This window comes from Mesorhizobium sp. M0833 (genome assembly GCF_040319905.1).
In the GTDB taxonomy this organism is placed as follows: domain Bacteria; phylum Pseudomonadota; class Alphaproteobacteria; order Rhizobiales; family Rhizobiaceae; genus Mesorhizobium.
The window spans coordinates 56,944-112,262 of sequence record NZ_JAMYOQ010000011.1 but is presented as its reverse complement, the minus strand read 5'-3'; the positions used below and the strand labels follow the sequence as shown (position 1 = coordinate 112,262).

General features: G+C 61.9%; 61 protein-coding genes, 1 tRNA gene and 1 pseudogene (1 of these 63 running past the window's edge). 56 read left to right on the top strand and 7 right to left on the bottom strand.

Annotated features, from left to right (window positions below; genetic code table 11):
• The 12 genes and pseudogenes from NKH98_RS14990 to NKH98_RS14935 all read left to right on the top strand — a co-directional run.
• Window positions 1-96, top strand: partial view of a group II truncated hemoglobin gene (locus NKH98_RS14990; protein ID WP_352899442.1) — the final stretch only. The gene continues 387 nt to the left of window position 1, outside the view; only the last 96 of its 483 coding nucleotides appear in the window; the start codon falls outside the window, past its left edge; its stop codon occupies window positions 94-96.
• Window positions 97-225: 129 nt separating this feature from the next.
• On the top strand, window positions 226-741 hold the full coding sequence (locus NKH98_RS14985; RefSeq protein ID WP_352899438.1) for a hypothetical protein: 516 nt from the start codon (window positions 226-228) through the stop codon (window positions 739-741).
• 77 nt (window positions 742-818) lie between these two features.
• Window positions 819-894: transfer RNA gene (locus tag NKH98_RS14980), tRNA-Trp, on the top strand.
• 363 nt (window positions 895-1,257) lie between these two features.
• The gene (secE, locus tag NKH98_RS14975) at window positions 1,258-1,461 is read left to right on the top strand and encodes a preprotein translocase subunit SecE (protein ID WP_023680439.1); all 204 of its coding nucleotides are present in this window, start codon (window positions 1,258-1,260) and stop codon (window positions 1,459-1,461) included.
• 27 nt (window positions 1,462-1,488) lie between these two features.
• On the top strand, window positions 1,489-2,016 hold the full coding sequence (gene nusG, locus NKH98_RS14970; RefSeq protein ID WP_006333333.1) for a transcription termination/antitermination protein NusG: 528 nt from the start codon (window positions 1,489-1,491) through the stop codon (window positions 2,014-2,016).
• 159 nt (window positions 2,017-2,175) lie between these two features.
• The gene (rplK, locus tag NKH98_RS14965) at window positions 2,176-2,604 is read left to right on the top strand and encodes a 50S ribosomal protein L11 (RefSeq protein WP_254817141.1); all 429 of its coding nucleotides are present in this window, start codon (window positions 2,176-2,178) and stop codon (window positions 2,602-2,604) included.
• Between the two features lie 4 nt (window positions 2,605-2,608).
• A complete protein-coding gene (gene rplA, locus NKH98_RS14960; RefSeq protein WP_254817142.1) occupies window positions 2,609-3,307 on the top strand; it encodes a 50S ribosomal protein L1 in 699 nt (232 codons plus the stop codon).
• 392 nt (window positions 3,308-3,699) lie between these two features.
• Window positions 3,700-4,218: a 50S ribosomal protein L10 gene (rplJ, locus tag NKH98_RS14955; protein WP_008875657.1), complete on the top strand. Its 519-nt coding sequence runs from the start codon at window positions 3,700-3,702 to the stop codon at window positions 4,216-4,218.
• A 54-nt stretch (window positions 4,219-4,272) separates the two neighbouring features.
• Window positions 4,273-4,650 carry a 50S ribosomal protein L7/L12 gene (gene rplL / locus NKH98_RS14950; RefSeq protein WP_140752948.1) on the top strand — a complete coding sequence of 126 codons (378 nt, stop codon included), beginning with the start codon at window positions 4,273-4,275 and terminating at the stop codon, window positions 4,648-4,650.
• A 282-nt stretch (window positions 4,651-4,932) separates the two neighbouring features.
• The gene (gene rpoB / locus NKH98_RS14945) at window positions 4,933-9,069 is read left to right on the top strand and encodes a DNA-directed RNA polymerase subunit beta (RefSeq protein WP_254817143.1); all 4,137 of its coding nucleotides are present in this window, start codon (window positions 4,933-4,935) and stop codon (window positions 9,067-9,069) included.
• Between the two features lie 138 nt (window positions 9,070-9,207).
• A pseudogene (gene rpoC / locus NKH98_RS14940) lies at window positions 9,208-13,404 on the top strand (DNA-directed RNA polymerase subunit beta').
• Between the two features lie 85 nt (window positions 13,405-13,489).
• Window positions 13,490-14,155 (top strand): O-methyltransferase, encoded by a 666-nt coding sequence (locus NKH98_RS14935; RefSeq protein WP_352899436.1) that lies wholly within the window; start codon window positions 13,490-13,492, stop codon window positions 14,153-14,155.
• Window positions 14,156-14,203: 48 nt separating this feature from the next.
• Here NKH98_RS14935 and NKH98_RS14930 read toward each other — a convergent pair whose 3' ends face one another.
• Both NKH98_RS14930 and NKH98_RS14925 read right to left on the bottom strand, forming a co-directional pair.
• Entirely contained in the window at window positions 14,204-15,133 is a 930-nt protein-coding gene (locus NKH98_RS14930; RefSeq protein ID WP_352899433.1) for a Gfo/Idh/MocA family protein, read from the bottom strand.
• A gap of 123 nt (window positions 15,134-15,256) precedes the next feature.
• Complete coding sequence (locus tag NKH98_RS14925) at window positions 15,257-15,538, bottom strand: transcriptional regulator (RefSeq protein ID WP_352899569.1); 282 nt, start codon at window positions 15,536-15,538, stop codon at window positions 15,257-15,259.
• Window positions 15,539-16,000: 462 nt separating this feature from the next.
• Between NKH98_RS14925 and rpsL the strand changes: the two genes are divergently transcribed.
• From rpsL to NKH98_RS14720, 41 genes are all read left to right on the top strand, one after another.
• Window positions 16,001-16,372, top strand: a complete 372-nt coding sequence (gene rpsL / locus NKH98_RS14920; RefSeq protein WP_006333356.1) for a 30S ribosomal protein S12 — start codon at window positions 16,001-16,003, stop codon at window positions 16,370-16,372.
• Window positions 16,373-16,457: 85 nt separating this feature from the next.
• Window positions 16,458-16,928 (top strand): 30S ribosomal protein S7, encoded by a 471-nt coding sequence (gene rpsG / locus NKH98_RS14915; RefSeq protein ID WP_008875664.1) that lies wholly within the window; start codon window positions 16,458-16,460, stop codon window positions 16,926-16,928.
• Window positions 16,929-16,958: 30 nt separating this feature from the next.
• Complete coding sequence (gene fusA, locus NKH98_RS14910; protein WP_254817148.1) at window positions 16,959-19,049, top strand: elongation factor G; 2,091 nt, start codon at window positions 16,959-16,961, stop codon at window positions 19,047-19,049.
• 67 nt (window positions 19,050-19,116) lie between these two features.
• Window positions 19,117-20,292 carry an elongation factor Tu gene (tuf, locus tag NKH98_RS14905; protein ID WP_254817137.1) on the top strand — a complete coding sequence of 392 codons (1,176 nt, stop codon included), beginning with the start codon at window positions 19,117-19,119 and terminating at the stop codon, window positions 20,290-20,292.
• Between the two features lie 63 nt (window positions 20,293-20,355).
• Window positions 20,356-20,664, top strand: a complete 309-nt coding sequence (rpsJ, locus tag NKH98_RS14900; protein ID WP_006205468.1) for a 30S ribosomal protein S10 — start codon at window positions 20,356-20,358, stop codon at window positions 20,662-20,664.
• 96 nt (window positions 20,665-20,760) lie between these two features.
• Complete coding sequence (rplC, locus tag NKH98_RS14895; RefSeq protein ID WP_023717519.1) at window positions 20,761-21,489, top strand: 50S ribosomal protein L3; 729 nt, start codon at window positions 20,761-20,763, stop codon at window positions 21,487-21,489.
• On the top strand, window positions 21,489-22,109 hold the full coding sequence (gene rplD, locus NKH98_RS14890) for a 50S ribosomal protein L4 (protein ID WP_023675140.1): 621 nt from the start codon (window positions 21,489-21,491) through the stop codon (window positions 22,107-22,109). Before rplC ends, rplD begins: the two co-directional genes overlap by 1 nt.
• Window positions 22,106-22,399 carry a 50S ribosomal protein L23 gene (locus tag NKH98_RS14885; protein WP_006205465.1) on the top strand — a complete coding sequence of 98 codons (294 nt, stop codon included), beginning with the start codon at window positions 22,106-22,108 and terminating at the stop codon, window positions 22,397-22,399. The genes rplD and NKH98_RS14885 overlap by 4 nt, the downstream gene beginning before the upstream one ends.
• A gap of 22 nt (window positions 22,400-22,421) precedes the next feature.
• Window positions 22,422-23,255, top strand: coding sequence for a 50S ribosomal protein L2 (gene rplB, locus NKH98_RS14880; protein WP_023675138.1), 834 nt, complete (start codon window positions 22,422-22,424; stop codon window positions 23,253-23,255).
• Window positions 23,256-23,271: 16 nt separating this feature from the next.
• Window positions 23,272-23,550 carry a 30S ribosomal protein S19 gene (gene rpsS / locus NKH98_RS14875; protein ID WP_006205463.1) on the top strand — a complete coding sequence of 93 codons (279 nt, stop codon included), beginning with the start codon at window positions 23,272-23,274 and terminating at the stop codon, window positions 23,548-23,550.
• Between the two features lie 2 nt (window positions 23,551-23,552).
• Window positions 23,553-23,942 carry a 50S ribosomal protein L22 gene (gene rplV / locus NKH98_RS14870; RefSeq protein WP_006205462.1) on the top strand — a complete coding sequence of 130 codons (390 nt, stop codon included), beginning with the start codon at window positions 23,553-23,555 and terminating at the stop codon, window positions 23,940-23,942.
• On the top strand, window positions 23,942-24,667 hold the full coding sequence (rpsC, locus tag NKH98_RS14865; protein WP_023675137.1) for a 30S ribosomal protein S3: 726 nt from the start codon (window positions 23,942-23,944) through the stop codon (window positions 24,665-24,667). Before rplV ends, rpsC begins: the two co-directional genes overlap by 1 nt.
• A 27-nt stretch (window positions 24,668-24,694) precedes the next feature.
• On the top strand, window positions 24,695-25,108 hold the full coding sequence (gene rplP / locus NKH98_RS14860) for a 50S ribosomal protein L16 (RefSeq protein ID WP_006205460.1): 414 nt from the start codon (window positions 24,695-24,697) through the stop codon (window positions 25,106-25,108).
• A gap of 13 nt (window positions 25,109-25,121) precedes the next feature.
• Window positions 25,122-25,322, top strand: a complete 201-nt coding sequence (rpmC, locus tag NKH98_RS14855) for a 50S ribosomal protein L29 (protein WP_006205459.1) — start codon at window positions 25,122-25,124, stop codon at window positions 25,320-25,322.
• Between the two features lie 11 nt (window positions 25,323-25,333).
• On the top strand, window positions 25,334-25,573 hold the full coding sequence (rpsQ, locus tag NKH98_RS14850; RefSeq protein WP_023675136.1) for a 30S ribosomal protein S17: 240 nt from the start codon (window positions 25,334-25,336) through the stop codon (window positions 25,571-25,573).
• Between the two features lie 82 nt (window positions 25,574-25,655).
• Window positions 25,656-26,024 (top strand): 50S ribosomal protein L14, encoded by a 369-nt coding sequence (gene rplN, locus NKH98_RS14845; protein WP_006205457.1) that lies wholly within the window; start codon window positions 25,656-25,658, stop codon window positions 26,022-26,024.
• Between the two features lie 12 nt (window positions 26,025-26,036).
• Complete coding sequence (gene rplX, locus NKH98_RS14840) at window positions 26,037-26,351, top strand: 50S ribosomal protein L24 (RefSeq protein WP_254817150.1); 315 nt, start codon at window positions 26,037-26,039, stop codon at window positions 26,349-26,351.
• A complete protein-coding gene (rplE, locus tag NKH98_RS14835) occupies window positions 26,344-26,922 on the top strand; it encodes a 50S ribosomal protein L5 (protein ID WP_352899430.1) in 579 nt (192 codons plus the stop codon). Before rplX ends, rplE begins: the two co-directional genes overlap by 8 nt.
• A gap of 27 nt (window positions 26,923-26,949) precedes the next feature.
• Entirely contained in the window at window positions 26,950-27,255 is a 306-nt protein-coding gene (rpsN, locus tag NKH98_RS14830; protein WP_023675134.1) for a 30S ribosomal protein S14, read from the top strand.
• Window positions 27,256-27,267: 12 nt separating this feature from the next.
• Window positions 27,268-27,666 carry a 30S ribosomal protein S8 gene (rpsH, locus tag NKH98_RS14825; protein WP_006205453.1) on the top strand — a complete coding sequence of 133 codons (399 nt, stop codon included), beginning with the start codon at window positions 27,268-27,270 and terminating at the stop codon, window positions 27,664-27,666.
• 88 nt (window positions 27,667-27,754) lie between these two features.
• The gene (gene rplF / locus NKH98_RS14820; protein ID WP_023675133.1) at window positions 27,755-28,288 is read left to right on the top strand and encodes a 50S ribosomal protein L6; all 534 of its coding nucleotides are present in this window, start codon (window positions 27,755-27,757) and stop codon (window positions 28,286-28,288) included.
• A gap of 86 nt (window positions 28,289-28,374) precedes the next feature.
• Window positions 28,375-28,734 carry a 50S ribosomal protein L18 gene (rplR, locus tag NKH98_RS14815; protein WP_023675132.1) on the top strand — a complete coding sequence of 120 codons (360 nt, stop codon included), beginning with the start codon at window positions 28,375-28,377 and terminating at the stop codon, window positions 28,732-28,734.
• Between the two features lie 83 nt (window positions 28,735-28,817).
• Window positions 28,818-29,381, top strand: a complete 564-nt coding sequence (gene rpsE / locus NKH98_RS14810) for a 30S ribosomal protein S5 (RefSeq protein WP_006333394.1) — start codon at window positions 28,818-28,820, stop codon at window positions 29,379-29,381.
• A 24-nt stretch (window positions 29,382-29,405) separates the two neighbouring features.
• Entirely contained in the window at window positions 29,406-29,603 is a 198-nt protein-coding gene (gene rpmD / locus NKH98_RS14805) for a 50S ribosomal protein L30 (RefSeq protein ID WP_006205449.1), read from the top strand.
• Window positions 29,604-29,625: 22 nt separating this feature from the next.
• The gene (rplO, locus tag NKH98_RS14800) at window positions 29,626-30,099 is read left to right on the top strand and encodes a 50S ribosomal protein L15 (protein WP_023675131.1); all 474 of its coding nucleotides are present in this window, start codon (window positions 29,626-29,628) and stop codon (window positions 30,097-30,099) included.
• A gap of 191 nt (window positions 30,100-30,290) precedes the next feature.
• Window positions 30,291-31,631, top strand: coding sequence for a preprotein translocase subunit SecY (gene secY / locus NKH98_RS14795; protein WP_023675130.1), 1,341 nt, complete (start codon window positions 30,291-30,293; stop codon window positions 31,629-31,631).
• Window positions 31,628-32,239 (top strand): adenylate kinase, encoded by a 612-nt coding sequence (locus NKH98_RS14790; RefSeq protein ID WP_254817153.1) that lies wholly within the window; start codon window positions 31,628-31,630, stop codon window positions 32,237-32,239. The genes secY and NKH98_RS14790 overlap by 4 nt, the downstream gene beginning before the upstream one ends.
• A gap of 198 nt (window positions 32,240-32,437) precedes the next feature.
• The gene (gene rpsM / locus NKH98_RS14785; protein WP_006205445.1) at window positions 32,438-32,806 is read left to right on the top strand and encodes a 30S ribosomal protein S13; all 369 of its coding nucleotides are present in this window, start codon (window positions 32,438-32,440) and stop codon (window positions 32,804-32,806) included.
• A gap of 139 nt (window positions 32,807-32,945) precedes the next feature.
• Window positions 32,946-33,335: a 30S ribosomal protein S11 gene (rpsK, locus tag NKH98_RS14780; RefSeq protein ID WP_023799279.1), complete on the top strand. Its 390-nt coding sequence runs from the start codon at window positions 32,946-32,948 to the stop codon at window positions 33,333-33,335.
• Between the two features lie 104 nt (window positions 33,336-33,439).
• On the top strand, window positions 33,440-34,450 hold the full coding sequence (locus tag NKH98_RS14775; protein ID WP_023675128.1) for a DNA-directed RNA polymerase subunit alpha: 1,011 nt from the start codon (window positions 33,440-33,442) through the stop codon (window positions 34,448-34,450).
• A gap of 116 nt (window positions 34,451-34,566) precedes the next feature.
• Window positions 34,567-34,998 (top strand): 50S ribosomal protein L17, encoded by a 432-nt coding sequence (rplQ, locus tag NKH98_RS14770; RefSeq protein ID WP_023675127.1) that lies wholly within the window; start codon window positions 34,567-34,569, stop codon window positions 34,996-34,998.
• A gap of 194 nt (window positions 34,999-35,192) precedes the next feature.
• On the top strand, window positions 35,193-36,680 hold the full coding sequence (locus NKH98_RS14765) for a DegQ family serine endoprotease (RefSeq protein WP_352899426.1): 1,488 nt from the start codon (window positions 35,193-35,195) through the stop codon (window positions 36,678-36,680).
• Window positions 36,681-36,723: 43 nt separating this feature from the next.
• Window positions 36,724-38,034 (top strand): replication-associated recombination protein A, encoded by a 1,311-nt coding sequence (locus NKH98_RS14760; protein ID WP_352899423.1) that lies wholly within the window; start codon window positions 36,724-36,726, stop codon window positions 38,032-38,034.
• A gap of 136 nt (window positions 38,035-38,170) precedes the next feature.
• Window positions 38,171-39,001 (top strand): aspartyl/asparaginyl beta-hydroxylase domain-containing protein, encoded by an 831-nt coding sequence (locus NKH98_RS14755; RefSeq protein WP_352899421.1) that lies wholly within the window; start codon window positions 38,171-38,173, stop codon window positions 38,999-39,001.
• Between the two features lie 31 nt (window positions 39,002-39,032).
• The gene (gene crcB, locus NKH98_RS14750) at window positions 39,033-39,419 is read left to right on the top strand and encodes a fluoride efflux transporter CrcB (protein WP_352806837.1); all 387 of its coding nucleotides are present in this window, start codon (window positions 39,033-39,035) and stop codon (window positions 39,417-39,419) included.
• A gap of 125 nt (window positions 39,420-39,544) precedes the next feature.
• Window positions 39,545-39,916 carry a fluoride efflux transporter CrcB gene (gene crcB, locus NKH98_RS14745; protein WP_254817401.1) on the top strand — a complete coding sequence of 124 codons (372 nt, stop codon included), beginning with the start codon at window positions 39,545-39,547 and terminating at the stop codon, window positions 39,914-39,916.
• Window positions 39,913-40,251 carry a DUF190 domain-containing protein gene (locus tag NKH98_RS14740; RefSeq protein WP_254817158.1) on the top strand — a complete coding sequence of 113 codons (339 nt, stop codon included), beginning with the start codon at window positions 39,913-39,915 and terminating at the stop codon, window positions 40,249-40,251. The genes crcB (NKH98_RS14745) and NKH98_RS14740 overlap by 4 nt, the downstream gene beginning before the upstream one ends.
• A gap of 62 nt (window positions 40,252-40,313) precedes the next feature.
• Entirely contained in the window at window positions 40,314-41,294 is a 981-nt protein-coding gene (locus NKH98_RS14735) for an RluA family pseudouridine synthase (RefSeq protein WP_352507446.1), read from the top strand.
• Window positions 41,295-41,362: 68 nt separating this feature from the next.
• Window positions 41,363-42,220, top strand: a complete 858-nt coding sequence (locus NKH98_RS14730; protein ID WP_502894261.1) for a DMT family transporter — start codon at window positions 41,363-41,365, stop codon at window positions 42,218-42,220.
• A gap of 2 nt (window positions 42,221-42,222) precedes the next feature.
• A complete protein-coding gene (locus tag NKH98_RS14725; protein ID WP_352899418.1) occupies window positions 42,223-43,014 on the top strand; it encodes an ATP12 family chaperone protein in 792 nt (263 codons plus the stop codon).
• 185 nt (window positions 43,015-43,199) lie between these two features.
• Window positions 43,200-45,086: an MFS transporter gene (locus NKH98_RS14720; protein ID WP_254817163.1), complete on the top strand. Its 1,887-nt coding sequence runs from the start codon at window positions 43,200-43,202 to the stop codon at window positions 45,084-45,086.
• 76 nt (window positions 45,087-45,162) lie between these two features.
• Here the strand turns inward: NKH98_RS14720 and NKH98_RS14715 are convergent, their stop codons facing one another.
• The gene (locus NKH98_RS14715) at window positions 45,163-45,357 is read right to left on the bottom strand and encodes a DUF2735 domain-containing protein (protein WP_352899415.1); all 195 of its coding nucleotides are present in this window, start codon (window positions 45,355-45,357) and stop codon (window positions 45,163-45,165) included.
• A 319-nt stretch (window positions 45,358-45,676) separates the two neighbouring features.
• Between NKH98_RS14715 and NKH98_RS14710 the strand changes: the two genes are divergently transcribed.
• Window positions 45,677-46,717, top strand: coding sequence for a glutamine synthetase beta-grasp domain-containing protein (locus tag NKH98_RS14710; RefSeq protein ID WP_352899412.1), 1,041 nt, complete (start codon window positions 45,677-45,679; stop codon window positions 46,715-46,717).
• A 119-nt stretch (window positions 46,718-46,836) separates the two neighbouring features.
• On the opposite strand, the gene glnA is transcribed toward NKH98_RS14710, so the two are convergent.
• Complete coding sequence (gene glnA / locus NKH98_RS14705; protein WP_254817166.1) at window positions 46,837-48,246, bottom strand: type I glutamate--ammonia ligase; 1,410 nt, start codon at window positions 48,244-48,246, stop codon at window positions 46,837-46,839.
• Window positions 48,247-48,299: 53 nt separating this feature from the next.
• Window positions 48,300-48,638 carry a P-II family nitrogen regulator gene (locus NKH98_RS14700; protein WP_019857988.1) on the bottom strand — a complete coding sequence of 113 codons (339 nt, stop codon included), beginning with the start codon at window positions 48,636-48,638 and terminating at the stop codon, window positions 48,300-48,302.
• Window positions 48,639-49,002: 364 nt separating this feature from the next.
• On the opposite strand from NKH98_RS14700, the gene NKH98_RS14695 reads away from it, so the two are divergent.
• Both NKH98_RS14695 and NKH98_RS14690 read left to right on the top strand, forming a co-directional pair.
• Entirely contained in the window at window positions 49,003-50,532 is a 1,530-nt protein-coding gene (locus NKH98_RS14695; protein WP_352899409.1) for an NAD(P)H-hydrate dehydratase, read from the top strand.
• Entirely contained in the window at window positions 50,529-52,532 is a 2,004-nt protein-coding gene (locus tag NKH98_RS14690; RefSeq protein ID WP_352899407.1) for a hypothetical protein, read from the top strand. The genes NKH98_RS14695 and NKH98_RS14690 overlap by 4 nt, the downstream gene beginning before the upstream one ends.
• 43 nt (window positions 52,533-52,575) lie before the next feature.
• Here NKH98_RS14690 and NKH98_RS14685 read toward each other — a convergent pair whose 3' ends face one another.
• Both NKH98_RS14685 and NKH98_RS14680 read right to left on the bottom strand, forming a co-directional pair.
• Window positions 52,576-53,646, bottom strand: a complete 1,071-nt coding sequence (locus tag NKH98_RS14685; protein WP_352899404.1) for a M48 family metallopeptidase — start codon at window positions 53,644-53,646, stop codon at window positions 52,576-52,578.
• A gap of 7 nt (window positions 53,647-53,653) precedes the next feature.
• Complete coding sequence (locus NKH98_RS14680) at window positions 53,654-55,186, bottom strand: acyl-CoA carboxylase subunit beta (RefSeq protein WP_352478807.1); 1,533 nt, start codon at window positions 55,184-55,186, stop codon at window positions 53,654-53,656.
• Window positions 55,187-55,319 lie beyond the last annotated feature (133 nt).

Genomic DNA, 55,319 nt, shown 5'->3' with positions numbered 1-55,319 from the left:
AACAAGGGCCCGACCTGCGATCCCGAGAGCGAACCAATGCCGACCTGGGGTTGGGGGGTGCCGGGCGGCCCCTACAAGCCGCCTTCGGGAGACTGACCGGGCACGATTCGGTCGAAAACCCTGCCGGCCAGGAAAACGGGTGGCTATGGAGGTTTCGGTCCTCCAGGCTAACGGTTTGAAGTCGCCGTCGACTGGCGGGGCCACACTGAGAACCGGAGACTTGCGATGAGATCGGAAGGCAAGAAAAGTTCAGACAGCGCCTTTGACAGCGGTCGCGGAACTCGAAATCCATTTGGCGTCATGGACGTCCCCACTCCCGACGACGAGGAGGTCTCGGCGTTCGCCGCCAGCGTGAAACTGGAGGGAACTGCAAGTGATGAAAACGCCGAAACGTGGGGCACCGAAAGCGACCGCGACCGCAACGACACCATCGAAGGCAGCTGGTCCAGCCGATGGAACGGCGGTGGCGATCCCACAATTCCGGGTGATAGCAAGGATAAATGGAAGTCCGGCCGGGGCGAGGTGAAGACGGCGGGAGAGAGAGTTTACCTATTGTTCGATTGGCATGATGGCGTGCGCAAGGGGCTCATCGATGCCCGCCGCGTCGGTGCGAAAGGGCTGGTGGGAAAATATATCAATCTGACCGACCCGAAAATCGTGCGTCCCTGGGTCGGCCTGATCGTCAGCAACCAGAGAATCGACGGGAAATGGCCTGGAGGACGCCTGGACTTCCGCAGATGAAGGCTGGGCAGCGCACGTCGCTCTTTACAGAGCGCACGGAAGCTTTTAGGAAGCGCCTGCTGCGCCGACATGCGCATACGGGCATAGCTCAGTTGGTAGAGCGGCGGTCTCCAAAACCGCAGGTCGTAGGTTCGAGCCCTGCTGCCCGTGCCATTCTTTGAATGGATACCTAAAAACGATTCTTTGCAGTGCGGCCTTTGAAAATCGGCTTGTGACTTGCCATATAGCACAAGTTGCGGCATAAGGGCCGCATAGCCGGGACGGGACGACTGGATGGTTCCGAGGCGGCGTTTGGCCATAAAGCGGACACTTGCCACTTGCGTGGATCAAGAATCGGTTTTATGTAGACGAGACAGACACGCGACGCGTGGAGCTGGGAAGCCGGCTTTACGCGTCTGATTTGCATGGGCGAAATGATTGCGCTGATTCGGCGCGAACGCACGCTCAAGCGGCACGTCCCGGCCAGCGGGATCATCCAGGGGGCCCGGCCAACGGGTCCTGCAGACAGAGCGGCATATGGCTTCGAAAACCACAAATCCCTTCACTTTTCTCCAGCAGGTTCGCGCGGAGACCGCCAAGGTCACTTGGCCGTCGCGGCGCGAAACGATGATCTCGACGGTGATGGTCCTTGTGTTCGCGGTCATCGCGATGATCTTTTTCTTTACCGCAGACGTGGCCATGGGCTTTGCGGTCGAAAAAATCCTCGGCCTCGGACAGTAAGTCCGGCGATTACGGAGAAGTCTTGAAATGACCGCGCGGTGGTACATCGTCCACGCCTACTCGAACTTTGAAAAGAAGGTCGCCGAGGACATTGAGAACAAGGCCAAGCAGAAGGGCCTGTCCGCCGACATCGAGCAGATCGTGGTGCCGACCGAGAAGGTCGTCGAGATCCGCCGCGGCCGCAAGGTCGATGCCGAGCGCAAGTTCTTCCCGGGCTATGTGCTGCTGAAGGCCAATCTGACCGACGCCGTGTTCTCGCTCGTCAAGAACACGCCGAAGGTCACCGGTTTCCTGGGCGACTCCAAGCCGGTGCCGATCACCGAAGCCGAGGCCCAGCGTATCCTGAACCAAGTTCAGGAGGGCGTCGAGCGGCCGAAGCCGTCGGTGACGTTCGAGATCGGCGAAGCGATCCGCGTTTCGGATGGACCATTCGCGTCCTTCAACGGTTTCGTCCAGGAAGTGGACGAGGAGCGGGCGCGGCTCAAGGTGGAAGTTTCGATCTTCGGGCGCGCTGTGCCGGTCGATCTGGAATTCGGACAGGTCGAGAAGGGCTGATCCGAAATCCCTGCACCGGTTTCGGCGGCAGGGAAGGCGGTGCGGAGATCGCGCGGCCAAAACGGGTGGGAGGCGAATGCGGCTTTAGCCGGCCGCGCGGACCGCACCACCAGACTGCAACCGCCGGCAAGACCGGCATGAGAAAAGGCAGGAAGAGAGATGGCTAAGAAAATTGCAGGCCAGCTCAAGCTCCAGGTTTCCGCGGGATCGGCCACGCCGTCGCCCCCGATCGGCCCGGCGCTTGGTCAGCGTGGCATCAACATCATGGAGTTCTGCAAGGCGTTCAACGCGCAGACCCAGGAAATGGAAAAGGGTTCGCCGGTTCCGGTCGTCATCACCTACTACCAGGACAAGTCGTTCACCTTCGTCATGAAGACGCCGCCGGTGAGCTATTTCCTGAAGAAGGCCGCCAACCTGAAGTCGGGTTCCAAGGAGCCGGGCAAGCTCAAGGCCGGTACGATCGGCCGCGACAAGGTGCGCGCCATCGCCGAGCAGAAGATGAAGGATCTGAACGCAAACGACGTCGAGGCGGCCATGCGCATGGTCGAGGGCTCCGCCCGCTCGATGGGTCTGGAAGTGGTGGGCTGAGATCATGGCAAAGATTGCAAAGCGTGTATCGAAGACCCGCGAAGGCATCGACCCCAACAAGGCTTACGCTTTGGGTGAGGCGCTGAAGCTGCTCAAGGATCGCTCCTCGGTGAAGTTTGATGAGACCGTCGAAGTCGCGATGAACCTCGGCGTCGATCCCCGTCATGCCGACCAGATGGTCCGCGGCGTGGTCAATCTGCCGAACGGCACCGGCCGCAGCGTTCGCGTCGCCGTGTTCGCGCGCGGCGACAAGGCCGAGGAGGCCAAGGCCGCCGGCGCCGACATCGTCGGAGCGGAGGACTTGGTCGACATCGTCCAGAAGGGCACGATCGACTTTGACCGCTGCATCGCCACGCCGGACATGATGCCGCTGGTCGGCCGTCTCGGCAAGGTGCTCGGTCCGCGCGGCATGATGCCGAACCCGAAGGTCGGCACCGTCACCACTGACGTTGCCGCCGCTGTCAAGGCATCGAAGGGCGGCGCCGTCGAGTTCCGCGTCGAGAAGGCCGGCATCGTTCATGCCGGCGTCGGCAAGGTGTCGTTCGACGTCAAGGCGCTGGAAGAAAACGTCCGCGCCTTCGCAGACGCGGTGACCAGGGCAAAGCCGGCTGGGGCCAAGGGCAACTACGTCAAGAAGGTGTCGGTCACCTCGACGATGGGCCCGGGCCTCAAGCTCGACGTCTCGACGCTCGCAGCGTCCTGATACGAACAATTGGATCGGCCGCTAAAACGCTGATCCGTGAAAGAATTCCGGGCCTCCGACCTGTCGGCGGCCCGGCACCGGAAGCCGAAAGGCTTCCGGACATCCTGTCCGAGATTGCAGGCGGCCCCCAAGCCTTAGGTGATGTGGGCCTTAATTCATGTGGGCCTGCATGAGACGGGTGAAGACCGGACAACGGAGCGAAAGCTCCAATGAAAGGTTCGAACCGTGTTTGCCTTTTGTCTGCGCACCGTCCGGCTTGCCGGCAGGTGTGGCGAAAGGGGGCAGGATCCTCGAGCGCCGTTCGGGAGATCCGTTACTGGATGGCCCGGCCGGCAAAAAGGCAACCCGACGCCTGTCCTTCGTAGAGGGCAGGGGTCAACTGGAGATAGGCAGTGGACAGAGCGGAAAAACGCGAACTCGTCACGGGCCTGAATGATGCGTTTTCAAGCGCTGGTTCAGTCGTCGTGGCCCACTACGCCGGTATCACCGTCGCGCAAATGAACGACCTTCGGTCGAAAATGCGCGCCGCCGGTGGCACCGTCAAAGTCGCGAAGAACCGTCTCGCCAAAATCGCTCTTCAGGGCACGGACTCCGCATCGATCATCGAGCTGTTCAAGGGACAGACGCTGATCGCCTATTCGGAGGATCCGATTGCGGCGCCGAAGGTCGCGTCCGATTTCGCCAAGGGAAATGACAAGCTTGTCATTCTCGGTGGCGCAATGGGCACCACCTCGCTCAACGCCGACGGTGTGAAGGCACTCGCCACACTTCCGTCGCTCGATGAGCTGCGCGCCAGGCTGGTTGGCATGATCGCCACGCCGGCAACCCGGATCGCCCAGATCGTCAATGCGCCTGCGGCCTCGGTCGCGCGCGTCATCGGCGCTTACGCCCGGAAGGACGAGGCGGCATGAGGCCGTTCCTCGCTATCACAAACACACGTTCGAACCTTATGAAGGAACATTGCAATGGCTGATCTGGCAAAGATCGTAGACGACCTTTCGAAGCTGACCGTCCTCGAGGCGGCCGAGCTGTCGAAGCTTCTTGAAGAAAAGTGGGGCGTTTCCGCCGCTGCTCCGGTGGCGGTTGCCGCTGCCGGCGGCGCTGCGGCCGCTGCTGCTCCTGTCGAGGAAAAGACGGAATTCGACGTCGTCCTCACCGAGGCAGGCGCTCAGAAGATCAACGTCATCAAGGAAGTTCGCGCCATCACCGGTCTTGGCCTCAAGGAAGCCAAGGACCTGGTCGAGGCGGCTCCGAAGCCGGTCAAGGAAGGCGTTTCCAAGGCCGACGCGGACAAGTTCAAGGCCCAGCTGGAAGCAGCCGGCGCGAAGGTTGAACTGAAGTAAGCGTTGAGTACCGGCGGATGGCGTCGCGCCGTCCGCCACTCCCATCACGTCTAGGGGAGGCTCATAGCGCGAAGAGTGCGAAAACCTCTTTCCTGAGGGCCGCAAACCGGCCTTCAGGAAACGGGTTTTCTCCCGTTTCTGGCCCACCACCAATTGGTGGTGGGTGAAAAGACAAGAAGCCGCCTCCAGGCGGCGGGCAACAAGACAGGGCCGCCAAGGTGGCCCGAGATGCAAGGCGAGCCGCGGCGAGGCTCGTCCCGAGAATTGAGCTAAGGAGCGACGATGGCCCAGACCCAGACTTTCAATGGCCGCAGACGCGTACGCAAGTTTTTCGGAAAGATCCCGGAAGTTGCGGAGATGCCGAACCTGATCGAGGTTCAGAAGGCATCCTATGACCAGTTCCTGATGGTGGAGGAGCCCAAGGGCGGGCGTCCTGACGAGGGGCTGCAGGCAGTTTTCAAGTCGGTCTTCCCGATTTCCGATTTTTCCGGCTCCTCGATGCTGGAATTCGTGAAGTACGAGTTCGAGGGACCGAAATTCGACGTTGACGAATGCCGTCAGCGCGACCTGACCTACGCGGCGCCGCTCAAGGTGACGCTGCGCCTCATCGTGTTCGATATCGACGAGGATACCGGCGCGAAGTCGATCAAGGACATTAAGGAGCAGGACGTTTACATGGGCGACATGCCGCTCATGACCTTGAACGGCACCTTCATCGTCAACGGCACCGAGCGCGTCATCGTCTCGCAGATGCACCGTTCGCCGGGCGTCTTCTTCGACCATGACAAGGGCAAGTCGCACTCGTCCGGCAAGCTTCTGTTTGCCGCGCGCGTCATTCCCTATCGCGGCTCATGGCTCGACATCGAGTTCGATAGCAAGGACGTCGTGCACGCCCGTATCGACCGCCGCCGCAAGATTCCGGTCACGTCGCTGCTGATGGCGCTCGGCATGGACGGCGAAGAGATCCTGTCGACCTTCTACAACAAGATCACCTACAAGCGCGCCGGCGACCATTGGCGTATCCCATTCAACGTCGAGCGTTTCCGCGGCCTCAAGGCTGTTGGTGACCTGGTCGACGCCGACACCGGCGAGGTCGTCGTCGAGGCCGGCAAGAAGATCACTGCCCGCCAGGCCAGGGCGCTTGGCGAAAAGGGTCTCAAGGCGATCAAGGCGACCGACGAGGATCTGCTCGGCAACTATCTCGCCGAGGATATCGTCAACTATGCGACCGGTGAGATATTCCTCGAAGCCGGCGACGAGATCGACGAAAAGACGCTGAAAGTGCTGCTCGGCACCGGCGAGGACGAGATCAAGGTTCTCGACATCGACCATGTCAACGTCGGCGCCTACATCCGCAACACGCTCAACGTCGACAAGAACGAGAGCCGCCAGGACGCACTGTTCGACATCTATCGTGTCATGCGCCCGGGCGAGCCGCCGACGCTCGAGACCGCCGAAGCCATGTTCAACTCGCTGTTCTTCGACAGCGAGCGCTACGACTTGTCGGCCGTCGGCCGCGTCAAGATGAACATGCGCCTTGAGCTCAAGGCCGAGGACACGGTGCGCGTGCTGCGCAAGGAGGACATCCTGGCCGTGGTCAAGACGCTGGTCGAACTGCGCGACGGCAAGGGCGAGATCGACGACATCGACAATCTCGGCAATCGCCGCGTGCGCTCGGTCGGCGAGCTGATGGAGAACCAGTACCGCGTCGGGCTGCTGCGCATGGAGCGCGCGATCAAGGAACGCATGTCCTCGATCGAGATCGACACGGTGATGCCGCAGGACCTGATCAACGCCAAGCCGGCGGCTGCCGCCGTGCGCGAGTTCTTCGGTTCCTCGCAGCTGTCGCAGTTCATGGATCAGACCAACCCGCTGTCGGAGATCACCCACAAGCGCCGTCTTTCGGCGCTTGGACCGGGCGGTCTGACCCGCGAGCGTGCCGGTTTCGAAGTGCGCGACGTGCATCCGACGCATTACGGTCGCATCTGCCCGATCGAGACGCCGGAAGGCCCGAATATCGGCCTGATTAACTCGCTGGCGACCTTCGCGCGCGTCAACAAATACGGCTTCATCGAGAGCCCGTACCGCAAGATCGTCAATGGCAAGCTGACCAATGAGGTCGTTTACCTGTCGGCTATGGAAGAGGCCAAGCACCACGTCGCGCAGGCCAATGCCGAGCTCGACAAGAATGGTCATTTCGTCGACGAATTCGTCATTTGCCGCAACGCCGGCGAAGTGATGATGGCGCCGCGCGAAAACGTCGATCTGATGGACGTATCGCCGAAGCAGATGGTGTCGGTGGCCGCGGCTCTGATCCCGTTCCTCGAGAACGACGACGCCAACCGTGCGCTGATGGGCTCTAACATGCAGCGTCAGGCCGTGCCGCTGGTGCGCGCCGAAGCGCCGTTCGTCGGCACCGGCATGGAGCCGATCGTCGCCCGTGACTCGGGCGCCGCCATCGGCGCCCGCCGCGGCGGCATCGTCGACCAGGTGGACGCGACGCGTATCGTCATCCGCGCCACGGAAGATCTCGATCCCGGCAAGTCCGGCGTCGATATCTACCGGCTGATGAAGTTCCAGCGTTCGAACCAGAACACCTGCATTAACCAGCGTCCGCTGGTGCGCATGGGCGACCGGGTCAACAAGGGCGACATCATTGCCGACGGCCCGTCGACCGAGCTCGGCGATCTGGCCCTTGGCCGGAACGTGCTGGTCGCGTTCATGCCGTGGAACGGCTACAACTACGAGGATTCCATCCTTCTGTCCGAGCGCATCGTCGCCGACGACGTCTTCACCTCGATCCACATCGAGGAATTCGAAGTCATGGCCCGCGACACCAAGCTCGGGCCGGAGGAGATCACGCGCGATATCCCGAACGTCTCGGAAGAAGCGCTGAAGAACCTCGATGAGGCCGGTATCGTCTACATCGGTGCGGAAGTGCAGCCGGGCGACATCCTGGTCGGCAAGATCACGCCGAAGGGCGAAAGCCCGATGACGCCGGAAGAAAAGCTGCTGCGCGCCATCTTCGGTGAAAAGGCCTCGGACGTGCGCGACACCTCGATGCGCATGCCTCCGGGAACCTTCGGCACCGTCGTCGAAGTGCGTGTCTTCAACCGCCACGGCGTCGAGAAGGACGAGCGCGCCATGGCGATCGAGCGCGAGGAGATCGAACGCCTCGCCAAGGACCGCGACGACGAGCAGGCGATCCTCGACCGCAACGTCTATTCGCGTCTTTCCGACGTTCTCGTCGGCAAGGAAGCGATTGCCGGGCCGAAGGGCTTCAAGAAGGGCTCGAAGCTGTCGAAGGACACGCTCGACGAGTATCCGCGTTCGCAGTGGTGGCAGTTTGCCGTGGAGAACGAAAAGCTCCAGAGCGAACTGGAAGCCCTGCGTGGCCAGTACGACGATTCCAAGAAGGCGCTCGAGCAGCGCTTCATGGACAAGGTCGAGAAGGTGCAGCGCGGCGACGAAATGCCTCCGGGCGTCATGAAGATGGTTAAGGTCTTCGTGGCCGTGAAGCGCAAGATGCAGCCCGGCGACAAGATGGCCGGCCGGCACGGCAACAAGGGTGTCGTCTCGCGGATCGTTCCGGTCGAGGACATGCCTTTCCTCGAGGACGGCACGCATGCCGATATCGTGCTTAACCCGCTGGGTGTGCCGTCGCGCATGAATGTCGGCCAGATCCTGGAAACGCATCTGGGCTGGGCTTGCGCCGGAATGGGCAAGAAGATCGGCGATCTGATCGACGCGTACAAGACGGCGGGCGACATCAAGCCGCTGCGCAAGACGCTCGAGAGCTTCATGCCGGCCAACGACCGCAACGAGCCGATCCGCGAATATGACGACGAGAGCATCATTCGCCTCAGCGAGCAGATGCGCCGCGGCGTCTCCATCGCGACACCGGTGTTCGACGGCGCGCACGAGGCCGACATCAACATCATGCTGGAGCAGGCAGGCCTGCACACCAGCGGTCAGTCGCAGCTCTATGACGGACGCACCGGCGAACCGTTCGATCGCAAAGTGACGATGGGCTATATATATATGCTCAAGCTTCACCACCTTGTGGACGACAAGATCCACGCGCGTTCGATCGGGCCGTACTCGCTCGTTACCCAGCAGCCGCTGGGCGGCAAGGCGCAGTTCGGTGGCCAGCGCTTCGGCGAGATGGAGGTCTGGGCGCTGGAAGCATACGGCGCCGCCTACACGCTGCAGGAGATGCTGACGGTGAAGTCGGACGACGTCGCCGGCCGCACCAAGGTCTACGAGGCGATCGTCAGAGGCGACGACACCTTCGAGGCCGGCATCCCCGAGAGCTTCAACGTTCTCGTCAAGGAAATGCGGTCTCTCGGCCTCAACGTCGAGCTGGAGAACACCAAACTCGACGAAAACCCGATCCGGCTGCCCGACGCGGCCGAATAAGCAAGACGCTCGGTCGCGGGAGAGGGCTCTCGCGACCGGGGCGCACCCAAATTCTTCGGCCGATGGCCGATCAAGTCGGCGGGCGTTTGGCCCGCGCTAGATGCAAGGGGTTTCGAGGACCCCGAAAAGGAGAACGGCATGAACCAAGAGGTCATGAATCTCTTCAATCCCCAGGCGCCCGCGCAGGTGTTCGATTCCATCCGGATCTCGCTTGCCAGCCCTGAGAAGATTCTGTCCTGGTCGTTCGGCGAGATCAAGAAGCCGGAGACCATCAACTACCGCACCTTCAAGCCGGAGCGTGACGGCCTGTTCTGCGCACGCATTTTTGGTCCGATCAAGGACTATGAGTGCCTGTGCGGCAAGTACAAGCGCATGAAGTACAAGGGCGTCATCTGCGAGAAGTGCGGCGTCGAAGTCACGCTGTCGCGCGTCCGCCGCGAGCGCATGGGCCATATCGAGCTGGCGGCACCGGTCGCCCACATCTGGTTCCTGAAGTCGCTGCCGTCGCGCATCGGCACGCTGCTCGACATGACGTTGAAGGACATCGAGCGCGTCCTCTATTTCGAGAACTACATCGTCACCGAACCCGGCCTGACCGCGCTGAAGGAGCACCAGCTGCTCAGCGAGGAAGAGTACATGATGGCCGTCGACGAGTATGGCGAGGATTCGTTCACCGCCATGATTGGCGCCGAGGCGATCCACGACCTGCTGGCCGGCATGGACCTCGAGAAGATCGCCGGCGATCTGCGCTCGGAACTGGCTTCGACCACCTCCTAGCTCAAGCAGAAGAAGTACCTGAAGCGGCTCAAGGTCGTCGAGAACTTCATGGAGTCCGGCAACCGTCCGGAATGGATGATCATGAAAGTGGTTCCGGTGATCCCGCCGGACCTGCGCCCGCTTGTCCCGCTGGACGGCGGCCGTTTCGCCACGTCGGATCTGAACGATCTCTATCGCCGCGTCATCAACCGCAACAACCGCCTGAAGCGGCTGATCGAGCTGCGCGCGCCCGGCATCATCGTGCGCAATGAAAAGCGCATGCTGCAGGAAGCCGTCGATGCACTGTTCGACAACGGCCGTCGCGGCCGCGTCATCACCGGCGCCAACAAGCGTCCGCTGAAGTCGCTGTCCGACATGCTGAAGGGCAAGCAGGGCCGGTTCCGCCAGAACCTGCTCGGCAAGCGCGTCGACTATTCCGGCCGTTCGGTCATCGTCACCGGTCCCGAGCTCAAGCTGCACCAGTGCGGCCTGCCAAAGAAGATGGCGCTCGAACTGTTCAAGCCCTTCATCTACGCCCGTCTCGACGCCAAGGGTTACTCCTCGACCGTCAAGCAGGCGAAGAAGTTGGTCGAGAAGGAGCGTCCGGAGGTCTGGGATATCCTCGACGAGGTCATCCGCGAGCATCCGGTGCTGTTGAACCGCGCGCCGACGCTGCACCGCCTCGGCATCCAGGCGTTCGAGCCGATCCTGATCGAAGGCAAGGCGATCCAGCTTCACCCGCTGGTCTGCACGGCCTTCAACGCCGACTTCGACGGCGACCAGATGGCGGTCCACGTGCCGCTGTCGCTGGAAGCGCAGCTCGAAGCCCGCGTGCTGATGATGTCGACCAACAACATCCTGCACCCGGCTTCCGGTGCGCCGATCATCGTGCCGTCGCAGGACATGGTTCTCGGTCTCTACTATCTCTCGATCGTCAACCAGAACGAGCCGGGCGAGGGCATGGTGTTTGCCGACATGGGCGAACTCCAGCACGCGCTCGAGACCAAGGCGGTGACGCTGCATGCCAAGATCAAGGGGCGCTTCCGTACGGTCGACGCCGACGGCAAGGTCGTGTCGAAGATCTACGACACTACGCCTGGCCGCATGATCATCGGCGAACTTCTGCCGAAGAACCACAATGTGCCGTACGAGACCGCCAACCAGGAGATGACCAAGAAGAACATCTCCAAGATGATCGACACCGTCTACCGCCATTGCGGTCAGAAGGAGACGGTCATTTTCTGCGATCGCATCATGGCTCTCGGCTTCAGCCACGCCTGCCGTGCCGGCATTTCGTTCGGCAAGGACGACATGCTGATTCCGGACGCCAAGATCAAGCTGGTGTCCGACACCGAGGCTTTGGCCAAGGAGTACGAGCAGCAGTACAATGACGGCCTGATCACCCAGGGCGAGAAGTACAACAAGGTCGTCGACGCCTGGGCCAAGTGCTCGGAAAAGGTCGCCGACGAAATGATGGCCCGCATCAAGGCTGTCGAGTTCGAGGACAACGGCCGTCAGAAGCCGATGAACTCGATCTACATGATGTCGCACTCCGGTGCGCGCGGTTCGCCCACCCAGATGCGCCAGCTTGCCGGCATGCGCGGCCTGATGGCCAAGCCTAGCGGTGAAATCATCGAGACGCCGATCATCTCGAACTTCAAGGAAGGCCTCACGGTGCTCGAGTACTTCAACTCGACCCACGGCGCCCGTAAGGGTCTGGCCGACACCGCCTTGAAGACGGCGAACTCGGGTTATCTGACGCGTCGTCTCGTCGACGTGGCGCAGGACTGCATCGTCAACTCGCTCGACTGCGGCACCGACAAGGGCCTCACTATGCAGCCGATCGTCGATGCCGGTCAGGTCGTCGCCTCGGTTGGCCAGCGCGTTCTCGGCCGCACCTCGCTCGACGACATCACCCACCCGGTCACCGGCGAGGTTCTGGTCAAGGCCGGAACGCTGATGGACGAGCGTGACGTGGAACTGATCGAAAAGGCCGGCGTGCAGTCGGTCCGCATCCGTTCGGCGCTGACCTGCGAGGTCAGGGTCGGCGTCTGCGCGGTCTGCTACGGACGCGATCTGGCCCGCGGCACTCCGGTCAACCAGGGCGAGGCTGTCGGCGTCATCGCGGCGCAGTCGATCGGCGAGCCGGGCACCCAGCTCACCATGCGTACCTTCCACATGGGCGGCACGGCGCAGGTGGTGGATTCCTCGTTCCTTGAAGCCTCGTACGAGGGCAAGGTCGAGATCCGCAACCGCAACGTGGTGCGCAACTCCGACGGCCAGCTGATGGTCATGGGCCGCAATATGGCGGTGCTGATCCTCGACGAGGCCGGCAAGGAACGCGCCACGCACCGCGTCACCTACGGTTCGCGGATCTTCGTCGACGATGGCGACAAGGTGAAGCGCGGCCAGCGTATCGCCGAGTGGGATCCTTATACCCGCCCGGTCCTCACCGAAATCGAGGGCAAGGTCGCGTTCGAGGATCTGGTCGACGGCATTTCCGTTCAGGAAACCGCCGACGAATCCACCGGCATCACCAAGCGCGAGGTCATCGACTGGCGTTCGACGCCACGCGGCAACGACCTCAAGCCGGCGATCGCCGTCCTGGATGCCAAGGGCAAGGTCGGCAAGCTGTCGAAAGGTGGCGACGCCCGCTTCCTGCTCTCGGTCGAGGCCATTCTTTCGGTCGAGCCGGGTGCGCAGGTTCGCCCGGGCGACGTGCTGGCGCGTATCCCGATGGAAAGCGCCAAGACCAAGGACATCACCGGCGGTCTGCCGCGTGTTGCCGAGCTGTTCGAGGCACGCCGTCCGAAGGATCACGCCATCATCGCCGAGATCGATGGCACGATCCGCTTCGGCCGCGACTACAAGAACAAGCGCCGTATCATCATCGAACCGCATGACTCGACGCTTGAGCCCGTCGAATACCTGATCCCGAAGGGCAAGCCGTTCCATCTTCAGGATGGCGACGTCATCGAGAAGGGCGACTACATCCTCGACGGCAATCCGGCACCGCACGACATCCTGGCGATCAAGGGCGTGGAGGCGCTTGCCTCCTACCTCGTCAACGAGATCCAGGAGGTCTACCGCCTGCAGGGCGTGTCGATCAACGACAAGCACATCGAGGTGATCGTTCGCCAGATGCTGCAGAAGGTCGAGATCACCACGCAGGGCGATTCGACCTACATTCCGGGCGACCACGTCGACGTGATCGAACTGGAAGAGGTCAACGAGCGCCTGGTCGAGGAAGGCAAGAAGCCGGCCGAAGGCCAGCCGGTGCTGCTCGGCATAACCAAGGCCTCGCTGCAGACGCCGTCCTTCATCTCGGCCGCCTCCTTCCAGGAGACGACGAGGGTGCTGACCGAAGCTGCGGTTGCCGGCAAGACCGACATGCTGCAGGGCCTGAAGGAAAACGTCATCGTCGGCCGGCTGATCCCGGCCGGCACCGGCGGCACGATGAGCCAGATCCGGCGCATCGCCACCTCGCGCGACGAGCTGATCATCGACGAGCGCCGCAAGGCGTCCGGCGTCGAGGTCGCCGAGCCGATGCTGACCGACATGGCTTCCGCCGCGCAGTAAGCGCGCAAGAAAGAGAAGATAGAAAAGGGGCCCAAGTGGCCCCTTTTCGCATTTTGGTTCTCTAATCGGATCGGAGAAGAAAACGATGAGCATGAAGACCTGGGCTTCTGTCGACGACTACATTGTCGAGGCTCTTTTCGATGCGGATCCCGCCCTCGATGCCGTTCTGGCGGCCAACCATGACCACGGCCTGCCGGCGATCGACGTTTCGCCGGCACAAGGCAAGCTGCTGTCACTTCTTGCGCGAATGCAGGGAGCCAAGAAGGTACTCGAAATCGGCACGTTGGGCGGCTACTCGACAATCTGGATGGCGCGAGCGTTGCCCGTGGACGGCAAGGTCGTGACGCTCGAGCTTGACCCGCACCACGCCAGTGTCGCGCGGTCGAACTTTGAACGCGCAGGGGTGTCGGACCGGGTAGAACTGCGGGTCGGACCGGCGCTTCAATCGCTTGCGGCGTTAGGCGCCGAGAATGCCGGGCCATTCGACTTCATCTTCATCGACGCCGACAAGCCGAACAACCCGCACTATCTGTCGTGGGCCATGCGTCTTTCGAGGCCGGGGACCGTCATCGTCTGCGACAATGTCATCCGTGACGGCGCGGTGGTGAATGAAGATGGTCGTGACGCCAATGTCGAAGGGGCACGCGCGGCGTTCTCGTTCTTCGGCGGCGACAAGCGTCTGGAAGGCACCGCGATCCAGACTGTTGGCGCCAAGGGCTATGACGGCTTTGCCATAGCGATCGTCAATTGAACTTGCGCGGTGCGTCGCCGGACATGCGATCCGGCCGACGCCCGCTGATCAATCGAAAAAAGCTTGCACCACATTGCGCTTGCCCAGCATGAACGCGTCGGCGACGTGCTGAAGGGGCGCGAGATCGACGTCGGAGGTACCCGCGCGCACGATCTCGGCAAAGCGCTTGTAAAGCATCGGGTATTCCGCTTCCGGCCCCTCGTGAACGACGCGGCCGTCGACGGCGAGCTTCGAGCCGCCGCCGGAAAGCACCATTTTACCCCGGTCCGTCTCGGCCAGGATGTCCCAGCTCTGCGGGCCGGTCTGAAGCCAGTCGAGTTCCATCGTCACCGGCAATCCATCCGAGGTGCGGAAGGTGACATGGGCCGCGACCGGGGATGCACGGTTCTCCGGAAAATCGAGCTCTGCCGAACTGATGAACATTGGCGGCAGGATGTGGGTGGCGATCGACAGTGCGTTGATGCCGGGATCGAAGACGCCGAAGCCGCCCGGTGCCCAGATCCATTCCTGATTCGGATGCCAGCGGCGGACATCTTCCTTCCAGATGATAGCCGCCGATCTGCTTTTGGTTGAACCGAGGAAAGCGCGAGCGGCCTCGACAGCCGGCGCATAGCGCGAGTGCCAACTGGCGAACAGGCAGACGCCGTTCGCTGCCGCCAGCGCCTTCAGGTCCTCGACCTCGCTGACCGTGGCGCCGGGCGGCTTTTCCAGGAAGACATGCTTTTTCGCCACCAGCGCCGTGCGTGCGGCGTCATAACGGAACTGCGGCGGCATGCACAGCGACACCGCCTCGAGCTCCGGCACCGCGTCGAGCATCGCCTCGATCGTCGGGAAATTCGGGATGTCTTCGACTTTGCCGTGGCGGCTCGCTGCGGCGACCAGGCGATAATCCTGGTCCTTCGCCAAGGCCGGCAGGTGCTGGTCGCGGACGATCTTTCCCACGCCGACGATGCCGAGCTTGATGGGATTAGAGGACATGGGAGCTCCGCAGGTTGAGTGTGCTTGGTTTTACCGGAGGTCGCTTCTTAGCAGAGAACTTGTGTCGGGCAAGTCGCCGGGCTTTTGTCGCCGGCCGTGAGATCGACCGCGATTCAGATCTCTTCAGATCGGCACATCGAAGGTCACGATCGACACTTCGCCTTCGAGCGCGCCCTGATAGGCGGACAGATGCGGCTCCTCGTCGGGCACGCCGTCCAGGTCACCGATCTGGTCGAGATCGGCCTCGGCGTAACCTTCCGCGGCAAGTGATTCGAGAGCGCGGCGCACCGCCGAATCGTCGTCCGGGGCGACCAGCATCACATGCACGCCTTCCGGCTTGCCGCCTTTGCGCTTCCACACCCGGCCGGTAATAATGGTGACCGGGCGCTCCTCATTGTCATTCACGGGTTCGTACCTCCGGGCGAGGGGTTTTGGGCTGTTCATGCCGCCTTTTCGCACGAAGCACGGCGTGGAAACAGCCGCAAGCCGGTCACTTTCTGCCTTCCTCTTGAAAAACGGCGCAAGAAAATTACATGCGTTTTTCGCATGGCTGCCAAACCTCGGGTTCAGCGCAATATTTGCCGCTCCGGGGTTGACGGACAGTGGCCACACGAGTAGAAGCCGCCCAGTCAGAACCGATGTGAGGCTCTCGCTTCCGAAGCGACACGCTTTGGAGTTTGCCTCAAACAGGGTTCGTTTTACGAGCGAAAAGACATTTCCGGCGTGCATGAAGCGGCTTCCGCTTCCTCTGCCATTTGTTCGGGCAAGACCGCGAGGCGCGGTTTGTGGCCCGAATTTGCGTATGGAAATGACGCTTTGAGCGGCCCTGACCGGGCAAGACACGGAATTGAGAGACAAGAGGGTTTAATGCCTACCGTCAACCAGCTGATCCGCAAGCCGCGCATTGCGCCGGTGAAGCGCAACAAGGTCCCGGCCATGCAGCAGAACCCGCAGAAGCGGGGCGTCTGCACGCGCGTCTACACCACGACGCCGAAGAAGCCGAACTCGGCGCTGCGCAAGGTGGCCAAGATCCGTCTGACCAATGGTTTTGAAGTGATCGGCTACATCCCCGGCGAAGGCCACAACCTTCAGGAACACTCGGTGGTGATGATCCGCGGCGGCCGCGTCAAAGATCTTCCGGGCGTCCGTTACCACATCATCCGCGGCGTGCTCGACACGCAAGGCGTGAAGAACCGCAAGCAGCGCCGTTCGAAATACGGCGCCAAGCGTCCGAAGTGACCGAAGCGTAGCCAAGGTCGTTCCGGACGGCGTCAAGCGACGATCCGGGATCCAGGCCACCGCGTAGAATTGAGGCAGAGAAAAAATGTCCCGTCGTCACAGTGCAGAAAAGCGTGAGATCAATCCGGACCCGAAGTTCGGCGACCTGATCGTCACCAAGTTCATGAATGCCGTCATGTATGATGGCAAGAAGTCGGTTGCCGAGACCATCGTCTACGGCGCGCTCGACCAGGTCCAGTCCAAGACCAAGCAGGAGCCGGTCACCGTCTTCCATCAGGCGCTCGACAATGTCGCGCCACATGTGGAAGTGCGTTCGCGCCGCGTCGGCGGCGCCACCTACCAGGTTCCGGTCGACGTGCGCCCGGAGCGCCGGCAGGCATTGGCCATCCGCTGGCTGATCGCTGCCGCCCGCAACCGCAACGAGACCACCATGGTCGACCGCCTCTCCGGCGAGCTGATGGACGCGGCCAACAACCGCGGCACCGCCGTCAAGAAGCGTGAAGACACCCACAAGATGGCAGAAGCCAACCGCGCTTTCGCGCACTACCGCTGGTAAAGCGCGAACGAGACTGAAGAGGCACCTCCCATGGCCCGCGAATATAAAATCGAAGACTACCGCAATTTCGGTATCATGGCGCATATCGACGCCGGCAAGACGACGACCACCGAGCGCGTCCTCTATTACACGGGCAAGTCGCACAAGATCGGCGAAGTCCACGACGGCGCTGCGACCATGGATTGGATGGAGCAGGAGCAGGAGCGCGGCATCACCATCACGTCGGCCGCCACCACGACCTTCTGGAAGGGTCGCGACGGCAAGATGTATCGCTTCAACATCATCGACACCCCCGGCCACGTCGACTTCACCATCGAGGTCGAGCGTTCGCTGCGCGTGCTCGACGGCGCCATCGCGCTGCTCGATGCCAATGCCGGTGTCGAGCCGCAGACGGAGACCGTCTGGCGCCAGGCCGACAAGTATCGCGTGCCGCGCATGATCTTCTGCAACAAGATGGACAAGATAGGCGCCGACTTTTACCGCTCGGTCGAGATGATCGGTTCGCGCCTCGGTGCGCATGCCGTCGTCATGCAGTTGCCGATCGGCGCCGAGACCGAGTTCAAGGGTGTCGTCGATCTCGTCGAGATGAACGCGCTGGTCTGGCGCGACGAGACGCTGGGCGCTGCCTGGGACATCGTCGAGATCCCTGCCGACCTCAAGGCTCGTGCCGAAGAATACCGCGAGAAGATGATTGAGGCCGCCGTCGAAATGGACGAAACGGCGCTCGAGAATTACCTCGAAGGCAAGATGCCGAGCAACGACGAGATCCGTGCACTCATCCGCAAGGGCACGATCGCGGTGAAGTTCTATCCGATGTTCTGCGGCTCGGCCTTCAAGAACAAGGGCGTGCAGCCGCTGCTCGACGCCGTCGTCGAATATCTGCCGTCGCCGGCCGATGTCCCTGCCATCAAGGGCGTCGACGCCAAGACCGACGCCGAGATCGAGCGTCATGCCGACGACAACGAGCCGCTGTCGATGCTCGCCTTCAAGATCATGAACGACCCGTTCGTCGGTTCACTCACCTTTGCCCGCATCTATTCGGGCAAGCTCACCAAGGGCATCTCGGTCGACAACACCGTGAAGGGCAAGAAAGAGCGCATCGGCCGCATGTTGCAGATGCATGCGAATTCGCGCGCCGACGTCGAAGAGGCATTTGCCGGCGACATCGTCGCCCTCGCTGGTCTCAAGGACACCACCACCGGCGACACGCTCAGTGATCCGCTGCATCCGGTCATCCTCGAGCGCATGGAATTCCCCGATCCGGTCATCCAGATCGCCATCGAGCCGAAGACCAAGAACGACCAGGAAAAGATGGGCCTCGCCCTTCACCGCCTGGCCGCCGAGGATCCGTCCTTCCGCGTCAAGACCGACGAGGAAAGCGGCCAGACCATCATCTCCGGCATGGGCGAACTTCACCTCGACATCATCGTCGACCGCATGCGCCGCGAGTTCAAGGTCGAGGCCAATGTCGGCGCACCGCAGGTGGCCTACCGCGAGACGATCACCCGCAAGCACGAGCAGGACTACACGCACAAGAAGCAGACCGGCGGTACCGGCCAGTTCGCCCGCGTCAAGATCCTGTTCGAGCCGAATCCGGAAAGCAGCGAATTCGAGTTCGAAACCAAGATCGTCGGCGGCGCTGTGCCGAAGGAATACATCCCCGGTGTCGAAAAGGGCATCAACAGCGTCATGACCTCGGGCCCGTTCGCCGGCTTCCCGATGATCGGCGTCAAGGCGACGCTGATCGATGGCGCCTACCACGACGTGGACTCGTCGGTTCTGGCCTTCGAAATCGCCGGCCGCGCCTGCTTCCGTGAAGCAGCGCCCAAGCTTGGCGTGCAGTTGCTCGAGCCGATCATGAAGGTCGAGGTGGTGACGCCGGAAGATTACGTCGGCAGCGTTATCGGCGACCTGAACGGCCGTCGTGGCCAGATCCAGGGCCAGGAGGCCCGCGGCGTCGCGGTGGTCATCAACGCGATGGTGCCGCTCGCCAACATGTTCAAATACGTGGACAACCTTCGCTCGATGAGCCAGGGCCGCGCGGCCTACACGATGCAGTTCGACCATTACGAGCCGGTCCCGACCGCGGTCGCCCAGGAAGTTCAGAAGAAATACGCGTAACTCGAAACGAGTTGCACCAGTAACTTAATTCAAGGCCCGCACGGGCTGGCAGGAATGGAGAGATCACATGGCAAAAGGTAAATTCGAGCGCACTAAGCCTCATGTGAACATTGGCACGATTGGTCACGTCGACCATGGCAAGACGTCGCTGACGGCGGCGATCACCAAGTATTTTGGCGAGTACAAGCGCTACGACCAGATCGATGCGGCGCCCGAAGAGAAGGCGCGCGGCATCACCATTTCGACGGCGCATGTCGAATACGAGACCGCCAACCGCCACTATGCCCATGTCGACTGCCCCGGCCACGCCGACTATGTGAAGAACATGATCACCGGTGCCGCGCAGATGGACGGCGCGATCCTGGTGGTGTCGGCCGCCGACGGCCCGATGCCGCAGACCCGCGAGCACATCCTTTTGGCCCGCCAGGTCGGCGTGCCCTCGATCGTGGTGTTTTTGAACAAGGTCGACCAGGTCGACGACGCCGAGCTGCTCGAGCTGGTCGAACTCGAGGTGCGCGAGCTTTTGACCAAGAACGAGTTCCCCGGCGACGACATTCCGATCGTCAAGGGTTCGGCGCTTGCCGCCCTTGAAGATTCTGACAAGAAGATCGGCGAGGACGCCATTCGCGAACTGATGGCTGCGGTCGATGCCTATATCCCGACGCCGGTTCGTCCGCTCGACAAGCCGTTCCTGATGCCGATCGAGGACGTGTTCTCGATCTCGGGCCGCGGCACGGTGGTGACCGGCCGCGTCGAGCGCGGCGTCGTCAAGGTCGGCGAGGAGCTGGAGATCGTCGGCATCCGCCCGACCACCAAGACGACCTGCACGGGCGTCGAGATGTTCCGCAAGCTGCTCGACCAGGGCCAGGCCGGCGACAACATCGGCGCGCTGTTGCGCGGTGTTGACCGTGAAGGCGTCGAGCGCGGCCAGGTCCTGGCCAAGCCCGGCACCGTCAAGCCGCACAAGAAGTTCGTTGCTGAAGCCTACATCCTGACCAAGGACGAAGGCGGCCGCCACACGCCGTTCTTCACCAACTACCGTCCGCAGTTCTATTTCCGCACGACGGACGTGACCGGCATCGTGTCGCTGCCGGAAGGCACCGAGATGGTGATGCCGGGCGACAACATCACCGTCGATGTCGAGCTGATCGTGCCCATCGCCATGGAAGAGAAGCTGCGCTTCGCCATCCGTGAAGGCGGCCGCACCGTCGGTGCCGGCATCGTCGTCACCATCAAAGAGTAATTTGGACTTAAACCGATCTGTCGCGGGCGCTGCCCGCGCCGCGCCAGAACAAGGAAGTGACGCATGAACGGACAGAATATCCGCATCCGCCTGAAGGCGTTTGATCACCGGGTGCTCGACGCCTCGACACGGGAAATCGTGTCGACCGCCAAGCGCACCGGCGCCAACGTCCGCGGCCCAATTCCGCTGCCGACGCGGATCGAAAAGTTCACGGTCAACCGGTCGCCTCACGTCGACAAGAAGAGCCGCGAGCAGTTCGAGATGCGCACGCACAAGCGTCTGCTCGACATCGTCGACCCGACCCCGCAGACGGTCGATGCTTTGATGAAGCTCGACCTGGCCGCCGGTGTCGACGTCGAGATCAAGCTCTAAGGAACCAGAGGTCAGCGGGGCGACCCGGAACTCTGAAGGAACAAGAGGCGTGGAGGGGCGACAGCCCCGACAGGGAACTCTAAAGGAATTGAACCGATGCGTTCAGGTGTGATTGCAAAGAAGGTGGGAATGACCCGCATCTACAACGATGCCGGGGAACATGTTCCCGTCACTGTTCTCCAGATGGAGAACTGCCAGGTCGTGGCGCAGCGCACGCAGGAGAAGAACGGCTATACCGCCGTCCAGCTCGGCGTTGGCCTTGCCAAGGTGAAGAACACGTCGAAGGCGATGCGCGGCCATTTCGCGACCGCTTCCGTCGAGCCTAAGGCCAAGGTTGCCGAGTTCCGCGTCTCCGCCGACAACATGATCGATGTCGGCGCCGAGATCACCGTCGAGCATTTCGTCGTCGGCCAGAAGGTCGATGTGACGGGAACCACGATCGGCAAGGGTTTCCAGGGCGTCATCAAGCGGCACCACATGGGTGGCGGCCGCGCGACGCACGGCAACTCGGTGTCGCACCGTACACACGGTTCGACCGGCCAGCGCCAGGATCCGGGCAAGGTGTTCAAGGGCAAGCATATGGCCGGCCACATGGGTGACACCCGCGTCACCACGCAGAATGTCGAGGTCGTCTCGACCGACGCCGATCGTGGCCTGATCCTGATCCGCGGTGCGGTCCCGGGTTCGAAGGGTGCATGGATCCTGGTCCGCGATGCGGCCAAGGTGGCGCTTCCGGCCAATGCGCCGAAGCCCGCCGCGATCCGCGCCGTTGCAACCGATGGTGCCGCCAAGAACGAGGCCCCGGCCACAGAGGGAGCGGAATAATGGACCTCAAGATTACAACGCTTGGCGGCAAGGACGCCGGTAAGCTGAAGCTCTCCGAAGAGATTTTCGGCCTTGATCCGCGCGAGGACATCCTGCAGCGCGTTGTGCGCTGGCAGCTCGCCAAGAAGCAGCAGGGCACGCACAAGGCCAAGGGCCGCGCGGAAATCGCCCGCACCGGCGCCAAGATGTACAAGCAGAAGGGTACCGGCCGCGCCCGTCACCATTCGGCTCGCGCTCCGCAGTTCCGCGGCGGCGGCAAGGCCCACGGCCCGGTCGTGCGCAGCCACGAGCACGATCTGCCGAAGAAGGTGCGTGCGCTCGGTCTCAAGCATGCGCTTTCGGCCAAGGCCAAAAGCGCGTCGATCATCATCATTGACGAGCTGAAGCTGACCGAGGCCAAGACCAAGGCACTGATCGCGAATTTCGCGACGCTGGGCCTGAGCAACGCCCTGGTGATCGGCGGCGCCGAGCTTGACAAGAATTTCAAGCTGGCGGCGACCAACATCCCGAACATCGACGTGCTGCCCATCCAGGGCATCAACGTTTACGACATTCTGCGCCGCGGCACGCTGGTCCTTTCCAAGGCCGCCGTCGAGGCTCTCGAGGAGCGCTTCAAATGACCGACCTTCGTCACTACGACGTGATCGTCTCGCCGGCGATCACCGAAAAGTCGACCATGGCTTCCGAGCAGAACCAGGTCGTCTTCAATGTCGCCAAGAAGGCCTCGAAGCCGGAAATCAAGGCCGCCGTCGAAGCGCTGTTCGGCGTCAAGGTGATGGCCGTGAACACGCTTGTCCGCAAGGGCAAGATCAAGCGCTTCCGCGGCACGATTGGCCGCCAGAGCGACGTCAAGAAGGCGGTTGTGACGCTGGCCGACGGCCAGTCGATCGACGTCGCGACGGGTCTCTGAGCAAGGTCGCGAGGACAGAACAATGGCACTGAAAAAATTCAACCCGGTAACGCCGAGCACCCGTCAGTTGGTCATCGTCGACCGCTCGGGCCTCTACAAGGGCAAGCCCGTCAAGGGCCTGACCGAAGGCCTGACCAAGTCGGGCGGCCGCAACAATTACGGCCGCATCACGGCCCGCTTCATCGGCGGCGGTCACAAGCGCACCTACCGCATCATCGACTTCAAGCGCCGCAAGTTCGACGTCGTCGGTACGGTTGAGCGTATCGAGTACGATCCGAACCGCACCGCCTTCATCGCGCTGATCAAGTACGACGATGGCGAGCTGTCCTACATCATCGCCCCGCAGCGTCTGGCTCCCGGCGACAAGATCGTAGCCGGTGAATCGGTCGACGTGAAGCCGGGCAATGCGATGCCGCTGGCCTCGATGCCGGTCGGCACGATCGTCCATAATATCGAGCTGAAGCCTGGCAAGGGCGCTCAGGTCGCCCGTTCGGCCGGTGGTTATGGCCAGCTCGTCGGCCGCGACCAGGGCATGGCGATCCTGCGCCTCAATTCCGGCGAGCAGCGTGTCGTCCACGGCTCCTGCATGGCCACTGTCGGTGCCGTGTCCAACCCGGACCACGGCAACATCAATGACGGCAAGGCTGGCCGCACCGTGTGGCGTGGCAAACGTCCCCACAATCGCGGCGTGACCATGAACCCGGTCGACCATCCGCATGGCGGCGGCGAAGGCCGCACCTCGGGTGGCCGCCATCCGGTTTCGCCCTGGGGCAAGCCGACCAAGGGCAAGAAGACGCGGTCCAACAAGGCGACCGACAAGTTCATCCTGCGCTCGCGCCATCAGCGCAAGAGCTAAGAAGAGGTAACGCCAAGTGACTCGTTCGATTTGGAAAGGCCCCTTCATCGACGGCTACCTTCTGAAGAAGGTGGACAAGGTTCGTGAAGGTGGTCGCAATGAGGTGATCAAGATGTGGAGCCGCCGCTCCACCATCCTGCCGCAGTTCGTCGGCTTCACCTTCGGTGTCTACAACGGCCAGAAACACGTTCCCGTTTCGGTGAACGAGGACATGGTCGGTCACAAGTTCGGTGAATTCGCTCCGACCCGGACCTATTACGGTCACGGCGCGGATAAGAAGGCGAAGAGGAAATAATCATGGGCAAGGCCAAAGCTCCGCGCAGGCTTGCTGACAACGAAGCGCGCGCCGTGTTGCGCACGATCCGTATCAGCCCGCAGAAGCTGAACCTGGTTGCCGCGTTGATCCGCGGCAAAAAGGTCGCGACAGCGCTTTCCGACCTCGAATTCTCGGCCAAGCGGATTTCCGGCACGGTCAAGAAGACGCTGGAATCGGCGATCGCCAACGCGGAAAACAACCACGACCTCGACGTCGATGCGCTGATCGTGGCGGAAGCCTATGTCGGCAAGTCGATTGTCATGAAGCGGTTCCATGCCCGTGGCCGTGGTCGCGCCAGCCGTATCGAGAAGCCGTTCTCGCACCTCACGATCGTCGTTCGTGAAGTCGAAGAAAAAGGGGAGGCCGCATAATGGGCCAGAAAGTCAATCCGATCGGTCTGCGTCTCGGCATCAACCGCACCTGGGATTCGCGGTGGTTCGCGAACACCGGCGAATACGGCAAGCTGCTGCACGAGGACATCAAGATCCGCAAATATCTTGAGAAGGAACTCAAGCAGGCTGCGATCTCGAAGGTCGTGATCGAGCGTCCGCACAAGAAGTGTCGCGTCACCATCCATGCGGCGCGTCCGGGCCTGATCATCGGCAAGAAGGGCGCCGACATCGAGAAGCTTCGCAAGAAGCTGATGGAGATGACGAAGTCCGAGACGCATTTGAACATCGTCGAAGTGCGCAAGCCGGAGATCGACGCGACCCTGGTCGCCCAGTCGATCGCCCAGCAGCTCGAGCGCCGCATCGCGTTCCGCCGCGCCATGAAGCGCGCCGTGCAGTCGGCGATGCGCCTCGGTGCCGAAGGCATCCGCATCAACTGCGCCGGCCGTCTCGGCGGCGCCGAGATCGCGCGCATGGAATGGTATCGTGAAGGCCGCGTGCCGCTGCATACGCTGCGCGCCGATGTCGACTACGGCACGGCCGAGGCGAATACGGCCTACGGTATCTGCGGCGTGAAGGTCTGGGTGTTCAAGGGCGAAATCCTTGAGCACGACCCGATGGCATCGGAGCGCCGCGCCACCGAGGGCGATCATGCGCATGGCGGTGGTGGTGAGCGCGAACGCGGTCGCCGTCGCGAAAACGCGTAAGACAGTCAGGAATTTGGAGTTAGAACGATGCTGCAGCCAAAGCGCACAAAGTTCCGCAAGCAGTTCAAGGGCCGCATCCACGGTACCGCCAAGGGCGGCACCAACCTGGATTTCGGTGGTTTCGGGCTGAAGGCGCTTGAGCCGAACCGCGTCACTGCGCGTGAGATCGAGGCGGCCCGCCGCGCGATCACCCGCGAGATGAAGCGCGCCGGCCGGGTGTGGATCCGTATCTTCCCGGACGTGCCGGTTACGTCGAAGCCGACTGAAGTCCGTATGGGTAAGGGCAAGGGCGCCGTCGACTACTGGGCGGCACGTGTCAAGCCGGGTCGCATCATGTTCGAGATCGACGGCGTCAACGAAGAAACCGCCCGTGAGGCGCTGCGTCTCGGCGCGGCCAAGCTCTCGGTCAGGACGCGCTTCGTACAGCGCATCGCAGAATAAGGACGGGCTGATCATGAAAGCCGAAGACATCCGGACCAAGACCCAGGACCAGCTGACCGACGACCTAGCCAGCCTGAAGAAGGAGCAGTTCAACCTGCGCTTCCAGAAGGCCACCGGCCAGCTTGAGAAGACCGCGCGCGTGAGGCAGGTCCGCAAGGACATTGCGCGTATCAAGACCATCGCTGCGGAAAAGTCCGCGGCCAAGAAGGCTTAAGGACGAAAACCATGCCAAAGCGCATTCTGCAGGGCACCGTCGTCAGCGACAAGAACGAGAAGACGGTTGTCGTCAAGGTCGAACGGCGCTTCACGCATCCCGTGATGAAGAAGACCGTGCGCATGACCAAGAAGTACAAGGCGCACGACGAGAACAACGCCCACAAGGTCGGTGATCAGGTGTTCATCCAGGAATCGAAGCCGATTTCCAAGGACAAGCGCTGGGTCGTGGTGTCTTCGGACCAGGCCTGATCAGGGCCAACGAAACGAATTTTGGACAGACCGGGGAGGGGTGAGAAACCCGTCCCGTTAGAAAAGAAGAAGGCGGCCAGTCATGATTCAGATGCAAACAAACCTCGACGTCGCGGATAATTCCGGCGCCCGTCGTGTCATGTGCATCAAGGTGCTGGGCGGCTCGAAGCGGAAATACGCTTCCGTGGGCGACATCATCGTGGTGTCGATCAAGGAAGCCATCCCGCGCGGCCGCGTCAAGAAGGGCGATGTGATGAAGGCGGTCGTGGTTCGCACGGCCAAGGACATCCGCCGCCCGGACGGCAGCGTGATCCGTTTCGACAAGAACGCAGCCGTTCTCGTCGACAACAAGAAAGAGCCGATCGGCACGCGTATCTTCGGACCGGTTCCGCGCGAACTCCGCGCCAAGAACCACATGAAGATCATCTCGCTCGCGCCTGAAGTGCTGTAAGGAGCCGGACCAATGCAAAAGATTAGAAAAGGCGACAAGGTCGTCGTGCTGGCCGGCAAGGACAAGGGCCGTTCGGGCGAAGTCCTTTCGGTGCAGCCGAAGGACGACACCGCGCTGGTGCGCGGCGTCAACCTGATCCGTCGTCATCAGAAGCAGTCCCAGTCCCAAGAGGGCGGGATCATCACCAAGGAAGCGCCGATCCAGCTGTCGAACATCGCGCTGGCCGACCCCAAGGATGGCAAGCCGACCCGCGTCGGCTTCATCTTCCAGAAGGACGGCAAGAAGGTGCGCGTCGCCAAGCGCTCGGGAGAAGTCATCAATGGCTAAGGCTCAAACCAAGCAGGAAACTGCCCAGAACACGCCGCGCCTCAAGCAGGTCTACAACGAGACCATTCGCAAGGCGCTGCAGGAGCAGTTCGGCTACGAGAACGAGATGCAGGTTCCGCGCATCGACAAAATCGTGTTGAACATGGGCGTCGGCGAGGCGACCGGCGATTCGAAGAAGCCTTCGATCGCGGCGGAAGACCTTGCAATGATCGCCGGCCAGAAGGCCGTTGTCACCCGCGCACGCAACTCGATCGCCGGCTTCAAGGTCCGCGAGAAGATGCCGATCGGCGCCAAGGTCACGTTGCGCAAGGAACGCATGTACGAGTTCCTCGACCGCCTCGTGAATATCGCACTGCCGCGCGTCCGCGACTTCCGCGGGCTCAACCCGAAGAGCTTCGATGGCCGTGGCAACTATGCCATGGGCATCAAGGAACACATCGTGTTTCCGGAGATCAACTACGACAAGGTTGATCAGATCTGGGGCATGGACGTCATCGTTTGTACGACTGCGAAGACGGACGACGAAGCCAGGGCATTGCTCAAGGCCTTCAACTTCCCCTTCCGCCAGTAACGGCAGCGAGAAAAGGAAAAATCTGAAATGGCAAAGACCAGCTCAGTCGAGAAGAACAACAGGCGCCGCAAGCTTGCGGACCAGTTCGCTGCCAAGCGCAAGGTGCTCAAGGCGATCATCATGGATCAGTCCAAGCCGATGGAAGAGCGCTTCCGCGCCCAGCTGAAGCTTTCGGCGCTGCCGCGCAACTCGGCCAAGACCCGCATCCGCAACCGCTGCGAAGTCACCGGACGTCCGCGTGCCTATTATCGCAAGCTCAAAGTATCGCGTATCGCGCTTCGTGATCTCGGCAATAATGGCCAGATCCCGGGCCTGGTCAAGTCGAGCTGGTAAGGAGGACATAACATGTCATTGAGCGATCCTCTCGGCGATATGCTGACCCGCATCCGCAACGCGTATGGCCGCAAGAAGTCGAGCGTTTCGACGCCGGCTTCGCGCCTGCGCACCCGTGTCCTCGACGTGCTGAAGGCCGAAGGCTATATCCGCGACTACAGCCAGACCGACTTCGACAACGGCAAGTCCGAAATCGAGATCGAGCTGAAGTATTTCGACGGTGCGCCGGTGGTGCGCGAAATCGCTCGGGTCTCGAAGCCCGGCCGCCGCGTCTACGTTTCGGCCAAGTCGATACCGCACGTCGCCAACGGCCTCGGCATCGCCATTCTTTCGACGCCGAAGGGTGTGATGGCCGACCACGAAGCGCGCGAACAGAATGTCGGCGGGGAAATCCTCTGCCAGATCTTCTGATCTGGTATGTGACCCGTTGGAATCCGGCTTTCGGGATCAAGTCCCGAAAACCGAGACCTGAAACAAGAGAAGTGACGAGGACAACAGAATGTCTCGTATTGGAAAGAAACCCGTTTCGCTGCCGCAGGGCGTGACCGCGACCGTCAACGGCCAGACCGTGACGGCGAAGGGTCCGAAGGGCGAGCTGAAGTTCGTGGTGAACGACGAAGTGCTGGTCAAGATGGAAGGCAGCGAGATCGCTGTCCAGCCGCGCGACCAGACCAAGACTGCCCGTTCCAAATGGGGCATGTCGCGCACGCAGATCGTCAACATCCTGCAGGGCGTCAAGGACGGCTTCGAAAAGAAGCTCGAGATCACCGGCGTCGGCTATCGCGCCGCCATGCAAGGCAAGAACCTGCAGCTGGCGCTCGGCTTCAGCCACGACGTTGTCTACGAGACGCCGCAGGGCGTGACGATTTCGGTGCCGAAGCCGACGGAAATCACCGTGACCGGCATCGACAAGCAGCAGGTTGGTCAGGTTGCCGCCGAGATCCGCGAGTACCGCAGCCCCGAGCCCTACAAGGGCAAGGGCGTCCGCTATGCTGGCGAGAAGATCGTCCGCAAGGAAGGCAAGAAGAAGTAATTTTAACGCCGCGGGGAGCGGTCGCGGGAGGCTCGTCCCTACCGCATATGGTTGCCCCCGTTTTTTGAAGGCAAGGAACTGATATCATGGGCTCGAAAGAATCCACCCAACGCCGCGCTCAGCGCGTCCGCCGCCAGATCAAAAAGGTTGCCGGCGATCGTCCGCGTTTGTCGGTCCATCGCACGTCGAAGAACATCTATGTCCAGGTGATCGACGACGCTAAGGGCCACACCATCGCGGCTGCTTCGACGCTTGAGAAGGAGCTCAAGGGCTCGCTCAAGACCGGCGCCGACACCGCGGCCGCAGCTGCCATCGGCAAGCTGATCGCCGAGCGTGCCTCGAAGGCCGGCGTCAAGGAAGTGGTCTTCGACCGCGGCGCCTACATCTACCACGGCCGCGTCAAGGCGCTTGCCGAGGCTGCACGTGAAGGTGGTCTGAGCTTCTAAAATCGAAATTCGCCCCGGCGACCCAAAGAGGCCGCCGGATATCATCATCAACCGTGCTTCCGGAAAAAAACAAGGAACAGGATATGGCACAGGAACGTAGGGATGGCGGCCGCGGCCGTGATCGCGAAGAGCGCGACGACGGCATGGTCGACAAGCTCGTCCACATCAACCGTGTCGCCAAGGTCGTCAAAGGCGGCCGGCGCTTCGGCTTTGCAGCACTCGTTGTCGTCGGCGACCAGAAGGGCCGCGTCGGCTTCGGCCACGGCAAGGCGCGTGAAGTGCCGGAGGCGATCCGCAAGGCGACCGAATCGGCCAAGCGCGACATGATCTTCGTGCCGTTGCGCTCGGGCCGCACGCTGCACCATGACGTCGAGGGACGCTGGGGCGCGGGACGTGTCCTGCTGCGCGCTGCCAAGCAAGGTACCGGCATCATCGCCGGCGGCCCGATGCGCGCCGTTTTCGAGACGCTCGGCATGCATGACGTGGTCGCCAAGTCGATGGGTTCTTCGAACCCCTACAACATGGTTCGCGCCACTTTCGACGCGCTGAAGAGCCAGATGCATCCGAAGGATGTAGCTGCCGCGCGCGGCATCAAGTATTCGACCCTTCAGGCCCGCCGCGGCACCGCCGTTGCGGCTGAAGAATAGTCGACGCTGACCAGGGATCTGACCATGGCCAAGAAAGCAACCAAGACCATCACCGTCGAGCAGATCGGTTCGCCGATCCGCCGGCCGAAGGAGCAGCGCGCGACGCTGGTCGGCCTCGGCCTCAACAAGATGCACAAGCAGCGTACGCTGGAGGACACGCCCTCCGTGCGCGGCATGATCGCTGCCGTCCAGCATCTCGTCCGCGTCGTGGACGAGGGCTGAGCCAGAGCGCAGGAGAATCCAGATGAAACTCAATGATCTGCGTGACAAGGACGGCGCGACGCACTCCAAGAAGCGTCTCGGCCGTGGCATCGGTTCCGGTTCGGGCAAGACCGCCGGTCGCGGCGTCAAGGGCCAGAAGGCGCGCTCCGGCGTCGCCGTCAACGGCTTCGAGGGTGGCCAGATGCCGCTGTACCGCCGTCTGCCGAAGCGCGGCTTCAACAATATCTTCGCCAAGAGCTTCACCGTCGTGTCGCTGGCCCGCATCCAGGCGGCGCTCGATGCCAAGAAGCTTGACGCTAAGACAGTTGTGACGGCCGAGGCGCTGGTTGCGGCCGGCGTCATTCGTCGCGTCAAGGACGGCGTGCGCATCCTTTCGGACGGCGATATCAAGGCCAAGCTTGCCTTCGACGTGGCCGGAGCCTCCAAGGCCGCGATCGAGAAGATCGAAAAGGCCGGCGGCTCGGTGAAGCTGCCTGAGCAGGCAGCCGCCGAGTAACGGCAATTTGAAGCACGGTCGGCAAAGGCGGAATTCGGTTTTGCCCTCGGTCGTGCTTTGATCCGACAGATGTGGCGGCCGCATCAACGCGGCCGCTTGCATGTTTGCAGTCCGGAGCTTATCTCGTGAGCTTCGGTGACACGCGCCGCCTGAGCTGCGGGCATCGAGCGTGACCAAGCGGAGAATCAGGCATGGCTTCGGCTGCTGAACAACTAGCCTCGAATCTGAATTTTTCGGCCTTCGCCAAAGCCGAGGATTTGAAGAAGCGCATCTGGTTCACCATCGGCGCGCTGCTCGTCTATCGTCTTGGCACCTATATCCCGCTGCCCGGCATCAATCCCGACGCTTTCGCCCAGGCCTTCTCGTCGCAGAGCAAGGGCGTGCTCGGCATGTTCAACATGTTCGCAGGCGGCGCCGTGCAGCGCATGGCGATCTTTGCCCTTGGCATCATGCCCTATATCTCCGCTTCCATCATCATGCAGCTGATGACCTCGGTCATTCCGTCGCTGGAAGCGCTGAAGAAGGAAGGCGAGCAGGGCCGCAAGATCATCAACCAGTACACACGCTACGGCACAGTGCTTCTGGCGCTGGTCCAGGCGTACGGCATTTCGGTCGGGCTTGAGGGCGGCAACGGCATCGTCAACGATCCCGGCATGTTCTTCCGCATCTCTACCGTCGTCACGCTGGTCGGCGGCACCATGTTCCTGATGTGGCTTGGCGAGCAGATCACCGCCCGCGGCATCGGCAACGGCATTTCGCTGATCATCTTCTCCGGCATCGTCGCCGGCCTGCCGCGCGCCATCTCCGGCACGCTGGAGCTTGGCCGCACCGGCGCCTTGTCGACCGGCCTGATCCTGGCGATCATCGTGCTCGCCATCATCGTCATCGCGCTGATCGTCTTCTTCGAGCGCGCCCAGCGCCGCCTGCTGATCCAGTATCCCAAGCGCCAGGTTGGCAATCGCATGTTCCAGGGCGATACCTCGCATCTGCCGCTGAAGCTCAACACGTCCGGCGTCATTCCGCCGATCTTCGCCTCGTCGCTGCTGCTGCTGCCTGCGACCGTCGCCGGCTTCTCGCAGACCACCAATATGCCTGCATGGGCCAGCACCATCCTGGCGGCGCTCGGCCACGGCCAGCCGCTCTATATGGCCTTCTACGCGGCGATGATCGTGTTCTTCGCCTTCTTCTATACGGCGATCGTCTTCAATCCGAAGGACACCGCCGACCAGCTCAAGAAGCATTCGGGCTTCATCCCGGGCTATCGTCCGGGCGAGCGCACTGCAGATTATATCGACTATGTGCTCACCCGCATCACGGTCGTCGGCGCCATTTATCTGGTGCTGGTGTGTCTGCTGCCCGAGTTCCTGATTTCAGCGACTGGCGTACCGTTCTACCTTGGTGGCACTTCGCTCCTGATCGTGGTCAGTGTAACGCTCGATACGGTGGCGCAGATTCAGGGTCACCTGATCGCGCACCAGTATGAGGGCCTGATCAAGAAGTCGAAGCTGCGCGGGGGGAAAAAGGCCAGATGAGGTTGATATTGCTTGGACCGCCGGGGGCGGGCAAGGGGACACAAGCACTGAGACTGGTAGAACGACACGGCATCCCACAGCTTTCCACGGGGGACATGCTGCGTGCTGCTGTTCAGGCCGGCACCGAAGTCGGCAAGCGCGCCAAGGCGGTGATGGACGCTGGCGAACTGGTGTCCGACGCTATCGTCAATGCCATCGTGGCCGAGCGCATCGATCAAGCTGATTGCGCAAACGGTTTCATCCTTGACGGGTATCCGCGAACTCTGGTGCAAGCGGACGCCGTTGAGGAAATGCTGTCGGATCGCGGACTGGAGCTAGACGCGGTCATCGAATTTGTCGTCGACGACAAGGCGCTGGTTGGCCGAATCGTCAAGCGCGCCGAAGAAGCCAAGGCCGCAGGCCTGCCAGTGCGCAAGGACGACAGTCCAGCGGTGTTCGAAGAACGCTTGAGGGAATATTACAAGAAAACCTCGCCGCTGATCGGCTACTACTATGCCAAGGGCAAACTTAGGGGCGTCGATGGCATGGCCGACATCGATGCGGTGACGCAGCAGATCGAGGCGGTGCTCAGGGCGACGACCCGGCAGGTTGGCCGAGCGGCCGGCTAGAGAATCGAACGATTGCGCTTGACTGGAGCGGCCCGCTGGGGTATGGCGGCCCGTCTTCCTATCAGGCATGAGGCTTGCTTGTCCGCAAGGGCAAGGCAGGCCGCTTTGAACTGGAAACTCCCGCAAGGGCCGGCCTCCACCGGACGCGGGGCAACTTGAAGCGCCGGCTCGCCCGGCCTACATGGAGAAGAGAAGAACATGGCTCGTATAGCCGGCGTCAACATTCCGACCAACAAGCGCGTCGTCATCGCGCTTCAATACATTCACGGCATTGGCAAGAAGTTCGCCCAGGAGATCGTCGACAAGGTCGGCATCCCGGCCGAGCGTCGCGTCAACCAGCTGACCGACGCGGAAGTGCTGCAGATCCGCGAGACCATCGACCGCGATTACCAGGTCGAGGGCGACCTGCGCCGCGAAGTGTCGATGAACATCAAGCGACTCATGGACCTCGGCTGCTACCGCGGCCTGCGTCACCGCCGCTCGCTGCCGGTTCGTGGCCAGCGCACGCATACCAATGCGCGCACCCGCAAGGGCCCAGCCAAGTCGATTGCCGGAAAGAAGAAGTAATTTAGGGCAGTAAGGGAGTAGGGCAGTAAGGCAATAGGAACGGCAGACATACTGCCCTACTGCCATATTCCCCTACTGCCTTCTCCCTGGTGGAGCCGCTGGCATTACGGCGGTGTAGAGATCAACTGAAAGGACCATCATGGCCAAGGAAGCCACTCGTGTTCGCCGTCGCGAACGCAAGAACATCTCGTCGGGCGTTGCCCATGTCAATTCGACCTTCAACAACACGATGATCACCATCACCGACGCGCAGGGTAACTCGATTGCCTGGTCGTCGGCTGGAGCCCAGGGCTTCAAGGGATCGCGCAAGTCGACCCCGTTCGCTGCCCAGATGGCCGCCGAAGATGTTGCCAAGAAGGCCCAGGAACACGGCATGCGCATGCTCGAGGTCGAGGTCTGTGGACCCGGCTCCGGTCGTGAATCGGCGCTGCGCGCGCTGCAGGCCGCCGGCTTCACCATCACCTCGATCCGTGATGTGACGCCGATCCCGCACAATGGTTGCCGCCCGCGCAAGAAGCGCCGCGTCTAAAGAATTTACCGAACGCCGCGCGAGCGCCTCAAGGGCGCTCCTCCACGGCATTCCAGGTCGCCCGCCACGATTGGATGGTGGCGGGACAACGGAAGGAAAGCACTATGATCCAGAAAAATTGGCAAGAACTGATCAAGCCGAACAAGATCGAGTTCTCGTCGAAGAAGAAGACGCTGACCACGCTCGTCGCCGAGCCGCTCGAGCGCGGCTTCGGCCTCACCCTCGGCAACGCGCTGCGCCGCGTGCTTCTATCTTCGCTGCGTGGCGCGGCTGTGACCGCCGTGCAGATCGACGGCGTTCTGCATGAATTCTCGTCCATCGCCGGCGTGCGCGAGGACGTGACCGACATCGTCTTGAACATCAAGGAAATCGCCATCCGCATGGAAGGCGACGGCCCCAAGCGCATGGTCGTACGCAAGCAGGGACCGGGTGCAGTTCTCGCCGGCGACATCCAGACGGTTGGCGACGTCGAGATCCTCAATCCCGACCACGTCATCTGCACGCTGGACGAGGGCGCTGAAATCCGCATGGAATTCACCGTCGACACCGGCAAGGGCTATGTGCCGGCCGACCGCAACCGCGCCGAGGACGCGCCGATCGGGCTGATCCCCGTCGACAGCCTGTATTCGCCGGTCAAGAAGGTCTCCTACAAGGTCGAGAACACCCGCGAGGGCCAGGTTCTCGACTATGACAAGCTGACCATGACCATCGAGACCGATGGTTCGATCTCGGGCGAGGACGCAGTGGCCTTCGCCGCTCGCATCCTGCAGGACCAGCTCGGCCTGTTCGTCAATTTCGACGAGCCGCAGAAGGAAGTCGCCGCCGAACAGGTTACCGAGCTTGCCTTCAACCCGGCGCTGCTCAAGAAGGTCGACGAGCTCGAGCTTTCGGTGCGTTCGGCCAACTGCCTGAAGAACGACAACATCGTCTATATCGGCGACCTGATCCAGAAGACCGAAGCCGAGATGCTGCGCACCCCGAACTTCGGCCGCAAGTCGCTGAACGAGATCAAGGAAGTCCTGGCGGCCATGGGCCTGCATCTCGGCATGGAAGTGCCGGACTGGCCGCCGGAAAACATCGAAGACCTCGCCAAGCGTTACGAAGATCAATATTAAGCATGATCCCGAACCGAAGGTCAGCGCAGCAAAAAGTTGCAGACTTTTCGGACAAGATCATGCGGCTAACCAACTGGGGCTCAGGCCTCTTGAAACCGCAATGAAGGAGAAGAGCCATGCGCCACGGATTTAAAGGCCGCCGGTTCGCCCGCAGCATAAGCCATCGCAAGTCGATGTTTGCCAACCTTGCCGTGTCGCTTATCGAGCACGAGCAGATCCTCACCACGCTACCGAAGGCGAAGGATTTGCGTCCGATCGTCGAGAAGCTGGTGACGCTCGGCAAGCGCGGCGACCTGCACGCCCGCCGCCAGGTTATTGCCCAGATCGGCAATGAAGGCGTCGTCAAGCGCCTGTTCGATACCATCGCGCCACGTTATGCCACCCGCAACGGCGGCTATCTGCGCATCATGAAGGCCGGCTTCCGCCACGGTGATAACGCGGCAATGGCGGTCATCGAGTTCGTCGACCGCGACACCTCGGCCAAGGGCGCCGGCGACCGTGCCCGCATCGAGGCTGAAGGCACCGAAGAGGAAGCCGCGGCCGCATAAGGCTCGGCTTTCCTGAGAAGTTCAAAAGGGGCCTCCGGGCCCCTTTTTCTGTTTCCGAAGGTAACCGGGCAGGGCTGGTAGGGGTTTGGTCACCGGTTTTTGCGGCGACTACCCAAAATAATCGGATTTCAGCGGCTTAGCCTTTCATTTTGCACAATCGTCAGGACAATGGCGCCCGACTTGGAGGATTCGGAATGCGCGTTAAACGGCTGTCCATTGTTCTGATCTGCGCCTTGATGGCGTTGGCCCTCGTGCCGGCGGCCAGGCACACGCTGGCGGAGGAGACCAAGCCAGATCCTGGTCTGTCCGACGTGCTGACCGATCTGTTGCATGGCGTCGAAGGCGAAAACGCCACCTCCGGCCCCGACAAGCGCGTGCCGTTCGGCCGCGAGGAGGTGCAGCTGTCCTTTGCGCCGCTGGTCAAGCAGACGGCGCCGGCTGTAGTCAATGTCTACGCCTCGCAGACCGCCAAGGTGGCGTCACCCTTCGACGGCGATCCGTTTTTCGAGGAGTTCTTCGGCCGCTCGCAGCCGCGCGCGCAGTCGTCGCTCGGTTCGGGGGTACTGGTCGATCCGACCGGCGTCGTGGTGACCAATTTCCATGTCGTCAAGGACGCCGACCAGGTCAAGGTCGCGACCGCCGACGGGCGCGAATTCGACAGTAAGGTGCTGCTCAAGGATGAGACGCTCGACCTCGCCGTGCTCAAGATTTCTTCCGACAAGCCGTTCCCGGTGATCGCCATCGGCGATTCCGACGCGCTCGAGGTCGGCGACCTGGTTTTGGCGATCGGCAATCCGTTCGGGGTCGGCCAGACCACCACCAGCGGCATTATTTCGGCGGTGGCGCGCAGCCATATCGGCATCTCCGATTCCAGCTTCTTCATCCAGACCGACGCCGCCATCAACCCCGGCAATTCCGGTGGCGCGCTGGTCAACATGGGAGGGCAACTGATCGGCATCAACACCGCGATCTATAGCCGTAGCGGCGGCTCGATCGGCATCGGCTTTGCCATCCCTTCGAACATGGTCCGCGCTTTCGCCGATGCGGCCAAGGCTGGGCTCGACTTCTTCGAGCGGCCGTATGCCGGTGCCGAGTTCGAGGCGGTGACGCCGCAGATTGCCGAATCGCTTGGCATGGACAAACCGACCGGTGCGCTGGTTTCTTCAGTCGAAGAGGCGGGACCCGCGGCCAAGGCAGGGCTCAAGCCTGGCGACGTAGTGCTGTCGCTCAACGGCAAGCCGGTCGAGAGCGTCGGCGCGCTGGACTACCGGATGGCGACGCTGTCGATTGGTACGAATGCCAGCTTCGGCGTTCTGAGCAAGGGTCAGCAGGCGACGATGGACATCGCTCTGGAACGACCGCCCGAAGGCGCCAAGGCTGCGGAACTCACATTGCGTGGGCGTAGCCCGTTTTCGGGTGCCAAAGTCGCTGAACTGTCGCCACGGCTTGCCCAGCGGCTCGGTCTGCGCACCGATGTCAAAGGCGTCACCGTGGTCGACGTCAACCGCGATTCGCCCGCTGCTGATTTTGGCTTCCAGCCCGGCGACGTCGTGCGTGAGGTCAATGGCCTGACGATCGACAAGGCGGCGACGCTGGAACAGGTAGCCCAGCAGGACACGCGCTGGTGGCGCTTTACCGTCGAGCGCGGCGGGCAGATACTGCGCCAGGTATTGCGTTACTGAGCCCGACCGTCAGCATGATCGGGCTCCAGGCAGAAGAAGTTGCATGGCCGATCTGTTCAGTGTCGATGAACCGGAAAAGACGCCGCCCGGCAGGCCGCTGGCGGACCGTCTGCGCCCGAAGAACCTTGGCGAGGTCGTCGGCCAGGAGCATCTGACCGGACCCGACGGCGCGCTGACGCGGCTGATCGGCTCCGGCTCGCTCGGCTCGATGATTTTCTGGGGCCCGCCCGGCACCGGCAAGACAACGGTCGCACGGCTGCTTGCCGGAGAGACAAGCCTCGCCTTCGAACAGATTTCGGCCGTGTTTTCGGGCGTTGCCGACCTGAAGAAAGTGTTCGAGGCAGCGAAGCTGCGCCGCTCGAACGGCCGCCAGACACTGCTGTTCGTCGACGAGATCCATCGCTTCAACCGCGCCCAGCAGGACAGTTTTCTGCCCGTGATGGAAGACGGCACCGTGGTGCTGGTCGGCGCCACCACCGAGAACCCGTCCTTCGAGCTTAACGCCGCGCTTCTGTCGCGTGCGCGTGTGCTGGTCTTTCACTCGCTCGGCGAGGAGAGCATCGCCAAGCTGCTGGCGCGGGCCGAGCAGGCAGAGGGCAGGGCGCTGCCGCTCGATGAAGACGCACGGGCGATGCTCATCCGCATGAGCGACGGCGACGGCCGCGCGGCGCTGACGCTGGCCGAAGAGGTCTGGCGCGCAGCGAAATCAAAGGAGGTGTTCGGCGCCGAAGCTCTGCAGCGCATCGTCCAGCGCCGCGCGCCGATCTACGACAAAGGCCAGGACGGCCATTACAATTTGATCTCCGCCTTGCATAAATCGGTGCGCGGCTCCGACCCCGACGCGGCACTCTACTATCTGGCCCGCATGTTCGACGCCGGCGAAGATCCGCTTTATCTCGGGCGCCGGTTGGTGCGCATGGCGATGGAGGATATCGGGCTGGCCGACCCGCAGGCGCTCGTCGTCGCTAACGCCGCCAAGGACGCCTACGACTATCTGGGCTCGCCCGAGGGCGAACTGGCCTTCGCCGAGGCGACCGTCTATCTCGCCACCGCGCCGAAATCCAATGCAGTCTATACCGCGTTCAAGGCCGCCACACAGGCGGCGAAGGAATTCGGTTCGCTGCTGCCGCCCAAGCACATTCTCAATGCGCCGACCAAGCTGATGAAACAGGAAGATTACGGCGCCGGCTATCGCTACGACCACGACGAGCCCGACGCTTTTTCCGGCCAGGACTATTTTCCGGAGAAGATGGGAAGGCAGACATTCTACGACCCGCCCGAGCGCGGCTTCGAGCGCGATATCAGGAAGCGGCTGGATTATTGGGCGAAGCTGCGCAGCGAGCGGGAAAAATAGCTGCCAGTCGCACAGTGGCGTGATCGCCGTTGTCTGGCGTGACAAAAAACCCTATCAAGATGCGCCTTCGGCCGGCGGACAGGCCAGAAACGTACCGACGATATTCAGAACGGAATCGCGCCTGGCGCGTGGAAAAATGACGAAAAAATCTCGCAAGACCCTTCGGAAGTTCGCCATAGCGATCCCGCTGCTGGCGCTCGGCTTTTATTTCATTCCCATCCTGATGACAATTTTCATTGTCCTCGGTCTGATCGACGTGTTGCGCAACGACAACAAGAACTGGGCCCTGTTCAGTGGTTATTTCCTCGGCAACGGCATCTTCACCTGGCTGCTTTCGCCCTTCAATCTGCTGGTCGATCTGCTGTGCTACAGAAACAGGGGTGTCTGGAAACTGGACCAGTTTCCTCCGGACTATCAACGCGAGGTCAACGAGGTCCTGGACGTATTCAAGGCGCGCAAGGACGAGATCATCGCCGATATCGACGCCAATTTCGGCAGCGGCCGGCGCGGCATGTATGTCTATCAGTGGTATGGCAAGCACAAAATAGACAACGTTGCCGAATTCAACAAGGATTTCAAATATATCAAGACGATTGCCGTTTCTGTTTTCAGCGGCAGGGAATCGACTTCCTGGCACTTTGGCCCGCTCCGGCTCAGCCTGCGCATTCTCTACAACCTCATCCCGGTGAAATCGGAAGTGTTTGTCGAGTGCGGCAACGCCAAGAACTACTGGCACGAGAACCCGCTGTTCATCTTCGATGACACACTGCTGCATCGCTCGGTCAACCAGTATGACGGGCGCCGCTACTGTGTGTTCATGGACATCATTCGCCCGTCGCCGTTTCCCGGTCTGATCGCGAGCCTCCTGGCCATCGTTTCGGTCAGCGTCGAGCGCATCAATGCCATGTTCTACAAAAACTGGAAGATGATCGCCTCCAGCAAGCCGAAGAAAGCCGGAGCCGCCTGACACCGTAGTGTGACCGGCGCGAGGGAGCACGATGTATCATCTGTTGCTTGTCTGCCTTGGTGGCGCGATCGGCGCAATGGCCCGCTTCTTCTTGTCCGGCTTCGTCGCCCGCCGGGTTGGCGAGACCTTTCCCTGGGGCACGATGGTGGTCAACGTCTCGGGAGCGTTTGCAATCGGTGTCGTTGCGCATGCGGTGGCGCGCGACGGCATGCCCGCCATCTGGGCCTTTGCCGTCACCGGCGGCCTCGGCTGCTACACCACGGTGTCTTCCTTCAGCCTGCAGACGCTGGCGCTGGCGCGCGAGGGCGAATGGCTGCGCGCCGGCGGAAATGTGCTGCTTTCGGTTTTCCTGAGCCTCGGCGGCGTGACGCTGGGCTTTGCCGCGGGAAGTCTTCTGATTGGCAGCGGGGCGCCGTGAGCGGCCCGCGGAAGCTCCGCCACGACGGGACGGAGACTGCCGCGGCCGGGCATGGCGGACGTCTCATTGGTTGGCGCAGAACCTCCGAAGCGGTTCGGCTCTATGCGACCGTGGCCGCAGGCAGCATGATCGGCGGTGTGCTGCGGGCGCTTGCCTCATCGACGAGCACTGCCCTGTGGGGCGCTGGATTTCCCTTCGGCACACTCCTCGTCAACATTGTCGGCTCATTCCTCATCGGCTTCTACGCGACATTGACGGGACCGGATGGTCGTGTCTTCGCCGGTCCGCTGCAGCGCCAGTTCTTCATGGCCGGCTTCTGTGGCGGCCTGACGACCTTCTCGGCCTTCAGCCTTGAAACGCTCACCCTCGCGCAAGGCGGGAGGTTTCTGGCGGCGGGACTCAATATCGCGATCTCCGTGGTGGCCTGGCTTGCCGCCGTCTGGCTTGGCCACATCTTTGCAGTTCGCCTCAACCGGCTGAGAGGGTCCAGGCAATGAAGATACCAACACAGGCGCAATTGCTGCGCATATTTATCGGCGAAAACGACAAGGCAGATGGCCGTCCGCTGTATGAGGTTATCGTGCTGAGGGCCCGCGAAATGCAGATCGCCGGCGCGACCGTCCTGCGCGGCGCGATGGGGTTCGGCCATTCCAGCCGGCTTCACACCACGAAGATCCTCCGCCTATCGGAGGATCTGCCCCTGGTCATCGAGATCGTCGATGACGAGGAAAAATTGGCCGCTTTCCTGCCCGTTCTTGAAACAATCATGACAAGTGGTTTGATTACGCTGGAGAAAGTTCAGGTTCTGCAATATGGAACCGACAACGAATAACCGAGTGAGATTGCGGGTGCCGGCGAATGCCGTTGCATGCCTGCAAAACGGCGATTGGAATCATGGCAGGCGTTGAACAGATCACAGTGGACGCCGGTGAGGCGGGCATGCGGCTCGACCGCTGGTTCAAGAGCCATTTCCCCGGTCTCGGTTTTGGTCATCTGCAGAAGCTGCTGCGTTCCGGCCAGATCCGCGTCGACGGCGGCAGGGTGAAGGCCGATACCCGCGTCGAAGCCGGCCAAACGGTGCGTGTGCCGCCGCTCGAAGTCGACAAGAAAGGCGAAAGCCCGCTGACCGGCCATTCGATACGCAACCAGGGCGACGCCGATGTCCTAGCCAAGATGCTGATCCATGAGGACCCGAAGGTCTTTGTCTTCAACAAGCCGGCCGGCCTGGCGGTGCAAGGCGGCTCGGGGGTCACCCGCAATGTCGACGACATGCTGGAAGCCTGGCGCAACCAAAAGGGCGAGAAGCCGCGTCTGGTGCACCGGCTCGACCGCGACACGTCGGGTGTTCTGGTTGTCGCCCGTACAAGGCTCGCCGCCATGAAGCTCGCCGAAGCGTTCCGGGCGCGTGAGACGAAGAAAACCTACTGGGCGCTGGTCAAGGGTGTGCCGCCGAAGCGCGAGGACAAGATCTCGACCTGGTTGATTAAGGAACCGACGCCCGACGGCGATCGCGTGCGCATCGCCAAGCATGGCGAAAAGGGCGCCGACCACGCCGTGTCTTACTACCGTGTCATCGAGCAGGCTGCACAGACGATGACCTGGCTGGAGATGGAGCCGTATACCGGCCGCACCCACCAGCTTCGTGTCCACGCCGCGCATATCGGCTGCCCGATCATCGGTGACCCCAAATATTTCGAGGCCGACACCAATTGGGATTTTCCCGGCGGCATGCAGAACCGTCTGCATCTGCACGCCCGCCGCATCGTCATCCCGCATCCCGATAAGGGGTTCGTCGACGTCACCGCGCCGATGCCGCCGCACATGCGCCAGAGCTGGAACCTGATCGGCTTCGACGACGCAAGCGCGGAGGACTAGGGCCGGTGGGCGTCGCCACAGATACGCTCGACCGCCGTGACGCGGTCGATCTGGCGGCCTCCGCCATCATGGTTGGGCTGACTTGTTCCTGGGGGCTGAACTACGTCGCCGCCAAGATCTCCTATGCCGGCTACGATCCCGTTTTCCTGTCGATCGCCCGCTCGGTGATCGGCGGCCTGTGTGTTTTCGGCTGGTGCCGCTGGCGCGGCATCGCGCTGTTCACGCCCGACAAGACCCTCGTCGCCGGCATTCTGGCAGGCGCGCTTTTCGGTCTCGAGTTCCTGTTTCTGTATGTCGGGCTCGAACACACCACCGTCGTGCGCAACACCTTGCTGGTCAACACCATGCCGTTCTGGATGCTGGTCGGCGGCCATTTCCTGCTGGGTGAAAGCATCACGGCACGCAAGCTCGTTGGTCTTCTGCTCGCTTTCGCCGGACTGGTCGCGGTGTTTTCCGACAAACTGAGCGCCAATGGCGGCGCAACATTGAGCGGCGATTTGCTCAGTCTCGGCGCCGGCATTCTGTGGGCCGTGACCAATATCGTCATCAAGCGGTCGAAGCTGGTCACGGCCAGCGCCGAAAAGCTGCTGCTCTATCAGCTGGCCGGGGCCGCCGTCGTCGGGATTTTGGTGATGCCTTTTGCCGGCCCGCCAGTCCGCAGCTTTGCAGTTCTGCCGACCTTGGCTCTGTTGTTCCAGGCCGTCTACGTCGTCGCGTTCACCTATGTTCTGTGGTTCTGGCTGCTCCGGCGCTACCCTGCATCTGGACTGTCGAGCTTCACCTTCCTGTCGCCGGTGTTCGGTGTGCTCTGCGGCGCCGTCTTCTTGAACGAGCCGTTGACAGTTCGTATCTTCCTGGCACTCGGCCTCATCGCCGCCGGTCTTATCATCGTCAACCGGCCGGCCCGAAAACAAGCCCCCGGATGAGCATGCGCGACATATTGAACGACCTCGAAGCTGGAAAGCAGCTCTCCGATCCGGACCCGGTGCGTCGCGCCCAGATCCAGATGAAGACGCAACTGCCGAAGCGCTTCTACAAGACCGTCGCAGTCGCGCCGGTCGAAGATGGTTTTGCCGTCCATCTCGATGGCAAGCCCGTCCGCACGCCGGCCAAAGCGCTGCTGGCGCTGCCGACCGAAAAGGCGGCTACTCTCGTCGCCGACGAATTCGCCGCACAGGAGGAGACCATCGACCCGGTGACGATGCCGGTGATGCGTCTGGTCAATACGGCAATCGATGGCGTCGCCAGTGATCCCCAGGCGGTGCTGGAGGACATACTGCGCTTCGCCTCATCCGATCTGCTCTGCTACCGCGCCGATGCGCCCCACGGACTAGTCGACCGGCAGAACGAGCATTGGGACCCGGTCATCGACTGGGTGCGCAGCGCACTCGGCGCCCGGTTCCATCTCGCCGAAGGCGTGATCCATGTCGAACAGCCGCGCGAGAGTATCGCGCTGCTCGGCCAGCATCTTGCCCAACGTGCCGATCCGCTGCGCCTTGCCGCCATTCACGTCATGACCTCGCTGACCGGATCGGCGCTGCTGGCGATCGCCGTCGACTTCGGCGAGCTCGACGGCGAGGCGGCCTGGGCTGCCGGTCATGTCGACGAGGACTGGCAGGCCGAGCAATGGGGCCATGATGCAGAGGCGCTCGCGCGCCGCGCTGCCCGCAAACGCGACATGATGGCCGCAGTCAAGCTGCTCGAAGCTCTCAAAGGCTGACGGCACCGCCCGCTATTTCGCACTGCACATTAGACCAAAGTCATAATCCCAAAGGCGGTCTGCCTCTGGGCACTGCTTTCTGTCATTTTTTGCACCGGTGGCTGCACTGAGTCTGCGTTGCGAGGAAACGCGGGCGATGACGTGCAGCATCGAGGACTGACGGAATCACACGGGAGGATACGCTCATGGCAATGGCATCGACCGCCGGCAAAACAAGCCGCGGCATGACACGCGAGGAGAAGAAGGTCATCTTCGCTTCTTCGCTCGGCACCGTTTTCGAATGGTACGATTTTTATCTCTACGGCTCGCTGGCCGCCTTCATTGGCGCCACCTTCTTCTCGTCGGCGCCGGAAGCGACACGCAACATCTTCGCCCTGCTCGCCTTCGCGGCCGGTTTCCTGGTGCGCCCGTTTGGCGCCCTGCTGTTCGGCCGCATCGGTGATCTCGTCGGCCGTAAATATACCTTCCTCGTCACCATGACGATCATGGGCCTGTCGACCTTCCTGGTCGGCCTTCTGCCCGGATATGCGAGCTGGGGCATCGCCGCGCCGGTGATCCTGATCATCCTGCGCATGCTGCAGGGCCTGGCGCTCGGTGGCGAATATGGCGGCGCCGCGACCTATGTCGCCGAACATGCGCCCGACGACCGCCGCGGCTACTACACGTCATGGATCCAGACGACGGCGACGCTCGGCCTGTTCCTGTCGCTGATCGTCATCCTGATCGTGCAGGCCTCGATGAGCAAGGAAACTTATGCCGCCTGGGGTTGGCGCGTTCCTTTCCTGGTCTCCTTCCTGCTGCTCGGCATCTCGCTCTGGATCCGGCTGTCGCTCTCCGAATCGCCGACCTTCCAGCGCATGAAGGACGAAGGCAAAGGCTCCAAGGCACCATTGACGGAAGCTTTCGGCCAGTGGAAGAACGCAAAAATCGCGCTGCTGGCGCTACTCGGCCTTACCGCCGGTCAGGCCGTGGTCTGGTACAACGGCCAGTTCTATGCGCTGTTCTTCCTGCAGAACGTGCTCAAGGTCGAGGCGCAATCGGTCAACATCATGATCGCCATTGCGCTGGCGATCGGCTCGATCTTCTTCGTCGTGTTCGGCTGGCTTTCCGACAAGATCGGCCGCAAGCCGATCATCATGGCCGGCCTTGCGCTGGCGATCGTCTGCACCTTTCCGTTGTTCAAGGCGCTGACCTGGGCAGCCAATCCGGCGCTCGCAACAGCGCAGCAGAACACCCGTGCGACGGTGACCGCGGCACCGGGAGACTGCAAGTTCCAGTTCAACCCGGTGGGCACTGCGAAGTTCACGACCTCGTGCGATATCGCCACCTCGTTCCTGACCAAGAACTCGGTGCCCTACGACGTGGTATCGACTGCGGCGCCCGGTACAGCCGCGTCGGTCAAAATCGGCAACGAGACGGTTGAGTCTTATGACGCCACTGCTGCCGGCGATCAGGCCAAGGCCAAGGATGCCGCTTTCGCCAAGGCGGTCTACACCGCACTTCGGGATGGCGGCTACCCGCTGAAGCGGGCAGCCGCCAAGGTGCCGGACCAGAAGCTCGAGGCCTTTATTGCGGCCAATCCTGAGCTGAAGCTCGATGCCGCGGCAATCCGCGCCGGCGACAAGGCTACCGTTCCGACTGACCAGGCGATCAAGGACAAGCTGCTGACTGCCGACGAGGCTGCGGGAGCCCCCGAGGTCACCGTCTATACCGTACCCGGCGGCGGTCCCTTCGCCATGTTTGCCGACCCTGCAGCGGTCAACTGGCCGATGACGATCGCCATCCTGTTCATCCTCGTGGTCTTCGTCACGATGGTGTACGGGCCGATCGCCGCGATCCTGGTCGAGATGTTCCCGACCCGCATCCGTTACACCGGCATGTCTTTGCCCTATCACATCGGCAATGGCTGGTTCGGCGGGCTGCTGCCGGCGACGGTGTTCGCGCTCAGCGCCTACAAGGGCGATATCTACTACGGTCTCTGGTACCCAGTGGTGATCGCGGCGATGTCGCTGATCATCGGCATGATCTTTATCAGGGACACGCTCGGAACGGACCTGCACACCAAACAGTAGCCGGCCCGTCCCGGTTCAAAGCAAAGCCCGGCGCGAGCGATCGCGCCGGGCTTTTTCAATTTATCGAGTGCAGGGCTTAGCTCTTCCGATCCTGTTTCGCTTCCTCGATCGCTGCCTCATGATACCAGGCACTTCCGAAATCCGTTCGGTTGCGCAAAGAAGCAAGTTCTGCCGCGGACTTAGCCTTTCCGCTTAAATTTGAGGCAGAGGCGCGCGCTGCCACCGGGAACATCAGGATTTTGGCCGACTGACGAGTGGAAGTGATTTCCATTGTCGGTTTCCTTTCTTCGACAGAACCTTGCCGATTCAACCTTTCCCCAACATAGGTTCAGCAACCGAATTAGGCAATATGATTACGAAAAGATCGGTACGTGCACATTATTTGTGCAAAATGTGCTTGTGGATGATCCGAGCGCAGCATGACGGCGGACCAGCGATTTTGGGCGGATAGAACCTCACTTTTGCCGCATCCGTCGCCGGCGAGAATGGCACACGAATTGCATTTTACTAGTCCGGCAGGTCGGCTGCTGGATAGGCCGGCTCGCCCCGGCGCCATCCAGGGTTCGGTGATCAAGCAACGAGAGGCTAGAATGACGAAATACAAGCTCGAGTACATTTGGCTCGATGGATACACCCCGGTTCCCAATCTTCGCGGAAAGACGCAGGTCAAGGACTATGCCGAGTTTCCGACGCTCGAGCAGCTTCCGCTGTGGGGCTTCGACGGTTCTTCGACCATGCAGGCCGAGGGCCACAGCTCCGACTGCGTTTTGAAGCCGGTCGCCGTCTATCCGGATCCCGCCCGCACCAATGGCGCGCTCGTCATGTGCGAGGTCATGATGCCGGACGGCGTGACGCCGCATGCGTCCAACAAGCGCGCCACCATTCTCGACGACGAGGGCGCCTGGTTCGGCTTCGAGCAGGAATATTTCTTCTACAAGGACGGCCGTCCGCTCGGCTTCCCCGAGAGTGGCTATCCGGCGCCGCAAGGCCCGTACTACACTGGCGTCGGCTACAGCAATGTCGGCTCCGTCGCCAGGCAGATCGTCGAGGAGCATCTCGACCTTTGCCTTGCCGCCGGCATCAATCATGAAGGCATCAACGCCGAGGTGGCCAAAGGCCAGTGGGAATTCCAGATCTTTGGCAAGGGCTCCAAGAAGGCCGCCGACCAGATGTGGATGGCGCGCTATTTGTTGCAGCGCCTGACCGAGAAGTACGGCATCGACATCGAATACCACTGCAAGCCGCTCGGGGACACCGATTGGAACGGCTCCGGCATGCATGCCAACTTCTCGACCGCCTATATGCGCGAAGTCGGTGGCAAGGGCTATTTCGAGGCGCTGATGGCAGCCTTCGACAAAAACCTGATGGACCACATCGCCGTCTATGGGCCGGACAACGACAAGCGTTTGACCGGCAAGCACGAGACCGCGCCCTGGAACAGGTTCAGCTACGGCATCGCCGACCGCGGCGCTTCGATCCGCGTGCCGCATTCCTTTATCAACAACGGCTACAAGGGCTATCTCGAGGATCGCCGTCCGAACTCGCAGGGCGACCCCTACCAGATCGCTTCGCAGATATTGAAGACGATCGCCTCCGTCCCGACCAGCGCCGAGGTTTCGGCCGCGGCTTGAGAATGCGTTCACGGCGCGGACCTCGGGTGTCTCCGCCGTGACTTTCGTTCCCATCGCATTGCATAAAAAACCCCGGCGTAACCGCCGGGGTTTTTTCTACGTGACTATGAGGTTCGGGATCACACCGAATAATACATATCGTATTCGACCGGATGCGGGGTCATTTCGAAGCGCATCACTTCGGCCATCTTGAGCTCGATATAGCTGTCGATCTGGTCGTCGTCGAAGACGCCGCCGGCCTTCAGGAAGCCGCGGTCCTTGTCGAGGCTCTGCAGGGCTTCGCGCAGCGACCCGCAGACGGTCGGGATCTTCTTCAATTCCTTCGGCGGCAGGTCGTAGAGATCCTTGTCCATCGGCTGTCCCGGGTGGATCTTGTTCTTGATGCCGTCGAGGCCGGCCATCAGCATGGCGGCAAATGCGAGATAGGGGTTGGCACCAGGATCGGGGAAGCGGACCTCGACGCGCTTGGATTTCGGCGACGAGCCGAACGGAATGCGGCACGAGGCCGAGCGGTTGCGTGCCGAATAGGCGAGCAGCACCGGCGCTTCATAGCCCGGAACCAGGCGCTTGTAGGAATTGGTCAGCGGGTTGGTGAAGGCGTTGATCGCCTTCGCATGCTTGATGATGCCACCGATGTAGAACAGGCAGCTCTCGGACAGGCCGGCATATTCGTTGCCGGCGAAAGTCGGCTTGCCTTCCTTCCAGATTGACTGGTGGACATGCATGCCCGAGCCATTGTCGCCGAACACCGGCTTCGGCATGAAAGTGGCCGTCTTCCCATAGGCGTTGGCGACCTGGTGCACGACATATTTGTAGATCAGCATCTTGTCTGCGTTGCGGACCAGCGTGTCGAACTTGATGCCGAGCTCGTGCTGCGCGGCGGCCACTTCGTGATGGTGCTTTTCAACGCGCACGCCCATTTCGGCGAGCACAGTGAGCATTTCCGAACGCATGTCCTGTGCCGAATCGATCGGCGGCACCGGGAAATAGCCGCCCTTGATGCGCGGCCGGTGACCGAGATTGCCGGTCTCATAGTCGGTGTCGTCATTGGACGGCAGTTCGGTGGAATCCAGCCTGAAGCCGGTGTTGTAGGGATCGGCCTTGTACTTGACGTCGTCGAACACGAAGAACTCGGCTTCAGGACCGACGAAGATCTGGTCGCCGATGCCTTCGGCCTTCATGTAGGCCTCGGCCTTCTTGGCGGTGCCGCGGGGGTCGCGGTTGTAGGATTCTCCCGAGATCGGATCGAGAATGTCGCACAGGATGACCATGGTCGACTGGGCGAAGAACGGGTCCATATGCACCGTATCCGCATCGGGCATCAGCACCATGTCGGACTCGTTGATCGCCTTCCAGCCGGCGATCGAGGAACCGTCGAACATGACGCCATCGGCAAACATGTCTTCCTCGACCTCGACGACATCCATCGTTACGTGCTGCAGTTTGCCCTTCGGATCGGTGAAGCGCAGATCAACGAACTTCACGTCGTTGTCTTTGATCTGCTTCATGATGTCTTTGGCTGTCGTCATGTCCCTGCTTCCCTATGTGATGACGTTTGAACGTGGCCTTTTAACGGGAAAATTCAGACGGCGTCCATGCCGGTTTCGCCGGTGCGGATGCGCACCACTTCCTCGATGTTCGAGACGAAGATCTTGCCGTCGCCGATACGGCCGGTCTGGGCCGCTTTGCGGATGGCTTCGATCGCGGCTTCGACCGCATCGTCGCCGAGCACGACCTCGATTTTCACCTTTGGCAGGAAGTCGACGACATATTCGGCGCCGCGATAAAGCTCGGTGTGGCCCTTCTGGCGGCCAAAGCCCTTGGCTTCGGTCACGGTGATGCCTTGCAGCCCGGCCTCCTGAAGCGCTTCTTTCACTTCGTCTAGCTTGAACGGCTTGATGATCGCTTCGATCTTTTTCATGTAAAAAGTGGCCTCCACTGCCAAAAAAGACGGGTTGTGAGCCCCGCTTGCGCCTCAATCAAGCACGAACTGTGCCAATTGATGGGGCGCCGAGCAGCCTCACATGATTTGGATACCATGCCGCGCAGGAATGTACATTCGCATCATTCGCTGCGTCCGATGCGCCATGAACGCCGCGAGCCTACACACCGCTGGTCCTGCCGTCCGCACAAATATTGGGCAGATCGGATATTTCATGAGCAGCTGCGCGCCGTCGTCCCGAACGAGGTGCGCCGCCAAATTTGCTTGGGGACCTTCGTTGTTTGCGTCGGATCAAAAACTGTACAATGCTTGGGGAAATGATGTGCATGTCGCCTGATATTCCATGAGCAACGAACTTTTGTCTCCCTCCGAAATGGCCGAGGCCGACCGGCTGGCGATTGCCGCCGGTCCATTCGAGGGTATTGGCCTGATGCGCAATGCCGGCGCCGCGGTTGCCGCCGTAGTGCTCAAGCGCTACCCGGCGGCGACACGCGTCCACGTGCTTTGCGGCCCCGGTAACAATGGCGGCGACGGCTATGTCGTGGCCCGCATCCTTCGGGAGAGCGCCGTCGATGTCTCTGTGTGGGCGTCCGGATCGCCCAAAGGCGGCCGTGATGCGGCACTCGCTGCCTCGGAATGCCCGGTTGAAGCTCGGCCGCTGTCGGATTTCGTTGCCGAGGTGGGCTCCGTCGTGGTTGACGCGCTCTATGGGGCGGGGCTGTCCAAGCCGCTGTCCGGCGACGCCACCAAGGTGATCGACATTGCGGCCGAATTGAACTTGCCGGTTGTGGCGGTCGACCTGCCGTCGGGCGTTTCAGGGGAGAGCGGCAATGTGTTAGGAAAGGCCTTCCGGGCCCGGACCACGGTGACCTTCGCGCGAAAAAAGCCAGGCCATCTGCTGTTGCCGGGGCGCGAGCTGTGCGGCGACATCGAGCTCGCCGATATCGGCATAGACAACAGCATCGTTGCGCAGCTTCAACCGCGAACATTCGAGAACATTCCGGCGCTCTGGCTTGACCGCCTTCCGGTTCCGGCGGTGGACGCCCATAAATACAAGCGCGGCCATGTTGGCGTCTTTTCCGGCGGACCGTCGGCGACGGGTGCTGCGCGGCTGTCGGCGCTTGCCGCGGCCCGCAGCGGGGCAGGGGCCGTCACCTTGCTGTCGCCGGCGAACGCCATGCAGGTGAACGCGGCGCATCTGACCTCGGTCATGCTGCACAAGATAGACACTATCGCGGATGTGGACGAATTCGTCGGCAGCCGCCGCCCATCGGCCTTCGTGCTTGGCCCGGGATTTGGCATCGGGGAGAAAACGCGCGATTTTGCCCTGGTCGTACTCGGCAACGCCCATGGGCAGGGCAGCGGGATCGACGGGCTGGTGCTCGACGCCGACGGCATCACCTCGTTTCGCGACGCGCCGGATGCCCTGTTCGAAGCCGCCCGTCGATCGAAAACGCCGGCTCTGGTGATGACGCCGCATGAGGGCGAGTTCGCCAAGCTTTTTCCCGATGTCGCCGGGCACCACGATTTGTCCAAGCTCGCCAAGGCCCGCGCCGCCGCTAAGCGTGCCGGTGCTATCCTCGTCTACAAGGGCGCCGACACAGTGATTGCGGCCCCCAATGGCCGGGCAGCGATCAACAGTAATGGTGCCTCATGGCTGGCTACGGCCGGTTCGGGCGATGTGCTGTCGGGCATCATCGCCGGGTTGCTGGCTCAGGGCATGCCAGCCTTCGAAGCGGCCTGTGCGGCAGTCTGGATCCATGCCGAGACCGGCACCCGTTTCGGACCGGGGCTGATCGCCGAGGACCTGCCGCTGGCGCTGGTGCCGGTGCTGCGCGAGCTCGTTGAAAGCCGCGGGATGGCTGCCGAATGAACCGCCTGATTGCGCTGCTCGTTGCGATCATTAGTGCCATGTCCATGGTACAGGCCGCGAACGCCGAAACTCCGCTAACCATCGTCGACGACCCGGCCGTTCTCGCCGAGCTTGACAGCAAGGGCTATGGTTTCGCCGGCATTTTCGGCGTCGATGGCAAGGGCGATTTGAAGACTCTCTACGACAAGGCGCCGGCCTATCATGCGATCGTCGAAACGATTGCAAGCGACGTCGCAGCATTGCGGGCCGAGATGAAGGCCGGCGGCCGGCCGCTTTACGAGGTGACCGACGGCAATGTCGGCCGTGTCATGGACATGCGCTGGCTGAGGACCGATGCCGCGCGCTTCCGTCTCGTCGGCATAGTCAACCGGCTCGATCGGCGCGACTTCGCCGCGCTGCAAGGCGACACGAGTTGCGGCGAAGTGCGCTTTATCTATCGCCTCGCCTACAGCTTCAAGAAGAACGGCAAGGTTTTGGCCTCGCGCCTGCCGTTCAATTTCAGTGCCATCTACAATGTCGCGCCGGATGCCGATGGCGGTTGTGTCGGCGTCGCCGGACGCTGGGCACCACAACTCGACGAGAGCGTCGATGCCGGCTGGCTGCTCGGCGGGCCGCTGGAAAGAGCGGCACTCACCTTCAAGCAGCTCGAGCTCAATGCGCAAGTGGTCCGCTTCCCCTCCGGCCAGGAGACCGAATTCGGCGGACAGGCCGCCTATCTCATGCGCATTTTCGGCATCGACAGCGGGGCTGTCAGTGAAAAGCCGCTGGAAAACACGCCCGACACGGCACGTCTCGCCGACGATGCTGCGCTGAAAGCAAGACTTGCCGACTATGTCCGCACCAATGTCGCGGCAATCGACCTCGGTGTCTACCAAATCCCCGATAAGTTCTTGGCAAAGAAGGTAGTCTCGTGGTCGACTTTCGGCAGCGCAAGGCAGGCCAACCACCCGTTCACGCCACTGTTCCGGCCCGCGGATTTCGCCGGGCTCGATTATTCCAAGCGGAAGCTGGTGCGCACGCCAGAAGCATTGGTCGAGCGGCTGGACAATGGCGCCTGCCAGGGCTGCCATCAGGCGGGTTCGACCGCCGGGTTCCACTTTATCGGCCTGGATGACAAGACGACCTCGCCGCTCAACCGCATCGAGGTCGGTATCTCACCGCATCTCCACGCCGACATCCCGCGCCGCGTCGCCTGGCTGCACGCGACTGCGAGGGGTAAGGAACCGAACCGCTTCCGCCCGCTGTCCTTCGCGCCGCCGGCGACATGGAACGATGCCGGCGAAATTGCCTATTCGCCGGCCGAAATGGCGATGCCGTGCTTCATGCCGGAAGATGCAGCCCGCTTCGGCGCGACTTGGCAATGCGGCGGCGGCACCGTCTGCACGCCGCTAGCGACCGCGTCCGGCGTGCGCACCAAGCTGGCGCAATGTCTGTTGCCCAAGGACAGCGAAAACATATTCTCCGGCCATCCGTGCCTGACCGGCTCGATCACCAGCAACCCGGCGCAACCTTTCAATGACCGCTATATCATCACCGGCCAGTTCGCGGCGTTCGCGCCAGGCATTTCGCGTACCGGCTACACCTGCCGACCGCCGAAGATCGGCGTGCCGGCGGGTATCGCCTATCGCGGCTGCGACGATCGGGATCGCAGCTTTGCCGCCTTCAAACCGGGCAAGCCGATGCCGAACGAGATTTGCGGATTGGTCGGCGGCAAAAAATTCGACACCTGCGTGGCGACCAATAATTTCGACCAGTGCCTGGGCGGCGCTGTCAATCGCGGTAATCGTCCCGCCTGCTCTACCGACCATTTCTGTCGCGAGGATTACATGTGCCAGTCGCTGCCGCCCGATACGCCGGGCATCGGCAAGGTGAAAGGCAACGGCTTCTGCTCGCCGACCTATTTCATCTTCCAGATGCGCATCGACAATCACGCCACGCCGTGGTCGGGCGCTGTCAGCGCGACGATGGGAGCCGGGTTCGGAGCGGCGGAAGCGGAATAGGCCGACGACTCTGACATTGGCCGCAGTAGCTCCAGGCGGACAGCTATCGATCGAGGTCGTCGGCGATGTTCGATGTCCATTCACCGTCGAAATGCCGGACGCGTTCGGCGACGATCGTATCGCTGAGCAGGCTCGACAAGGCGGAAACCAGAATTGGTTCTATCTTTGGAACTGAGCTAAATCCAAGAGCAATCAGACGTTCGGACCAGGGCGGATGGTCCGCGCTTTCGTTATCGGGCGCGTCCCACGCTTTTTGCGCATACTCCTGCAGGATGGGAAGTCTCGACAAGTGAACTGCCGCCGCGAGGATCCTTTCGAGTGGTGGACGAGGCGGCGTCATGGCGCCAAGCAGTTCACGCCGGATCGGACTGTAGACCTGATCATCGAAAAACGCACTGGCAGCACCGATCAGTAGCAGGGCGCGGGCCGCTTCATATGCGTCGCCGGACATCGCTGCATGGCGATCCGCGTCAATTTCCGCCCGCCGCGACAACCGTATTTCTTCGCGCTCTAGCGTGCGCGACAGCGGACCAAGCATCCAGTAGAACAGGCTGCCCGAAACGGTTTTTCCCGGAGGAGCGAAGTCGAAGATTAGATCGAAGCTTTTTTCGAGTTCGGCCAGGTTGAGGCCGCCGTTTGTGTCCTTGTTTCTCAGATGTGCGTTCTCATGGACCAAGATCGCGGCAAAAGCCTTTTGGTCGGTCACTGCGAGCAGAGGAAGGCCGATGGTGAGAATCGCCCTACGGCCAAGCAGCCCCAGAAACGGCCGCTCTTCACCGATACTGGCGTTGAGATCGGGGCTCAGCACGATGGTAGTCCGGCTGGCGCGGTGTTTGCCGGCAATACTCTCCCAGATGGCCCATAATTTCGGGGCTGATTCCCGAGCGATCCCCTCCACCTTGCTGGGTCGAAAACCGGCGAACAATGTCCCGATCAACAGAACCATGCCCAGCATCGCAGCTGGGATCGCAATAGCGCCAGCCGCGATGACGGCGAGCGGATGCCGGTCGAGAAACCAGAACCATAAGACTATTGGGCAGAACAGCGGCAGAGCGAAAAGCAGGACGACAAACCTGCCGAAGCGCGCTCCCATGTAGAGGATCAGGCGCGACATCAGCGCCTCACAGCGGTATATTGTCGTGTTTCTTCCAGGGGTTCTGCATGTCCTTGTTGCGCAGCATCCTGAGTGCGCGGGCGATGCGCCGGCGGGTCGAATGCGGCATGATCACCTCGTCGACATAGCCGCGCTCGGCGGCAACGAAGGGCGAAAGGAAGCGATCCTCGTAAGCCTTTGTATGCGCAGCGATTTTCTCCGCATCGCCGATGTCCTTGCGGTAGATGATCTCGACCGCGCCCCTGGCGCCCATGACGGCAATCTGCGCCGTTGGCCAGGCATAGTTCATGTCGCCGCGCAAATGCTTTGACGCCATAACGTCATAGGCGCCGCCATAGGCCTTTCTCGTGATGACGGTGATCTTTGGCACGGTCGCTTCGGCATAGGCGAACAGAAGCTTGGCCCCATGTTTGATCAGCCCGCCGTACTCCTGCGCGGTGCCGGGCAGGAAGCCCGGAACGTCCACGAAGGTGACGATCGGGATCGAGAAGCAGTCGCAGAAGCGTACGAAGCGCGCCGCCTTGCGGCTGGCGTCGGCATCGAGCACGCCGGCCAGCACCATCGGCTGGTTGGCGACGAAGCCGACGGTGCGGCCCTCGACACGGCCGAAGCCGGTGACGATGTTTTTCGCAAAATTCTGCTGGATTTCGAAGAAGTCACCCTCGTCGGCAACTTTAAGGATCAACTCCTTGATGTCGTAGGGTTTGTTGGCATTGTCGGGGATCAGCCTGTCGAGCGACAGATCGTGATCGGTGACCGACTGGTGGCATTCGATCTCGGGAATTTCCGCCGTGTTGGAAGCGGGCAGCAGATCGACCAGCCGGCGCATCTGCAGCAGCGCCTCGACGTCATTGTCGTAGGCTCCGTCGGCGATCGAGGACTTCGTCGTGTGGACGGAAGCGCCGCCGAGGCTTTCGGCGGTGACCGTCTCGTTGGTGACGGTCTTCACCACATCCGGCCCGGTGACGAACATGTAGGAGGTGCCGCGGACCATGAAGATGAAGTCGGTCATCGCCGGCGAATAGACGTCGCCGCCTGCGCAAGGGCCCATGATCAGCGAAATCTGTGGGATGACGCCGGAGGCCAGAACATTGCGCTGGAAGATCTCGGCGTAGCCGCCGAGCGCCGCCACGCCTTCCTGGATGCGGGCGCCGCCGGCGTCGTAGATGCCGATGATCGGCGCGCGGTTGCGCAATGCCATCTCCTGCACCTTGACTACCTTTTCGGCATGCGCCTCGGACAGCGAGCCGCCGAACACGGTGAAATCCTTGGCGAAAAGATAGACCGGGCGACCGTTGATGGTGCCCCAGCCGGTAACGACGCCATCGCCGGCGATCTTGGTTTTCTCCATGCCGAAATCGGTCGAGCGGTGCTCGACGAACATGTCGAACTCCTCGAACGAGCCTTCGTCGAGGAAGACGTCGATGCGCTCACGGGCGGTGAGCTTGCCCTTCTTATGCTGGGCCTCGATGCGGGCTCGGCCGCCGCCCATGCGGGCGATCTCGCGGCGCCGCTCGAGTTCCTTCAGCACGTCCTTCATGACCGGTCCCCAAAACGGAAAGCTGGATTGTGGTAATCGTGGCAGCAAGTGAGCGCAAGCGCCGCTTCGCCATGGCTTCTGCTGCGCTGCAGCATCCGACCCCTTGCATTCCGAAGCGAAGTGGGCCATATGC

Bases quoted from the DNA above. Each gene is read 5' to 3' on its own strand.
- NKH98_RS14985 (WP_352899438.1), top strand. From the start codon at position 226: ATGAGATCGGAAGGCAAGAAAAGTTCAGACAGCGCCTTTGACAGCGGT.
- secE (WP_023680439.1), top strand. From the start codon at position 1,258: ATGGCTTCGAAAACCACAAATCCCTTCACTTTTCTCCAGCAGGTTCGC.
- nusG (WP_006333333.1), top strand. From the start codon at position 1,489: ATGACCGCGCGGTGGTACATCGTCCACGCCTACTCGAACTTTGAAAAG.
- rplK (WP_254817141.1), top strand. From the start codon at position 2,176: ATGGCTAAGAAAATTGCAGGCCAGCTCAAGCTCCAGGTTTCCGCGGGA.
- rplA (WP_254817142.1), top strand. From the start codon at position 2,609: ATGGCAAAGATTGCAAAGCGTGTATCGAAGACCCGCGAAGGCATCGAC.
- rplL (WP_140752948.1), top strand. From the start codon at position 4,273: ATGGCTGATCTGGCAAAGATCGTAGACGACCTTTCGAAGCTGACCGTC.
- rpoB (WP_254817143.1), top strand. From the start codon at position 4,933: ATGGCCCAGACCCAGACTTTCAATGGCCGCAGACGCGTACGCAAGTTT.
- NKH98_RS14935 (WP_352899436.1), top strand. From the start codon at position 13,490: ATGAGCATGAAGACCTGGGCTTCTGTCGACGACTACATTGTCGAGGCT.
- NKH98_RS14930 (WP_352899433.1), bottom strand. From the start codon at position 15,133: ATGTCCTCTAATCCCATCAAGCTCGGCATCGTCGGCGTGGGAAAGATC.
- rpsL (WP_006333356.1), top strand. From the start codon at position 16,001: ATGCCTACCGTCAACCAGCTGATCCGCAAGCCGCGCATTGCGCCGGTG.
- rpsG (WP_008875664.1), top strand. From the start codon at position 16,458: ATGTCCCGTCGTCACAGTGCAGAAAAGCGTGAGATCAATCCGGACCCG.
- fusA (WP_254817148.1), top strand. From the start codon at position 16,959: ATGGCCCGCGAATATAAAATCGAAGACTACCGCAATTTCGGTATCATG.
- tuf (WP_254817137.1), top strand. From the start codon at position 19,117: ATGGCAAAAGGTAAATTCGAGCGCACTAAGCCTCATGTGAACATTGGC.
- rpsJ (WP_006205468.1), top strand. From the start codon at position 20,356: ATGAACGGACAGAATATCCGCATCCGCCTGAAGGCGTTTGATCACCGG.
- rplC (WP_023717519.1), top strand. From the start codon at position 20,761: ATGCGTTCAGGTGTGATTGCAAAGAAGGTGGGAATGACCCGCATCTAC.
- rplD (WP_023675140.1), top strand. From the start codon at position 21,489: ATGGACCTCAAGATTACAACGCTTGGCGGCAAGGACGCCGGTAAGCTG.
- NKH98_RS14885 (WP_006205465.1), top strand. From the start codon at position 22,106: ATGACCGACCTTCGTCACTACGACGTGATCGTCTCGCCGGCGATCACC.
- rplB (WP_023675138.1), top strand. From the start codon at position 22,422: ATGGCACTGAAAAAATTCAACCCGGTAACGCCGAGCACCCGTCAGTTG.
- rplV (WP_006205462.1), top strand. From the start codon at position 23,553: ATGGGCAAGGCCAAAGCTCCGCGCAGGCTTGCTGACAACGAAGCGCGC.
- rpsC (WP_023675137.1), top strand. From the start codon at position 23,942: ATGGGCCAGAAAGTCAATCCGATCGGTCTGCGTCTCGGCATCAACCGC.
- rplP (WP_006205460.1), top strand. From the start codon at position 24,695: ATGCTGCAGCCAAAGCGCACAAAGTTCCGCAAGCAGTTCAAGGGCCGC.
- rpmC (WP_006205459.1), top strand. From the start codon at position 25,122: ATGAAAGCCGAAGACATCCGGACCAAGACCCAGGACCAGCTGACCGAC.
- rpsQ (WP_023675136.1), top strand. From the start codon at position 25,334: ATGCCAAAGCGCATTCTGCAGGGCACCGTCGTCAGCGACAAGAACGAG.
- rplN (WP_006205457.1), top strand. From the start codon at position 25,656: ATGATTCAGATGCAAACAAACCTCGACGTCGCGGATAATTCCGGCGCC.
- rplX (WP_254817150.1), top strand. From the start codon at position 26,037: ATGCAAAAGATTAGAAAAGGCGACAAGGTCGTCGTGCTGGCCGGCAAG.
- rplE (WP_352899430.1), top strand. From the start codon at position 26,344: ATGGCTAAGGCTCAAACCAAGCAGGAAACTGCCCAGAACACGCCGCGC.
- rpsN (WP_023675134.1), top strand. From the start codon at position 26,950: ATGGCAAAGACCAGCTCAGTCGAGAAGAACAACAGGCGCCGCAAGCTT.
- rpsH (WP_006205453.1), top strand. From the start codon at position 27,268: ATGTCATTGAGCGATCCTCTCGGCGATATGCTGACCCGCATCCGCAAC.
- rplF (WP_023675133.1), top strand. From the start codon at position 27,755: ATGTCTCGTATTGGAAAGAAACCCGTTTCGCTGCCGCAGGGCGTGACC.
- rplR (WP_023675132.1), top strand. From the start codon at position 28,375: ATGGGCTCGAAAGAATCCACCCAACGCCGCGCTCAGCGCGTCCGCCGC.
- rpsE (WP_006333394.1), top strand. From the start codon at position 28,818: ATGGCACAGGAACGTAGGGATGGCGGCCGCGGCCGTGATCGCGAAGAG.
- rpmD (WP_006205449.1), top strand. From the start codon at position 29,406: ATGGCCAAGAAAGCAACCAAGACCATCACCGTCGAGCAGATCGGTTCG.
- rplO (WP_023675131.1), top strand. From the start codon at position 29,626: ATGAAACTCAATGATCTGCGTGACAAGGACGGCGCGACGCACTCCAAG.
- secY (WP_023675130.1), top strand. From the start codon at position 30,291: ATGGCTTCGGCTGCTGAACAACTAGCCTCGAATCTGAATTTTTCGGCC.
- NKH98_RS14790 (WP_254817153.1), top strand. From the start codon at position 31,628: ATGAGGTTGATATTGCTTGGACCGCCGGGGGCGGGCAAGGGGACACAA.
- rpsM (WP_006205445.1), top strand. From the start codon at position 32,438: ATGGCTCGTATAGCCGGCGTCAACATTCCGACCAACAAGCGCGTCGTC.
- rpsK (WP_023799279.1), top strand. From the start codon at position 32,946: ATGGCCAAGGAAGCCACTCGTGTTCGCCGTCGCGAACGCAAGAACATC.
- NKH98_RS14775 (WP_023675128.1), top strand. From the start codon at position 33,440: ATGATCCAGAAAAATTGGCAAGAACTGATCAAGCCGAACAAGATCGAG.
- rplQ (WP_023675127.1), top strand. From the start codon at position 34,567: ATGCGCCACGGATTTAAAGGCCGCCGGTTCGCCCGCAGCATAAGCCAT.
- NKH98_RS14765 (WP_352899426.1), top strand. From the start codon at position 35,193: ATGCGCGTTAAACGGCTGTCCATTGTTCTGATCTGCGCCTTGATGGCG.
- NKH98_RS14760 (WP_352899423.1), top strand. From the start codon at position 36,724: ATGGCCGATCTGTTCAGTGTCGATGAACCGGAAAAGACGCCGCCCGGC.
- NKH98_RS14755 (WP_352899421.1), top strand. From the start codon at position 38,171: ATGACGAAAAAATCTCGCAAGACCCTTCGGAAGTTCGCCATAGCGATC.
- crcB (WP_352806837.1), top strand. From the start codon at position 39,033: ATGTATCATCTGTTGCTTGTCTGCCTTGGTGGCGCGATCGGCGCAATG.
- crcB (WP_254817401.1), top strand. From the start codon at position 39,545: ATGATCGGCGGTGTGCTGCGGGCGCTTGCCTCATCGACGAGCACTGCC.
- NKH98_RS14740 (WP_254817158.1), top strand. From the start codon at position 39,913: ATGAAGATACCAACACAGGCGCAATTGCTGCGCATATTTATCGGCGAA.
- NKH98_RS14735 (WP_352507446.1), top strand. From the start codon at position 40,314: ATGGCAGGCGTTGAACAGATCACAGTGGACGCCGGTGAGGCGGGCATG.
- NKH98_RS14730 (WP_502894261.1), top strand. From the start codon at position 41,363: ATGGTTGGGCTGACTTGTTCCTGGGGGCTGAACTACGTCGCCGCCAAG.
- NKH98_RS14725 (WP_352899418.1), top strand. From the start codon at position 42,223: ATGCGCGACATATTGAACGACCTCGAAGCTGGAAAGCAGCTCTCCGAT.
- NKH98_RS14720 (WP_254817163.1), top strand. From the start codon at position 43,200: ATGGCAATGGCATCGACCGCCGGCAAAACAAGCCGCGGCATGACACGC.
- NKH98_RS14715 (WP_352899415.1), bottom strand. From the start codon at position 45,357: ATGGAAATCACTTCCACTCGTCAGTCGGCCAAAATCCTGATGTTCCCG.
- NKH98_RS14710 (WP_352899412.1), top strand. From the start codon at position 45,677: ATGACGAAATACAAGCTCGAGTACATTTGGCTCGATGGATACACCCCG.
- glnA (WP_254817166.1), bottom strand. From the start codon at position 48,246: ATGACGACAGCCAAAGACATCATGAAGCAGATCAAAGACAACGACGTG.
- NKH98_RS14700 (WP_019857988.1), bottom strand. From the start codon at position 48,638: ATGAAAAAGATCGAAGCGATCATCAAGCCGTTCAAGCTAGACGAAGTG.
- NKH98_RS14695 (WP_352899409.1), top strand. From the start codon at position 49,003: ATGAGCAACGAACTTTTGTCTCCCTCCGAAATGGCCGAGGCCGACCGG.
- NKH98_RS14690 (WP_352899407.1), top strand. From the start codon at position 50,529: ATGAACCGCCTGATTGCGCTGCTCGTTGCGATCATTAGTGCCATGTCC.
- NKH98_RS14685 (WP_352899404.1), bottom strand. From the start codon at position 53,646: ATGTCGCGCCTGATCCTCTACATGGGAGCGCGCTTCGGCAGGTTTGTC.
- NKH98_RS14680 (WP_352478807.1), bottom strand. From the start codon at position 55,186: ATGAAGGACGTGCTGAAGGAACTCGAGCGGCGCCGCGAGATCGCCCGC.